This is a genomic window from Pseudofrankia inefficax (assembly GCF_000166135.1).
Lineage (GTDB): Bacteria > Actinomycetota > Actinomycetes > Frankiales > Frankiaceae > Pseudofrankia > Pseudofrankia inefficax.
On sequence record NC_014666.1, the window covers coordinates 4,136,136 to 4,193,806 of the forward strand.

Genomic DNA, 57,671 nt, shown 5'->3' on the forward strand with positions numbered 1-57,671 from the left:
TCTCTCCGAGGCCGTCCGTCTGGACGAGCGGCATTCGTCACCACGGCGCACGCGGCCGCGCGGGCGACGCCGGGAGGCGTCAGGCGGAGGCTCGCTCCCGTCGCCCCCAGAGGTGGACCTCACCGCTCCCGTCGCGACGATGGCCGCGGCCCCAGACGGAAGCTGGCTGGCGACCGCGGACGACGAGTGCAGGATGCTCATCCGGGACGCCCGGACCATGGCCGTCACCCGCCAGGAGACGCTTGCCTGGGAAGATCCGAGAGATCCCATCCTGGTGGCGTCACCCGACAGCTCCTTCCTCGTCGCCGGCTATCAGCCGCGGGTGGGGTCGATGGACACAACCTGTTTTCCGCGAGTTTTCACCCGCAAGCGGGCCGGCTGGAAGTCCGAAGACCTCGATGGCCATCACGGCGGACTCTACGGAGCGATCGTCGCCCCCGACGGTTCGTGGATAGCTGCTCTCCTCGACCACATTCGATACACCGAGTTCGACGGTTTCCGGTACGCCGAAGGCGGCTGGCAGACCTGGGACAGGCCACGTCGCGGCACGGAGCTGCGAGACGATATCCCGCCGACGACGAACGCGGTCGCCCTGGGAAACAGGAAACTGGCGGTGGTCACTCGCCGTTCCATCACGATCGCGGACGTTCACTCGAAGAAGGCCCGCGCTCACAAGGCTTCCTTCCCGCGAGACATCGTCGGGGTGGCGTTCGCGCCGGAGTCGGGAAGGATCGCGATCGCCGGCCGGACCCAGCTGGTCATGTGGGATACCGGGCGGTCCCTCGTGAGCGCGAGGGCAAAAGACGTTCCGAACCCCGTGGGCGGTCTGCTGGCGGCCCCGGACGGTGCCTGGTTCGCGACCTCCGCGCCCGGGAGCATCACCCTCTGGGACGCGCGGAGCGGCAAGCGGCTCCGGGCCTTCGGTGGTTTCGAAGGTCCCGTCGCCGCCATGACCGTCAGCCCAGACCGCACGCTGCTGACCGCAGCCTGCCAGGACGGCACCGTGCGTCTCTGGGATCTTGCCTCCGGCGCCGCCCACTCGCTGCGCATCGACGGGAATCCCACATCCTGCGCGTGGCTCGCTGGCCAGAATCGGCTCGTCGTCGGCAGCGAACGAGGCCTCCACGTCTGGGATCAGCTCACCTGAGACCGGTAGGCGCCGAGATGGGCCCAGACCCTGGCCGCCACATCCACCGATGAGTTCCGCGGGCCGGTCCGGTCTACCAGGCCGTATCCGTCGCTCTACCGAACTGGAGACCCGCCGTGACCGTCCCCGCGCACCCCGGCCGCATGCTGTTCGTGAACCTTCCCGTGGCGGACCTGCAGCGCAGCAAGGCGTTCTTCGCCACGCTCGGGTTCAGCTTCCACCCGGGCTTCACCGACGAGACCGCCGCGTGCATGCTGGTCGGCGAGCAGGCCAGCGTCATGCTGCTCACCCACGAGAAGTTCGCCCAGTTCGCGAAGCTGCCCATGGCCGATCCCGCCACACACACGCTGGCGCTCTACTGCTTCAGCGTGGCCACCCGCGACGAGGTCGACTCGGTCTCCGCCGCCGCGCTGGCCGCGGGCGGCGTCGAGGCCGACGGCCTGGAGGACTACGGCTTCATGCGTTCGCGCAGCTTCTACGACCTGGACGGCCACGGCTGGCAGGTCATGTGGATGGACCCGGCGGCGGCGCAGCAGGGCCCCGAGGAGTTCGCGCACTCGACGCAGGACGCCGACGTCCCGGCCTGACCGGCCTCGGCGCGGGCCGGCGCCGCGCGCCCCGCTCGGCGGCGGCGCGGCGGCCGGCCCTGAAGGACGCCGGCCACCCGCGACGCGAGGGGGCGGCTGCGCTCCCACATGGCCGTTGGCCGTCGTCCGACGACGGCGCGTGCGTCAGCGGCACAGCTCGGCGGTGATGAAGCGGCTCGCCTCGATCGTCGTCGAGAGCGCCGGGTTGAGCGGATGGCCGTATCGCTCGGCGACGCGGCCGATCGGTTCGGCGTCCGTCTTCCAGCCGAGCGTCTCCAGCGTGGCCACGGCGTCCCGCTGGTCGTCCTCGTGCACCAGCGTGCGCAGGTCGACGCCCCACTGCCGGGTGGCCGCCTCGTAGTTGTCGTCGGGAAGGGTCTGGCCGATCTTCTTCGCGTCCTCGATCGCTATCCGGCTGCCGGGCACGGACAGCTGGTCGATCGCGTCGAGCAGGTGGTGCTCGGCCTCTGGCGGGAGGTAGGGCAGCAGGCCCTCGACGAGCCAGACGGTCCGCGCCTTCCGGTCGAACCCGGCCTCGCAGAGCGCCGTCGTCCAGTCCTCGCGCAGGTCGATGCCGACGAAGTGGTGCTCGCAGCGCGCCGACGCCGCGCTCTGGTCGAGGACGCTCTTCTTGAAACCGAGCACGTCGGGCTGATCGACCTCGAACACGACGGTGCCCGCCGGCCAGTGCAGCCGGAAGGGGCGGGCGTCCAGCCCGGAGGCGAGCAGGACGACCTGGCGCAGCCCGTTCGCGCCGGCCCACTGGAAGAAGTGGTCGAAGAACAGGGTGCGAACTCCCATGTACCGCCAGGTGGGAATCCAGCTGTCCGGCGGGGAGAGCGCGGCGAGCTCCTCGGGGGTCGTCGGCATCGGATTCGGCAGCGCGGCCGCGCGCACGAAGGCCGCCGCGAACGGGTCGTTGATCAACGCGTCGTCGCGGTGGGTCTCGATCGCGCGCGCGGACGCGACTCCCAGCGCTGTGATGCCGACGCTCGACACGATGTCCCAGCGCCTGGGGATCTTCGGGCCGGACCGTCCGGACGCGGCAGCCGGAGCCGGCCGGACGATGCCGGCGGCATCCTGGGCCCATTTCTCCGGCGCGGGAAGGCCGAGGAACTCGCCGATCCCGGCCAGCTCCTCGCATGGCCGCTCCAGAATGTCCTCGTAACGGACGGTCAGAACCTGTGCGGCTGGCAGGCGGGCCAGGGCGGCTTCGATGGCGGCCGTCTGGAAGGAGACCATCAACCGGAAGCTCTCGGCCTCACGCGTCCAGGCGTCGAACGACTTCTTCGAGAACCGTCCCGGCATCAGGTCGACGAGATCCGGCGGGACCGCGCCGGCTGGTGGCGCGCCGTTCAGGACGTCGGCGCCGCACCGGCTGACGAACTCTCCGCGCAGGAGCAGCAGCCGGAACACCGTGTGGCGGCTCATGGACCGAGCCGTGTCCTCCGGGTCGCGGGTGAGGTGGAGGAACCGGGCCGTCGGGAAGTTCTTCACCAGCTGGTCGGTGAAGAACCCCGAGGCACCCGACCGCTCGACCCACAACGGCCGGCCCAGCCAGCCCCCGAGCACCGAGAACAACCGGCGGTAGTGCTGGTCGGCCGGCTGGGTGGGAAAGTCGGGGACGGCCTCGGCGAGGCGGTCGAGGAGACGATCCGGCTCGCTGGACAGGAAGGGCAGCGTGGTCGCCGAGATGCGCGGCACCCCGGTCGACCGGTCGAACCGGAGCCCGCTGTCGACCGGATAGAGGAATTCCGCCGGTTCCATACCCTGCGCGATCAGCGGTCTCATCGGCGAGTCCCGGTCGGTCAGCCGGTTCCAGAGCTCCTCGCCCGACACAGGCCCGGCGGGGAACGGCTCGGGCGCGAGACTCGCGAAGAACTCCGAAAGGGACAGGACCTCGGGATGAAGGGCGAGTGCCTTCGACAGGAGCGTCGAGCCGCAGCGGCCGGTGCCGACGACGAAGGCGCCGCCCGCCCTCCGCGCGGCCATCGAATCGGACGGGACCATGGCTGGTTGCCTCCACATTCTGTGTGACGTTCCGGGCCCGGCCAGCCGCGCCACGGCGGAACCACCCGCGGGACCCGGACGCGTCATGGGGTCTGGTCGAGACTGGTCAGCCAGCGATGGAGATCCTGCGCGGTCGACGCCGCGTGCTCGTTCATCATCGTCTGGTGATTGCCGGCGACCTCCAGCGTGAGGTGCTCGATCTCCCAGTCGGTCGTCCAGCCGTGTTCGGCGATCGTCGCCTGGTCGTCCGGGGACAGCTGGGGCATCCGCTCCTCGGCGCGGACGAGCAGGACCGGCGCCTCGACGGGGCTCGGCTTCCATTTCTCGAACAGGGTCAGATAGGCGCCCTGGGCCGTGACCTGCGCCTCGGTCATGAGCGCGAACGCCTGGTCGTTCACGGCGATGCCGCGCAGCTCCTCCTGGATGTCCTCGGTCGGGATGCGGTCGCCGGGCAGCCAGGTGTCGAGCAGGACGACCGCGCCCGGCCGCTGCCCGCGCGCTTCCAGCCCGGCGGCGACCGCGTGCGCCAGCCAGCCGCCGGAGGAGTAGCCGGCCAGCGCCACCGGCGCGTCGGCGAACTCCCCGGCGATCAGGTCGACCAGCAGGTCGACGACGAGTTCCGACGTCGCGGGCAGGTGCTCGCCCTCGTCGAAGCCCGGCAGCGAAAGTCCGTAGACGTTTCGCTGGCCGTGCAGGTGCAGCGCCAGCCGGGCGAAACTGTGCGGCCCGGAGGGCGCGACCATGGACGGGACGCAGACGAGGGCGCACGACGCCGGACCGGACGCGAGCCTGACGGGTGGCCGCGCCGCCCCGAACTCGGCCAGCTCGTGGAAGACCGGCCTGAGCTTGGCGACGGCCTGGAGCACCTCGACGCCCTCGACGAACCGCCCGATCGAGCAGGCCTGCCGGTAGAGGTCGCGCACCCCGGCCGGCGTGAGCTGGCCGCTCGGCGCCGCCCGGTCCTGCCTGGCGACCAGCGAGCCGAGGTACGCGGCCAGCTCCGTCACGGTCGGGTGCTCGAAGACGACGGGTGGGGCGAGCTGCTGGCCGATCACGGTCGACAGGCGGCGGCTGAGCTGGACCGAGGCCAGCGAGTCGAACCCGAGGTCCAGGAACCGGCGGTCGAGCGCTACCTCGTCCGGCGACGCGTGGCCGAGGATCGCCGCGGCCTCGTCGCGGACCAGGCTGGTCAGCGCCCGGTCGCGTTCGGATCCGGTGAGACGGGCGAGGCCGGCCCGCTGGTCGCCCGCCGCGGGGTCGACCGGGAGGCCGGCCGCCGCCGGCGGCGTGGCGGCTCGGACCGGGCGCTCGCTGAGCTCGTCGAAGAATCGGGTGGGGCGCGGCGCGGTGAACGGCGGCAGAAAACGTCCCCAGTCGACGTCGGCCACCGTCGTCGCCGCCGTGCCGGCGGCGACCGCCTCCGCCAGGGCGGTGACGGCGGGCTCGGCCGGCAGGGGAGCGACGCCGCGCCGCGCCAGGTAGTCGCGCAACGTCGGCTCGGCACCGAGGCCCGCCTCGGCCCAGGGACCGAAGGCGACGGAGGTGGCCGGCAGCCCGCGGCCGTGCCGGTGCGAGGCCAGGGCGTCCAGGTAGGCGTTGCCCGCGCAGTACCCGCTCTGGCCGCCGCTGCCCCAGGTCGCCGAGATGGAGGAGACCAGCACGAAGGCCTCCAGCGGGACGCCGTCGCCGTTGGCCGGGCTGGTCAGCTCGTCCAGCAGCGCCGCTCCGCCGGCCTTGCCGGTCACCACCTGTTCGAGCTCGCCGAGGCCGAGCTCGCGTAGCGGCGCGACAGGGCCGAGGACGCCGGCCGCGTGCACGACGGCTGTCAGCGGCTCGTCGAAGCCCGTCGCCCGGTCGAGCAGCGCCGTGACCTGGTCGCGGTCGGCGAGGTCGCATGCCTCGACGGTCACCGTGGAACCCAGCGCCTCGAGGTCCGCGACCAGCTCCCCGACCCCGGGGGCGGCCGGCCCGCGCCGGCTGACCAGGACGAGGCGCGCGGCGCCGTCCCGGGCGAACCGGCGGGCGGCGTGGGCGCCGAGCGCGCCGGTCCCACCGGTGATCAGAACGGTTCCGCTCGGTCGCCAGGACGCCGCCGTGGCGTCGGCCGGCTCGGCCGGGACGAGACGTGGGACGAGCAGCGCGCCGCCGCGCACCGCCAGCTGGTCCTCGCCGCCAGGCGCGGTGAGCGCGACGCCGGCCAGGGCCAGCGCCTCGTCGTCGAGGGTGGCCGGGAGGTCGAGGAGGCCGCCCCAGGCGTCGGGGCGTTCCAGCGCCAGCGCGCGGCCCAGCCCCCACACCATCGCCTGGGTCGGCGCGGTGACCGGATCGAGCGCTCCGGTGCTGACCGCGCCACGGGTGACGCACCACAGCGGCGCGTTCTGGCCGAGGTCGTCGAGCGCCTGCGCGACCAGGCAGGTGAAGGCGAGCCCGTCGGTCAGCCCCGGGTGCAGGGTGTTGGGCTGCTCCTCGAACGGGAGCAGCGAGACGATGCCACCGATCTGGTCGTCCCGGCTGGAGCTGTGCTTCGACAGCACCGCCGCGAGCCGGCCGCGCTCCGCGTCGGCCACGGCGAGGGGGATGTGGACCGGCCGGCCGCCGAGGCGTTCGAGGAGCCAGGACAGCCGGGAGAGCGTCTGGCCGTCGATCCCCGCCGGCCCTGTCACCACCAGCCAGGTGCCCCTGATCGATGCGCCCGTGGCGAGGTGACCGGCGGCCGCCGCCGCGGCCCGCTCGCCGGACAGCGGCTCCCACCGGACCTGGTAGCGCCAGCTGTCCGGTCCCGTCGCCCGGGCGCCTGTCGACGCCGCCGCGACGGGCGCCGGCGCGACGGCCGCGCCGTCGACCCAGTAGCGCCTGCGCTGGAAGGCGTAGGTCGGCAGGTCGACCGGGCGGCCGCCGCGGCCGGCGCACAGCCTCGCCCAGTCGACCGCGACGCCCGCGACGTCCAGCTCGGCGAGGGCGACGAGCAGCGTCTCGGGTTCGGAGCGGCCGGCCCGGCTGGTCGCGACCGCGGCCAGGTCCTCGGCGGCGGCGCCCTCGGGCAGGCAGCCCGGCACGAGCGCGGTCAGGACGGCGTCGGGCCCGATCTCGACGAACGCCCGCACGCCGTCCCGGTGCAGCGCGCGAACCCCGTCGAGGAACCGGACCGGCTCACGCACGTGGCGAACCCAGTACTCGGGCGACATCAGGTCAGCCTCGGTGGCGGCCCCACCGGTCAGGTTGGACATGACGGGCAGGGACGGCGGGTGGTAGGTGACCGCCCGCGCCGCCGTCCGGAAGGCCGCGAGCATGCCGTCCATGTGTGGTGAGTGGAACGCGTGGCTGACGGTCAGCCTCTTCGTGCGCGCGCCGCGCCGCGTCCAGTCGGCGGCCACCCGGGCGACCGCGTCCGCGTCGCCCGCGATCACGGTGGACCGGGCGCCGTTCACGGCGGCGATCTCGACCTGTCCGGCCAGCCCGGCGATCGAGGAGCGGACGTCCGCCTCGCCGGCTCGGATCGCGGTCATGGCGCCCCCGGGCCGGCATTCCTGCATCAGCCGGCCTCGGGCCGCGACCAGCGCGCAGGCGTCGTCGAGGGTCCAGACCCCGGCGGCGTGGGCCGCGGTCAGCTCGCCGATGGAGTGCCCGACGAGGGTGTCGGGCCGCAGGCCCCAGGACTGGAGGAGCCGGAACAGCGCCGTCTGGAAGGTGAAGAGCGCGGCCTGCGTGTACGCGGTCTGGTCGAGCAGAGCGGCGTCGGCCGAGCCGGCCGGCGCGAACATGACCTTCCGCAGCGGACGGCGCAGCAGCGGGGCGAACCGGTCGCAGATCTCGTCCAGCGCCCGCGCGAACTCCGGGTAGGCCCGGTACAGGAGCCGGCCCATTCCCGGGCGTTGACTGCCCTGCCCGGTGAACAGGAACGCCGTCCGCCCGCCCGAGACCGCCGGGCGCGCCACCCCCGAGATCAGGCCGGCCGTGGAGCGGTTCTCGGCGAGCCTCGTCAGGGTGTTGACCAGATGCGCGTGACCTCCGCGCTCGTCGGAGACGATGACGACGGCCCGGGACTCGAAGCGGACCCTGCCGCTCAGCGTGAGTCCGACGTCGAGCGGGGTGATCTCGAGGTGGCGGTCCAGATGACCGGCCAGCCGCGCGGCGTTGGCGCCCACGGCCTCGGCTGTCCGGCCGGACAGGACGATCGGCACCGGGGCCGGCGCGTGCGCCGCGCGCGGCCGGGATGTCGTGGCAGCGGGCCGGTCGGCGCCCGGCGGCTCGCTCGTCTCGGGCGGCGCCACGGCTTCCTCGAGGATCAGGTGGGCGTTGGTGCCACTCACGCCGAAGGAGGAGACCGCCGCCCGCCTTGGCGCGCCTTCCGGGGCTTCCCACGGGCGCTGCTCGGTGAGCAGGGAGACGCCGCCGGCGGACCAGTCGACGTGCGGGGACGGCTCCCGCACGTGGAGGGTCCGCGGCAGCAGGCCATGCCGCATGGCCTGCACCATCTTGATCACGCCGGCGACGCCGCTCGCCGCCTGCGTGTGACCGATGTTCGACTTCAGCGACCCGAGGTGCAGCGGCCGGCCGGGCGGGCGGCCACGACCATAGGTGGCGACGGCGGCCTCGGCCTCGATCGGGTCGCCGAGCGCGGTGCCCGTGCCGTGCGCCTCCAGGACGTCCACGTCACCCGGGTCGAGTCCCGCGCTGGCCAGCGCCGCCAGGATGAGGCGTCGCTGGGCGCTGCCGCTGGGCGCCGCCAGTCCGTTGCTGGCGCCGTCCTGGTTGATCGCCGTGCCGCGGACCAGCGCGAGTACCTCGTGGCCGTGCCGGCGCGCGTCGGACAGCCGTTCCAGCAGGAGCACGCCGGCGCCGTCCGCCCAGCCGGTCCCGTCGGCGTCCGCGGAGAACGGCTTGCACCGGCCGTCGGGCGCCAGGCCCTGCTTGCGGCTGAACTCCAGCAGCATGCCCGGTGTCGTCATCACCGTCACGCCGCCGGCCAGCGCCAACCCGCACTCACCCGACAGCAGCGACCGCACGGCCAGATGGATGGCCACCAGCGAGCTGGAGCACTGCGTGTCCACGCTCAGCGCCGGGCCCTCGAACCCGAACGTGTAGGACACCCGGCCGGCGACGACGCCGAGCGCGTTCCCGGTGAGCAGCTGGCCCTGGGCCTCGGCCGGGGCTCGGTGCCAGGGCGGCCCGTAGTCCTGGAGGGACACGCCGGTGAAGACGCCGGTCCTGCTGCCGCGCAGGGAGCCGGGGTCGACGCCCGCGCGTTCGAACGCCTCCCAGCTGATCTCCAGCATCAGCCGCTGTTGGGGGTCCATCGCCGCGGCCTCACGGGGGCCGATGCCGAAGAAGCCGGGATCGAACAGGCTGATGTCCGGCAGGAACCCGCCGTGCCGCGTGTAGATCGTTCCCGGCTGCTCGCGGTCCGGGGCGTAGAGCGCGTCCAGGTCCCAGCCGCGGTTCGTCGGCAGCCCGACGATGCCCTCGCGGCCGTCCCGCACCAGCTCCCACAGCGCGGCCGGCGAGTCGGCGCCACCGGGCAGCCGGCAGGCCATGCCGACGATAGCCACGGGGTCCCCGGCGACGGCCCCGCCCATGGGACCGCCGAGGGCCACGTCCGCCTCGTCGTCGCTCCCCAGGACGCGGGCGCACAGGTACGCCGCCAGGGCATGCGGCGACGGCCGGTCGAACAGGAGGGTGGCGGGGAGCGCCAGGCCGGTCTCAGACTCCAGCCGCGACCGCAGCCGACCGGCGACGTCGCGATAGATTCCAAGGCGCCGCCACGAAACGAGGGGATCGACCGGGATTCGTGAGGAATCGCGGTCAGTCAGAACACCGACAAGCTCGGTTATCAGCTGGAGGACGACTCGGATCTGACCGGATTCCGGGAGATCGGTCAGGCGTGCACGGAGTCTGTTCGCCGAGCCGTCGGAATCCCCGGCGGAAGGGGCCCCGGAGGTGGGAGAAACGTGCATCCGGCTCTCCTAGGAGAAGAAACGACAGCGGCCCCCCGTTCCGCTACGGACGATGGCGCGTTCACCGCGGCCGTGGCGTCCTGCACAGACGGACGCTCAGCCCGATGAGCGTCGCGCCGAAAAAGGCGTCGACCGGTAATCGGAGCCATGTTCCGCAACCTAGGGCGGGCGTGACCCTCCGTGCTAGCCACAAACGGGGGGGATTCCGCCGGCCTCAGCTGGCCGCCGGGCGTCGCCCGCGAGAACGACTGGCCGGCGGCGGCAGCTGATTCTGATCAGGCCCGGGCGGTGGGCGGCCGCTCCGGCGCGGACCGGGTTCGGGTCCCGGGCCGGGTAGCCGGTCGCCGGCTATGGCAGCAGGCCGGCCCGGCGCGCCACGTTGACGGCGGCGGTGCGGTTGTGGACGCCCAACTTCTGCATGATGCTTCGTAGATAGGACTTCACGGTTTCTGGTTTCACCGTGAGATGTTTCGCGGCCTCCGCGTTGGAGTGGCCCTCGGCGATGAACCGGACCACCTCGAGTTCACGTGGCGTCAGGCCGAAGGCGGTTTCGCGGGCGGTGGCCTCACCCATGTATCCATAGCAGGCCTGTAACAGCTGGCGGATGGACGCGACCCGGTCCCGCACCACCGCCTGGTCGCCGGCGTGTTCGGTCAGCCCCTCCAGCTCCGCCTCGATCTGGAGGAGGGTCTCCAGGGCTGGCGCGGGTGGGCGGACGTAAGGGCCGCCGCCGGCGTCCCCTCTGGCCCCGCCACTGTGGTAGGCGAGGAATCTTTCGAACGCGCGCGCCATCTCGACGAAGGTGTCACTGACGGCTGATCCGATCTGATCTCTCGACCGCGTGGCCGCGTACATCACCGCCCAGATCGCGCCGGCCCTGCGGACGGGGACGGCGGCGACAGCCCGGATTCCCTCGTCGGTGCCGGCCCAGTCGCTTCGGCCCGGCTGTCTACGGCTGCTGCGGACATCCGCTATGACGGGCCGGCCGTGCGCCAGGACCTGGCCGCCGACACCCACACCAGGGGGGATGAGCAGCCCGTGCAGCCGGTCGGTGCGGTTCCCCTGCAGGAATCTGATTGTCAGGTGGCCGGATCGCGGGTCCACCAGACCGCCATACGACATATCCGCGCCCAGCTGGGAATGCAGCTCGAGGACTGCGCGGCGAAGCAGGCGGTCGTCGTCGGGTTCAGCGCCTGTCGTCGTCATCTCCGTCCTCTGTCCACGCGGCGACGCCGTGCACTTCGGACGACGGACGCGATAACGGAGGATCGGCCATGTGATGACCCTTCTGACTGGACGCCGTCGGCCGGGCCGACCACGGCGATGTGCACAAAGAGGGAGGTAGTGGTCACAAAGTAGGATGGCCGAGCGGTGAGAACTACCCCCCAACGGGGGTAGTGAGACCTGCGCTCCACGGTGCTCCCCCGAGCGAATCATCTCCGCCGCTCGGGCGGGGGCCGGCAGGTCATACGTCAGGGCCCGGTCGATCGGCCGAGCATCAATCCGGTCGTAATTACCGGACCGGCCGCGGCCGAGAATCCCCGAGCGACGCCATCGGAGAAAGAATCTTTCGAGGACGGTTGTCAGCCTGTTCCTTGAGGCCCGATCACCCCCGAACGGGGTAGTGCGGCCGGGCGTGGACGGGGCCTCCTTGGCTCGAAGCCCACCGTTCGGCTAGTTTGTCGCGAATGCGGCGAAAGACCAGAGTGACCTCCACTGGACGGGTGCTTCTCGCGGCGTTATGCGCCCGGCATCACTGGGTGGTCGTCGGCCAGTGGGCCATCTGCCTGGTGATGCTCGTTGTCCTGGTGCGTGGGCACGGCGCCCGGTTCAACACCGACGTCGCCGTCCCGGGCAGCGACTCGGCGCGTGCGCTCGACCTCGTCAGCCGCGCGCTGGGCGGGACCGAGATACCGGATACCGACACGGTGGTGCTGCACGCCCGGCACGGAACGGTCGACGACCCGCTGGTGCGGGCGCAGATCACCGCGCTGGTGGCGCAGCTCGGCAAGGTGCCGCGGGTCGCCGGCGTCGTCGATCCGTTCAGCCCGGCCGGCGCGGTCGTCCTCGGCGTCGACCCGGTGAGCGCGAACCGGCACACCGCGGTCGCGTCGGTGATCGTGAAGGGCTCGGCGCTGCACCCCGACCGAGCCACGGCGCAGCGACTGGTCTCCACGGCGCGTTCCTACGACGGGCCCAGCCTTCAGGTCGAGGTCGCCGGCCCGGACGCGGCCGCGGTCAACGCCACCGCCATCTCGCCGTGGCCGATCCTCGGCGCGCTCCTGGCGGCTCTGCTGCTGCTCGCGGCCACCCTGCGTTCCCGCGGCGCGGTCGTCGTCTGCGCGGTGACCACCGCGGTGGCCACGGCGACCGCGCTGGCCGTCGTCGCGCTGCTCTCGCACGTGACGACGATGACCCTCTACGCGCCGCTGCTCGCTGCCGTCGTCGCGGCCGGGACCAGCCTGGGCGGCACGGTGGTCGTCGTGCACCGGGCCCAGAGCGGCCTGCGCGAGGGGGCGGCACCCCTGGAGGCGGTGACGCGGGCCGCCGCGCAGACCGGCTTCGCGATCGCGTGTGGCGGCCTGTGCGTCACCCTGGCGATGGACGCGGTGGTGGCCCTGGGACTGCCGTTCTTCAGCGGCGTCGCGCTGGGCTCCGCCGCGGCGGGGACGGCGACCGGGCTGGTGATCCTGACCCTGCTGCCGGCACTGTTGGCGATCTGCGGCCCACGGCTGCTCGGCTGGACGGAACGCCAGCACCTGACCACCAGCGGACGCGGCCTGAGCCATCCGCCCGGGCTGCGGGCGAGGTGGGCCGGCCTGGTGCACCGCCGGCCCCTGGTCGCGGCCTGCGCCGCCGGCCTGCTGCTGGTGGTGCTCGCCGCCCCGGCGGTGACCCTCAAGCTTGGCGGCGCCGACGACGGCGCCGAGTCGACGTCGTCGTCCACCCGGCGCGCCTACGACCTGCTCAGCGCCGACTTCTTTCCCGGGCTGAACGGGCCGATGATCGTCGCCGTCGAACTCGGCCCCGCCGCCACGGCCGTCTCCCCGGACGCGCTCGTCGCCACGCTCGGCCGAACTCCCGGGGTCGAGCGGGCGGCGGTGAACGTGAACAACGCCAAGGCGGGCGTAGCCATGATCCGCGTCTTCCCCGCGGTCGGGCCGCGCTCGCCGGCCGCCACCGCCCTGTTGAGCCGGCTGCGCGAGCAGGTGATCCCGCGGGCGCTGGCCGGGACCGGCTCGCGGGCCTACGTCGGCGGGTCCACCGCCCTGTTCGCCGACATGGCGGCGAGCTTCCAGGGCGCGACGACCGGGTTCCTCGCGATCGTCCTGCTGGCTCTGCTGGGCTGCGCGTACCTGATGCTGAGATCGGCGACACTGGCCGCCGCCCTCGCGCTGGCGAGCGCGCTGTCGATTCTCGCCGCGGCCGGCGTGCTCGCCCTGCTGTTCCAGACCAGCCTGGTCACCCGCGCGCTCGGACTCGCCACAGGGCCGGTCGAACCGTCGCTGCTGGTGATCGTCCTGGTCGCCGTGTTCGGCCTGCTGCCCGGGCTGAACTTCAGCCTGCTCGTCCGGCTGCTGGAGCCCGCCGGCCCGCGGGACTCGAAGGGAAGGGCTCGTGGCCGCCGTGGCGCCACCGGGCCCGTCCGGCTCGGCCACGCGGACGTCGGCCACGTCATGCTCACCATGAACCTGGTGATGCTGTTCCTGTTCGCGGCCGTCGCCGCGCAGCCGGCCCGGATGATGAAGGTGGTTGGCTGCGGCCTCGCCGCCGGCGTCGCCATCGACGCGTTCCTGCTGCGGGCGACGCTGCTGCCCGCCCTCCTGCACCTGCTCGACCGCCGATCGGCGCCCGCCGCCGCGGGAGAACGGGTCGGCACGCCCGACCGGCGCCGGTCGGTGGCGGAGCTCGACTGGACGCAGTCGCTCGTCGGCGGGGCGCCGACCCCGGCGACCGCCGTACACGACGGTGTCGAGCGCGTGACCGTGCCGATCCGAATCTCCCGCACGGAGTAGGCCGCTCCACGGCCACCTGGCCGCGACCTCTACGTCGGCGAACTGATAGCACATGGAACAGTTCGCGGCGGACGAGGTGAGGAGCCGATCGTGGCGAGGATTGGTCTGTCGGAGGGGGAACCCGCCCCGGAGTGGGCGCGGCGTTACCCAGCGCATGCCAGTGGCGCGATCCGGCTCTACGGCGAGGAGTTCCATCGCGACCCAGCCGCGGTCTACTGGCGATTACGGTCGGAGCACGGACCGGTGGCGCCGGTACTCGTCGACGGTGCCGTGCCGGCTTGGCTGGTGCTCGACTACCGGGAGTTCGGCCAGGTTCTCGAGAACCCGGCGCACTACACCCGGGACTCTGCCGCGTGGAACAGCTGGGACCTGATTCCGGCGGACTGGCCGCTGATCCCGATGATCACGAAGCGGAACACCGCCTGGTTCCTCACCGGGGACGAACACCACCGCAGGGTGTCCGTGCTGGCCGACGGGCTCGGATCGGTCGACCCGTTCGAGCTGCGGACCGCCAGCGAACGGGTCGCCGACGCACTGATCGACGCCTTCGCCGACCAGGGCAAGGCCGACCTGATCGCCGAATACGCCGAGTTGCTTCCCCTGCGGGTGACGACCGCTCTGCTCGGCATCCCGCCCGTGGACAGCGCGGCGATCGTGGCCGACCTCGCCGTCGTCGTCAACGGTGGCCCGGACGCCGTCGCGGCGAACCTGCGGCTGCGCGCCGGACTGCAGGCGCAGGTGACCGCCCGGCGCGAACATCCGCGGTTCGACGTGCTCTCGCGGCTGGTCGCCCACCCGGTGCGCCTGGGCGACGGCGAGCTGCTGGAGGAGCTGCAGACCGTCTTCGCCATCGTGCACCAGGCCACCTCCGCCTGGATCGGCAACACGCTGCGCCTGATGCTCGGTGATGCGCGGTTCGCGACGACGATCCTCGGTGGGCGGCGCAGCGTCGGCGAGGCCATGGCCGAGGTGCTCTGGGAGGACCCGCCCGGGGCGACCCTCACCGGCCGGTGGACGGTGGGGCGGCGGATGCTCGGGCAGTACTTCCTCGAAGCGGGGGATCTCCTGCTGTTGAGCATCGCGGCGGCCAACACCGACCCGAAGATCCGCCCGGGCAGGGAGATCATCCATCGCAACCAGGCACACCTGGCGTACGGCTACGGCGAGCATCGGTGCCCGCTGGCAGGTCAGGAGATCGGCGAGGCCATCGCGGAGACCGCGGTCCAGGTTCTGCTCGACCGCCTTCCCGACGTCGAGCTCGCGCTACCGATCGAGCAGCTCCTCTGGCGTCCGTCGCTGTGGCTGCGCAGCCTGATGGACCTCCCGGTCGTGTTCACGCCGGCGGGCCCGTGAGCGCTCGTGGCCGGCCGCGCTCACTGCCACCGGCCGACCTCCGACGCCGCACCCGTTTCGTGCTCGCGATCGGCGTAGGGGAGCGTGCCGTCGTCGAGGCGGGTGGCCGGATGGCAGGAGTCGTCCGCTCGCCCCAGAAGGCGCAGGTACCGCCGCTGGCCGTGCCGGATCGGGACCGTCGTCCTTGACTCGACGACGGGCCACCCGCCGCTGGCCTGGCCGGGCGGCACCGCCCAGAGGCTCGGGGCTCGCACGGACCTGGGCCGTGGCCGCGCGACGACGGCCCGCGGCGGCTGAGCGTCGATCACGGCGGGTGCCTGCCCCGAGTCCTCCCGTGCCCCGAAGCGCGCGTGCAGCCGTCGAAGCGGCGCCGGTGCCCACCAGTTGAGACCGCCGGCCAGCGCCATGATCGCCGGCACGAGGAGCGCGCGCACGATGGTGATGTCCAGGAACACGGCCAGGGCCATCCCGACGCCGACCATCGTGACGATGCTGATCTGGGACGTCGCCACCCCGACCATGACGACGATGACGGCGAGCCCCGCATAGCTCAGGAGCGGCCCGGTGGCGCCGAGGCCGCGGGCGACGGCCGCGCGGTTGTCGCCGCCGCGCAGGTACTCCTCCCGGATGCGGGCCAGGAGGAAGACCTCGTAGTCCATGCTGAGCCCGAACGCGATGCAGAAGATGAGGACCGGGGTGGTCAGCTCGATCGTGCCGGAGACCTCGAAGTCGCCGAACAGCCAGCGCAGGTGCCCGTCCTGGAAGATCAGGACCATCGTGCCCAGCACCGCTGCCATGTTGAGGGCGTTCAGCGCGAGCGCCTTCAGCGGCAGCAGCACGCTCCCGGTGAACAGGAACAGCAGAACGAACGTGGCGGCCACGACCACGGCGACGGCGCCCGGCAGGCTGTGCACGACGGCGTCCCTGGACTCGAGCAGATGGGGTGCCAGCCCGCCGACGTCGACGGAGTAGGGGGCGGGCAACGCCCAGACGCGCCGGACCATGTCGCGGGCCGAGTCCGACACGGGTTCGGGGTCCGAGGGCCACAGCGACAGCCAGGCCCCGCCGTGCGAGCCGAGGAAGGCGCCGCCGTCGGGGGGCGCCGGGGCGATCTGGCTCCCGGCGGCGTAGCTGCCCGACGCGGTGTCGACCCGGGCCACGCCCGGCACGGTCGACAGCGCCCGGGCGTACGCGGCGAGCCGGTCCGCGACCGGCTTCTCCCGCGCGTCGACGCCCGGGACGACGACCGGTATCTGGCACGGAAGGCAGACCGGGTAGTCGGTGCGCAGCGCGTCGGCGACCTCGTGGGACTCCGCGGTCGCCGGGAGAATCGTGTCGTCGGCGAGTGCGACCTTCAGCTGAAGCGTCGGCGCCGCCAGCAGCAGCATGAATCCGATCGCGGCACACGCCACGAGAACCGGCCGGGCCATCACCTTCTCGGCGAGCGCGGACCAGCGCGCGCCGGCGGTGCCACCCGCGGGCCCGACGCCGAACCGGGGGCGGTGCGCGCCCCCCTGCTCGCCGGTGGCCCAGCCGCCGCCACCGGGGGAGCGGCGCCGTCCGCGGTCGAGGCGGCGCCCGAGCAGCATGATGGCCGCGGGCAGCAACAGCAGTGCCGCGAGCTCGGACGCCAGGACGACGCCGACGCCGGCGTACGCATAGGAACGCAGGTAGGGCAGCGGAAGCAGGAGCGCGCCGGTCAGCGACAACGCGACCGTGAGGCCGGAGAACAGCACGGTGCGACCAGCGGTACGCAGGCTCGTCCGCAGCGCGGCGGCGTCAGGCTGACCGCGGTCGCGCTCCTCCCGGAACCGTCTGAGGATGAACAGGCTGTAGTCGACCGCGAGCGCGAAGCCGAGCGCCGTGATCAGATTGACCGAGAACACCGAGATGTAGGTCAGCCTGGCCATCAGGCGCAGCAGCGCCAGGCTCGCGATGACGGTGCTGCCACCCACCAGAACGGGCAGCATCGCCGGGACGACTCCGCCGAAGGCGGCCAGCAGCACGAGGAAGACCAGCGGCGCGGTCACCAGCTCCGCCCGTTGCAGGTCGCGGCGGCTGTGCTCGGTCACATCGCGCAGCACGGCCGGGGCCCCGCCGAACCGGACCTGAACGCCGGGCCCCGTGTAGGCGTACTTGTCGTGGAGCTGGGACAGGCGGCGCTGGATCTCGTCCTCGCTGCCGCCGAGGCGGAACAGGATCAGGCCGGAGTCGCCGTCCTTGGCCCGCAGCAGCGGTTGCGCGCCGTTGGTCGTCCAGTACGAGACGAGTCCGGCGACGCCCGGCTCGTGGGCCAGCTGTTCGGACAGCTCCCGGCCCAGACCGGCGGGCGTCGCCTCGTCGATCGAGGACCTCGCGACGATCTCGACGGCGATGTTCGGCGGCGCGCCGGGGAAGTCGTCGTCCAGCAGCCGCTCGGCCCGCGCCGCCGAGCTGTTCGGCGCGTAGAGGCCACCCGTCCCCAGGCCGCCGAAGACGCCGGCGGCCCAGGGCAGGGCGAGCGCGCCCAGCAGTGCCGCGACACCCAGCACGCGCCGCCCGCGGGTGATCGCCAGGTCGGCCAGCAGGTCGAACACCGACGGGCGCGGCGGGGGCAGCGGCACACGCGACTGGTCGGTGGCGGGGCCCCGCCGAGGCCGGAGATCGGCGCCTGTCGTGCGTACTCGTGGCGGGGCAGACCTGCGCGAGGTTGCCAGGGGTAACTCCGGCATCAGCCCAAACTAGGGACGCCAATCCCCGCTCGGTACCCCCGATTGAGGGACTTTTACTATTTGCCAGCTATGGGCTGAATTCCCCCTTTATCGGCGGCCGTCCGCGAGGTCACTGGAGCAGGCCGGACCGGCGGGCCACGGTGACGGCCGCGGTCCGGTTGCTGACTCCGAGCTTGCTGCGAATGCTGCGCAGGTAGGCCTTGACCGTCTCCGGGCTGACGACGAGCCGCTGCGCGGCCTCCGCGTTGGACAGGCCTTCGGCCACCAGTCCCAGTACCTCCAGTTCGCGCTGCGTGAGGGCGTACCCCGCCTCCTGAGCCGGCACGGCCTCGAGCACGCTGCTCTCGATCAGGTCGCGGATGGCGGCGATCCGAGCCTTGGCCGCCGGCGAGGCCATCTCCAGGGACAGCGCCACCAGCTCGCTGTCGATCCGCATGAGCGCCCCTTCGTCGACCTGCCACCGCCGCGGCGCGTCGATCTTGTGTGCCCGCGCGGCCTGGGCCACGAAGGACTCCAGCTGCCGGACGAACGACAGCGCGGACCTCGTCGTCGAGGTGCCGATCGGCTTGTCGGACCGCCCTGCCAGGTACAGGACATACAGCACACGGCCGTCCAGCCGCAGCGGCATGGCGAGCACGGAGCGGACGTGCTCCTGGCAGCTGGCCCGCCGCCGGGCGCGGGAACCCCCGACCGGCGCGCCGCCATAGTCAGCCAGCACGTACCGGCCAAGCGTGACGGCCCGGCCGCCGGTGCCCCGCCCGGCTGGCACGGTCATGCCCAGGCAGGCGTCGGTCCGCGCGCCGTCGACGCTGCGGATGGTCAGCGTCTTGGTCCGCGGATGCACCTGGCCGGCAAGGGTGAGATCGGCGCCGGTACGGTCGCGCAGCCGGGACGCGACCTTGGTGAGAAACTCGTCGGCGACATTGTCGGCGCATGGTTCTGGCATGATTCGTCCTCCTCGACGATCCCGCTGCAGCGGTACACGGGATATCGGCGGCCTGAGCGCTGGATCCGAGCGGAACGAGACACACGTTCCGCCAGGCACCGCCGGCCTGTGGCTTCGCCTCCGCGCGGACGGTCGCCAGAACCCGCCCACGCGCACATACCTGGTCTCGCGGAAACCGAATGGAAGGTGGCCCGCACGGCCGTCCCCAGTGGCCAAGCGGGCGGTCGCCGACGTTTTGTCGACGGCGTCCGCGAGATTGTCAGCAACATTTTTCAGTTGTTCGAGCGGACGGCTGCTCCATGCGCCGACCACGCTCCAACGGTGCGCCCGAAGCCGGCCGTCCGAAGTTGTGCGACCAGGTCATTTCCGACTGAACCTGATCAACGCCTCCCAGGGGTCAGGGTACGGCCACGGTCGGCTCCAGGGCAACCGAAACCCCCGAAAGGGTGAACTTCATCGATGCTTCACCGCAAGCGCCCGCGTATTAGCCCCGACCGGGCCGTCGACGTTCCCGCCCACGGCGCCCAGGCCGCTCCGGGAAGTGGGCGGGGTAAAATAACAGTTGGTACGCAGAGCACTCTCGCCCCGGCAGGCTCCCGCTGGTGTTCGGCTGGCGCCCCGGGCTCGTACTGTTCACCCGACGACAGGGCCGTGGAGCTCGTCGCGCGATCTGGGCCTCCTCGGGCCGCGCGCGCCACGTCGATCCTGGACGGTGAATGGGCCGGACAGATCTTCGTCCGGGCTGGCGCGAGATCTGGTGGCGCCGTGCCGCGCGCTGGCACCGGCGCTACCCGCTGCCGGGCCGTGCCCGCGGTCCGCGCGGTGCCGAGGCCGCCCGATGATCGCCAGCGACGCCGCCGCGAACGGGCTGTCTGCCCCGATTTGCTCGATTTGGCCCTAATCCGGGGGTAATGCGGGTATACGGCCATGTCTTAGCTTCGCGAGTCATGTTGTCTCACCCGATGTCTGGGAAAGAGGGCTCGGCCGGCCGCTGGCGGACGGCGCTCGTCCTGCTCGCCGCGACGGCGGCGGTCGCGGCCTGTGGCCCCACCGCCGGCGCGCAGCCCGGCGATGACGCCGCCTCCGGCCAGACCGCGCCGGCCGCCGAACCGTCGCCGGTCGTGAACCCGGCCGCCGGCCCAGCCGGAGCCGGCTCGCCGCAGGCCACCACACCGACCCCCGCGACCCCCAGCGGTACGCCCGCCCCACTGAAGATCACCGCCCGGGACGGTACGGCGCTGACCGGCAACGTCGTCACGCCGCCGGGGTCCGGTGCTCATCCGCTCGCGGTGATCCCCGCCGCCTGGGGATTTCAGGACACGACGTTCGAGTCCGAGGCCGAGGCGTTGTCCAAGCGCGGTTACGTCGTGGTCACCTACAACACCCGGGGATTCTTCGGCTCGGGCGGGACCGTCGACGTGGCGGGCCCCCTTGACGTCTCGGACGTCTCCGACGTCATCACCTGGGCGCTCGGGCACACCCCGGCGGACCCGGGGCGCATCGGCGTCGCCGGCCTGTCCTACGGCGCGGGCATCGCGCTTCTCGCCTCCGCCGCCGATCCGAGGATCAAGGCCGTCGGCTCCCTGAGCGGATGGACGGACTTCGGGTACTCCCTCTATGCCGCGAACACCCGCCACAAGGCAGCGGTGAACCTCCTGACCACGACCCAGCAGCTCACCGGCGGCCGCAGCGGCACGGAGTTCACCACCTTCCTCGACGACTACTCCGCCTTCCGGAACATGCCGGCCGTGCTCGCCTGGGCGAGGATCCGCGGCGCGGGCACCTACCTCGACGCGGTCAACGAGCACCACCCCGCGATCTTCATGGCGGCCGCGTACGGCGACAACTACTTCTCGCCCAACCCGCAGATCGACTTCTTCACCGCGCTGACCGGGCCGAAGACACTGCGGCTCGCCCCCGGCGACCACGGCACCAACGAGATCGGCGGCGTCCTCGGGCTGCCGAACTCGGTCTGGTCCGCGGCCTGGGACTGGTTCGACCGCTACCTGCGTCCCGGCTCGCCCGCGGCGACAGCCGCCGCGCCGGCACCGGTCCAGCTCACGACCGACGACGGAGCCGTCGAGACCTATCCGAACTGGGCCGCCGTGACCCGGTCGACGAGCACGCTGCGCCTCGGCCCCGCCTTCCTGGGAACCGGCGAGCTGTCGCCCACGGCCGCCACCGGAGCCTGGTCGACCACGATCAGGTCCGGCACGGACACCACCGCGAACGCCGGAACGATCCTGGTCACCAAGGCCCTTCAGGGAATCACCCATCTGCCACCGGCCCTGCGACTCGACACCGTCGACCGGCGTGACGGCGCGGTCTGGCAGTCCGCCCCGAACTTCTGGCCGCAGCGCCTACGCGGCATTCCTGCTTTGCGGCTCAACGTCACCCCGAACCTCGCCACGGGGACCGTGGTCGGCTATCTCTACGACACCGGTCCTACCGGCAGTTCGACGCTGATCAGCAAGGCTGTCTACACCTATCTCGACGCCAAGCCCGGCACCGCGCTGGCCGCGACGCTCACCTTCGATCCGGTCGCGCGTGACGTGGCGATCGGGCACCGCCTGTCGCTGGTCATCGACACCAAGGACGACCTCTACTACGACCTGGACGGCGCCGGCGGGACCGTCGCGTTCGGGTCACCGGACGGCGAGCCGTCCCAGCTGACCGTGCCACTGGGCTGAGCCCGCGCGCTCGGCGGCGCCACGCGAACGGGGTTCCACGAATCGTCCTGGAGGGGGATCCGAGATGAGGAGACAACAGAATGCCAACCGACCAGCCGACCGACAGGATGGAAGACAGCGCGCGCGAAGTTCGGCCTAGTGGCACGGCGGACCGACTGCCCTTAGCGTCGACCGAAGATCCCGGCCTGTCCCGCGACGGGCTCCGTTACCGGATCTTCTATCGGCTCCTGAGAATCCTGATCGGCCCTGTTCTGAGGTTCCTGGGCAGGCCGCGGGTCTACGGCCTGCACAACATACCCCCGCAGGGTGGAGCGATCCTGGCCAGCAATCATCTGTCCTTCCTGGATTCGCCTTTCCTGGCTCTCGTGCTGCGGCGTCGCGTCACCTTTCTCGCCAAGAGCGAGTACTTCACGACACCTGGCCTCCGAGGCAGCGTCAAACGAGCCTTCTTCACCGCCTCCGGTCAGATCTCGATCGACCGCAACAACGAGAGGCGTGCGTCCGAAGGCATCCGGCAGGCGATCGGCCTGCTCCGGCAGGGTGAGCTGGTCGGGATCTACCCCGAGGGCACCCGCTCGCCCGACGGACGGCTCTACCGCGGCAAGACCGGTGTCGCCCGCGTCGCCGCGACGGCCCCGGCACCGGTGATACCCGTCGCGATGATCGACACGTCCCACGTGCTGCCGCCCGGCCGGCGGCTGCCACGCCGCGGGCGTGTCGAGGTCCGCATCGGGCCGCCGCTCGACCTGGGCACCCGCGGCGGCGACCCGATGGACATGCGCGAGTACCGAGCCCGCACCGACGAGATCATGAAGGCGATCGGAGCGCTCTCGGACCAGATCTACGTCGACCTCTACGCCCAGCAGGTCAAGGCGAAACTCGGCCTCGCCAAGAGGCGATAGTCGCGCCTCCAGTCAGGGACGGCACCGCCCCACCACCTGGCCCCGCCGGCGTGAACCGGTCGTGCCACGGGTTGGGTGGTGAAGGTGCCGCCCCTGCTGGAGGCTGACCCGGCGAGGCCTGCGTTTGCGACGTTTCCGCCCGCGCGAACGTCGCGCCGGAGACTGGTACGTCTCCGGCGCGACGTCGGCAGCGAGGTTCAGGACGTGGTGGCCGCGAGAGCTGGCTCGGGAGTGAAGAGGATCGGCAGCTGGACGACGCCGCGAACCTGGCTGCCGTGCGAGACAACCGGTCGGTCAGGGTCGAGGCGGTAGTCCGGAATCCGGCGCAGAAGCTCCTCCAGCGCGACCTGGAGCTCGATGCGAGCAAGGTGCGACCCGAGGCAGCGATGGACCCCCACGCCGAAGGAAAGATGCCGGTTGGGCGACCGGTCGATGCGCACCTCGACGGGCTCGTCGAACTCGTGTTCGTCCCGGTTGGCCGCGGCGAGCAGGACGAGCACCTGGTCACCGGCCTTGAGCTCCACGTCGGAGAGCGAGGTGTCACGGGTCACCCGCCGGCCCATCGCCACGGCGGCCTCGATCCGCAGCAGCTCCTCGACGGCTCCCTTGAGGAGACTCGGGTCGTCGAGGAGGCGCTGTCGCTGGTCGGGGTTGGCGGCCAGGTGCACGAGGCTCCAGGCCAGCGAGCCCTGGACGGTGTGCAGCCCGGCGACGAGCAGAAGGAAGAACATGTTGCACAGCTCGGCGTCGGTGAGCTGCCTGGGCCCGTCGGCGAAGGGCACGGGCGTCTCGATGATCGCGGCCGTGACGTCGCTGTCGGGACTGCTGCCACCCCGTCTGGTCGCGACGACGTTGGCGAAGTAGCCGAAGAGCTGCTGTTGCGCCTGCAGTCTGGCCGCGTTCGACTCCTCCTCGGTTCCGCCGGGCACGCCGAGCAGGATGGCGTCGGTGGCCGTGGTGAACATCGGGGCGTCATCGAGCGGCCAGCCCATCAGCGCGAGGAACACGCGGGTCGGCAGTTCGTGGGCGAACTGGGCGACGAACTCGGCTCCGCCACTGGAGGCGAAGCCGTCGATCAGGTCACCGGCGATCGTGCGGATCTGGTCCTCGAGTGCGCGCATCCGGGTCGGGGCGAACAGCGGCTGGAGCGCGTGCCGGAACGCCGTGTGGTCCGGCGGATCGATCTCGAGCGGGATCATCGGGACACCCGCGTCCCGGAGCACCAGGTTGTTGGGCCAGCTGGAGAAGGTCTCGTGGTCGCGCAGCACGCTGTGCGCCTCGGCGTAACCGGTGACGACCCAGTGCCCGCCGTACGCGCTGGACCAGACCACGGGTCCGCGCGCCGCGAGGCCGGCCATCGTCTCCTGCATGACGTCGACCGGGGCGGCCAGCGCCGGGTCGTAGATGTCGAAGTCCACCCGCAGTCTGTCCGGGACCGCGGCGGGAATTGTCGTCATGTCAGCGTCGCTCCTGTCCTTGCCTGCTACGACGAGGTGAGGGTGAGGTGTGCGCGGAACGCGCCCTCGTCAGACCGACGACTCGGGCAGGTCCTCCGGGAACTGCATGGCGACGCGCGAGAGGGTGCCGCCGTCGGTGGCCGGCAGGATCACGCCGGAGACGTAGGCGGACTCGTCGGAGACCAGGAACAACGCGGCGTGGGCGTTGTCGAGCAGGGACGGCGGCCGGTTGAGCTTCAGCGGGATCGGCGAGACCTTCGGGTCCCACGGGCCCGCGACCTCCTCGTAGGACTGGCCGACGACGGGTGTGCCCTGCTCCATGAGGAAGTTCGGTGACATGCCGTGGGTGGGAGCGAGGGCGTTGACCCGGATCCCGAACTTGCCGAGGTCGAGCGACAGGCCGCGCACGAGACCGTTGACGCCGGCCTTCGTCGCCATGTACGGGGAAATGCTGTGGTAGGCCGCCAGCGACGCCGCCGAGGACGTCATGAGGATGACGCCGCCGCCGTTCGCGCGCATCGGCCCCACCGCGTGCTTGGCGCACAGGAACGGCCCGACGAGGTTGACGCCGACGACCTTGTGGAAGTCCTCCAGCGGGAAGTCCTGGAAGGCGAGCTGTTCGCCGCCCAGGACGGACGGGACGCCACCGCGCGAGACGATGCCCGCGTTCGCCCACATGATGTCGAGCTTGCCGAACTCGCTCAGCGCGGTTTCCACCGTGCGCGCGACGTCGTCCTCCTGGGTGGTGTCCGCCTGCACCGCCACGGCGACGCCGCCGTCACCCGTCACTAACTTGACGGTCTCCTCGGCACGGTCGCCGAGGATGTCCATGACGACGACCTTGGCGCCCTCGGCGGCGAACAGGCGCGACGCCTGCCGGCCCAGGCCTGATCCCGCCCCGGTGATGACAGCGACCTTGTCCCGCAGCCTAGGCATGGCGGAGTCCTTCCAGGAAGAAGAAACGCGGGGGTAAGTCAGCCCGCGGTGCGATGTTGATGGGCCCGCCCGACACGCCGGCGCGACCGACGCCGACAACCTAAAGGATTTAGTCCACCTGGTCAACCGGTGTCGAACGCGCTGTCGACGCGTTGGCCCGGCGTCGTGAGGTGGGCGTACGCGGCCTGCCTGGGCCGGGCCCGAGGTCGAGTGAGTGACCTCGGGCGACGGCCTATCTCGGGTCGTAGCGGCCACGTCTCGATCTTCGCCGCGAGGTGGGTGCTCATGGTGTTGACAGCGATCGGGAGTCCTGTAGGCTCGCCAGCCTAAATACTTTAGGTTCGACCGCCGGTCAATCTGTTGAGCCATCGTCTCCACGCACCGGCGCCCGTGCCCCCGACGTGTTCCCTGCAGCCTTTCGGCCATCCGCCGCACCTATACCCGGAGAACACAGATGAGTGAACCGCGCACCAGGCATGACCGGCTACGCCGACCGCGGGCCGGATTACGATCGGCCTTTGCCGTGGGGGCCCTGGCCGGGCTTCTGCTGGCGACGGCCGCGTGCGGGAGCTCCGGCTCCAGCGGGGGTACGCAACCGGCCGCAGGCTCGTCGGCCCCGGCGCCGGCCGCCGTCGCGAGCGCCCAGGCGGTGGTCGACCAGCTGCTGAAGCCACCGACGTCGCTCGGCGTGACCGACCGCCTCACGAAGGCGCCCACCGGCGGCACCTTCGTCTACCTGTCCTGCGAGCTGGCGCTGTGCCAGATCCTCAACAAGAACATGAGCGAGGCGGCGAGTGCGGCGGGCCTGGGCTTCAAGTCCATACCGATCAAGTCGGCCGACCCGGCGACGCTGATCGCCGGAATGCAGCAGGCCCTCACGCTGAGCCCGCCACCGGTCGGTGTCTCGTTCGCCGGCCTTCCCGAGGCGGTCTGGGGCAGCCAGGTCGCCGCCTTCGCCGCCGCGGGCGTGCCGCTCATCCCGGTTGGGGCCGGAGAGACCAGCAAGAGCCCCGCGGTTCCGGCGGGCAGCCTCAACGGGCCCGCCGACATCACCGCCCAGGCGAAGGCCATCGCGAGCTATTTCGTCGCGAACTCCGGCGGCCGTGGCAAGGCACTGGTCCTCAACGTCCCGGACATCGGAGCGTTCAAGCAGTTCACCGGGGACTTCTCCAGCCAGGTCGCGTCCGCCTGCCCGGGCTGCTCGGTCAAACAGGTGGACATCACCCTGGCCCAGACGGCAAGCAACGGGGTAGTGCCGGCCGTCGTCTCGGCGCTGCAACGTGACCCGTCGATCGACTATGTCGTGACCGTCGAAGGTGAATGGACCGCGGGGCTCGTCCCGGCCGCGAAGGCCGCTGGACGCTCGGGCATCCACATCATCGGCATCAATCCCACCAGCGTCGACCAGCAGGCGATTCTCGCCGGCACGGAGACGGCGTTCGTCAACATTCCCCTGAAGATCACGTCCTGGAAGGCCGTCGACGTCGCGCTTCGCTACGCGCAGAAGATGCCGATCGCGGACGGCGACGGGGCGACGCCCTACCTGCTGCTGACCAAGGCGACGGTCACGAAGCCCGAGGACTCGGTCGACGCGCCCAGCGACTACGTGGCCCAGTTCAGGAAGCTGTGGGGCCTCGGTTGAGCACCAGTACCTCCGACGCGGCGGCCCGGGAGATCCCGGGCCGCCGTGCTCCGGTGCTGGAGGTGTCGGACCTGCGGATGACCTTCGGGCCGACCGTGGCGCTCGACGGCGTGGCGTTGACCGTCGAACGCGGCCAGGTGCACGCGCTGCTCGGCGAGAACGGCTCGGGAAAGTCGACGCTGATCAAGATTCTGGCCGGCTACCACCGGCCCGACCCCGGCGGCCGGGTCCTCGTCGCCGGTCGACCGCTGCCGTTCGGCAACCCGACGGTCGCCGATTCCCACGGGTGCCGGTTCGTCCACCAGGACCTCGGTCTGGTGGACAGCCTGTCCGTCGTCGAGAACCTCTTCCTCACGTCTGGCTTCCCCTCGCGGTGGGGGACCATCCGCTGGCCGCGACTGCTGCGCGCGGCCAGGGAGGATCTGGCCCGCGTCGGGCTCGACCTGGACCCGCGCCGGCCCGTCGCGGGCCTGAGCCCGGCGGTCCGGACCGGCCTGGCGGTCGCTCGCGCGCTGCGCCCGGGCGCCGCCGAGGTGGCACTGCTGGTGCTGGACGAGCCGACGGCGACGCTCCCCGACGACGAGGTGCGCCAGCTGCTGGACATCGTCCGCGCGGTGGCCGCCGCCGGCACCGGGGTCCTCTACGTCACCCACCACCTCGACGAGGTGTTCGACGTGGCCGACGTGGCCACCGTCCTGCGCGACGGGCGGGTCGTCGCGACGACGCCGGTGCCCGACCTGACCCGAGGCCGCCTGGTGAACCAGTTGCTGGGCAGCGAGCTCGACGAGGCGCACGCCTCGTCGCAGGCGCTGCCCGCGCCGAGGGCGCGCGCTGTCCTGAAGGTCCGCGACGTCGCGGCCGGGCCGCTTCGATCGCTGTCCGTCCAGGTCCGGGCCGGCGAGCTGGTGGGCATCGCCGGTCTCACCGGGTCTGGCCGGGAGAGCGTCCTCGCCGCGGTCTTCGGGATGCTGCGTGCCGAGCGCGGCGAGGTGATGGTCAACGACGTGTCCCTGCGGCCGGGAGATCCGCGTCGCGCCATCGACGCGGGCGTCGCGTATCTGCCGGCGAACCGCAAGACGCACGGCGGGATCATGAACCTCACGGGGGCCGCGAACCTCACGCTTCCTGACCTGGGGCCGCTGTGGCGCCCGCCGTTGCTGCGGCTGGGCGAGGAGCGGACGGTGGCCCGCACCTGGTTCGCGAAGCTGGATGTGCGGCCGGCGGCGGCGGTCCACCTCCCGTTGGCCGCCCTCAGCGGGGGCAACCAGCAGAAGGTGCTGCTGGCCAAGTGGCTGCGGTGCCGCCCGCGCGTCCTTCTTCTCGACGAGCCGACGCAGGGCGTCGACATCGGCGCGAAGGCGCAGATCCACCAGCAGATCGTGGCCGCCGCCGACGGCGGAGCCGCCGTGGTCGTGAGCTCGGCCGACGTCGACGAACTGGTGGCGTTGTGCCACCGGGTCGTCGTCCTGCGGGGCGGTCACGCGGTGGCGGAGCTTTCCGGCGAGGCCCTGTCGGTTCCCGCGGTCAACAGGGCGGCGCTCGCCGCCGAAAGGACGACCTGATGAGTTCCCGCCGACTCCCCGGCCTCGGCCTCGACAGGTTCAGCGGGCTGTACCTGTGGGCGCTGTTCATCGCGGTCTTCGCGGTCTGGGTCCCACGGCTGTTCCTGACGGCCGGGACGTTGCACGCGGTGGCCGCTCAGCAGGCCATCGCCGCGATCGTCGCGATCGCCGTCCTCGTGCCGCTCGCCGGCGGCGCCTACGACCTCTCCGTCGGGGCGACCGTCAACTTCTCGACCATCATGGTCACCGTTCTGCAGAGCAACCATGGCTGGCCGATGTGGCCCGCGATCGGCGCGACCATCGCGCTCTGTGCCCTGATCGGTGCCATCAACGGTTTCCTCGTCGTGGTGTGCCGGGTCAACTCGTTCATCGCGACCCTGGGCAGCGCGTCCGTCATCGGCGCCTTCCAGGCCATCACGGCCGGACAGGCCCAGCCACTGCCGCCGAGCTCCACGGCCTGGAGCTCCCTGACCCAGCACGAGGTCCTGGGCTTCCAGGTCATCGTCTTCTACATGCTGGCCATCGCCGTCGTGGCCTGGTGGGGCCTCGCGCGCACCCCCGCCGGCCGCTACCTCTACGCCGTCGGAGGCAACGCGGAGGCCGCCCGGCTCTCCGGCGTCCGCACCGGCCGGTGGACCTGGCTGGCGCTGATCGCGTCGGCCACCCTCTGTGGCGTGGCCGGGGTCTTCTACGCCTCCCTGTCGGGACCGTCGCTCACGTTCGGCGGCGCGCTGCTGCTCCCGGCCTTCGCCGCCGTCTTCCTGGGCTCCACCCAGCTGACCCCGGGCCACGTGAACGTGTGGGGGACGCTGATCGCGCTGTACGCGCTGGCGACCGGAATCAAGGGGCTTCAGCTCGTCACCGGCGTCCAGTGGCTTCCCGACATGTTCAACGGACTCGCGTTGCTGATCGCCGTTTCCTTCGCGGTCTGGCGCCAGCAGGGCCGCGGCCGCGACCGGCCGCGCCCGGTGGACGGCGCCACAGCGGGGGAGGCCACGACGACCGAGCCTCCCGCGGTGGTGACGCCGCAAGAACTCCCGGTGAACCAGTAACGCTGCGCCGCCCGAAGATTGTCTTCACGACGTGTGCGGGCCGGAGAGACGTCTCGTCTCTCCGGCCCGCAAAACCCGCTCTTTCCCGGTTCAGCGGACTCTGGCGTACCGCCGCTCGACGTCGGCGTATTCGGCGCGGATGGCGGGCTTCGCGAGTTTCCCGTTCGGGAGCCGCGGTAGCGGCGCCTCCCGGACCACGACATAGCGTGGAACCTTGTAGGCGGCCATCTGCGACACGCAGGCGGCCACGATCGCCGCCTCGTCCACCTCGGCGCTGACCCGCACGATGGCCGCCGGAGTCTCGCCGAACTTCTCGTCCCGCGCGGCGATGACGGCGACCTCCTCGACGCCGGGGAGCTGAGCGATGACGAGCTCGATCTCGACCGGCGAGATGTTGATGCCGCCGGAGATGATGAGGTCCTTGAGCCGGTCGGCGAACCGGATGCGCCCGGACTCGTCCCGGGTGCCCAGATCGCCGCTGTGCAGCCAGCCGTCGCGCAGCGCGGTCGCCGTCGTCGCCGGGTCGTTCCAGTAGCCGGGGGTGACGCCGGGGCCGCGCACGACGATCTCGCCCGGCTCGCCAGGCGCGCACTCGGTGCCGTCAGCGCGGATCACCCTGAGGTCGGTGAAGACCGAACCGACCCCGCAGGAGTCCGGATGTGTCTGCGCCTCCTCGGGAAGGTTCGCCGTGGCCACGCCGCCGGCCTCCGTCATGCCGTAGATCTGGCGGAGGCTGACGCCCTTGGCCGCCCAGGCCCGCAGCAGCGGCATCGAGACCGCCGCGCCGCCGACGATCGCCGAGTTCAGCGCCGAGAGGTCCGCGGCGGCGAACTCCGGAGCCCGGGCCATCGACTCGTAGATCAGGGGAACACCGAAGACGGCCTGGATCCGGTGCCGCTCCAGCAGGCCCACGGCCTTCGCGGGGTCGAACCCGTTCTCCACCACGAGGGTGCCGCCCAGGACGCCCGTCATCACCAGCCCGTAGACCAGGCCTGGGGTGAAACAGAGCGGCAGTACCAGCAGGGTCCGCACGCCGGTGCCGAGCCCGTCCTCGCGCAGCGACGCCTCGAAGACGATGTCGAGCAGCGACCGGTTCGTGCAGATCACGCCCTTGGACAGGCCGGTGGACCCGCTGGTGAACAGCACGGCGACCGGGTCGGCGGGATCCAGGTCGATCCGGACGTGGTCCTGGAGGGCGCCGTCCCGCAGGGCCGCCACCTCGTCCATGCCGATCGTCCAGAACTGGCCGCCCCGCTCGCCGGCGTCCTTCAGGGCGATCTCGACCGAGCCGTCGGCGAGGACGCCGACGGCGGCCGAGTCGCCGAGGACCCGGTGGACCTCGGCGCCGACGAGCCGGGGGTTGACGGGAACCAGCACCGCCCCCGCGCGCAGCACACCAAGCGAGGCGGCGGCCCAGGGGGCACAGTTGTCGCCAGCCACGGCCACCCGGTCACCGGCGCGGACGCCGGCTTCCCCGAGGCGGGCGGCGACCCGGCTCGACCACGCGGCTAATAACCGATAGCTGACGGCGTCCTCGCCGAAGACCAGTGCCGTTCGTTCGGGCGCGGTCCGAGCCCACCAGTCAAAGGCCGACATGATCGACGTAGCCATGAGTCTCCTCTGTCGGCATGGGAACGTTTTTCAGCACCGGAAGGGCCCGGGCGTATGAGGGTGAAGGCTGCCTATAACATTTAGGGTAGCGGCCGCCCGCCTCCCGTCAACACTCCCGTCGACGGTCGTGGCTGCGGTGGTGTAGGCACACTAGGCGCTGCGTCGACCCGGGGCGAGTGGTTCGTGGCCTGCGCGGCCCGCGATGTCCCTGTCGGGCTGGGTGCCGACCGAGATCGACAATGGGTGTCCGCCAGCCTAATGATGTTAGGTTTCCGGTCGACGCCCGCTCGACGCGTTCGGTTCGCAGGATTCTGTTGACGACCGAGACGAACCACTTCTAACCTATAGGTTGTAGGTTTTCGATGGCCGCTCTGACCCGATCCCGGGCGCAGACCTCATCGATCTGTCGCGTGGTCCGGTCCGGAACACCCGCGCCGCCCACTGACCCAGCTCGCCCCTCGATGAGGAAGGCGCACCCTTGACGACCGACACGGCCCCCGGCATCCCCGTCACCGGAGCCGGCGCGGATGCCGCGCTCTTCGAACGGCGCGGACATGTCGCCGTCGTGACGTTGAACCGTCCCGGCGCCCTCAACGCCGTCAACTCCGCGCTCGCCACGGCCGCCGGTGCCGCCCTGGAACGGGCCGAGAACGACCCGGACGTGCGGGTCGTCGTGGTCACCGGGGCCGGCCGGGCGTTCTGCGCCGGCGCCGACCTCAGGGAGATCGCCAGCGGCAACCGGGTGGACGCACCAGAACACCCCGACTGGGGCTTCGCCGGCCTCGTCCAACACTGGGTGGCCAAGCCGACGGTCGCCGCCGTCAACGGCTTCGCCCTCGGGGGCGGAACCGAGATCGTCCTGGCCTGTGACCTGGCCGTGATGGACGAGACGGCCGCGCTCGGCCTCCCCGAGGTCCGCCGTGGCCTGTTCGCCGCGGCGGGCGGAGTGATCCGCCTGCAGCGCCAGATCCCGCTCAAGATCGCGCTCGAGATCGCGCTGGCCGGCGAGTCCGTCCCGGCGGCGCGGGCCCTGGAACTCGGCCTGGTCAACCTGGTCGCTCCGGCGGGAACGGCGCTCGCGGTGGCGCTGGACCTGGCCGAGCGGATCGCCGCCAACGCCCCGCTGGCGGTACAGGCGAGCAAGCGCGTCGTGCATCGGACCTACTCGGCCGGCTCCGACTGGGACGACGCGGTCTGGAGGGTCAACGCGGAGGCTGCGCGAGAGGTGTTCGGCAGCCGTGACGCGCGCGAGGGCGCCCGCGCGTTCGCCGAGAAACGCCAGCCGCGCTGGGAAGGACGATGACCGGCCAGGAGCCGGCCGCCATCGCCGGGCTGGGGATCACCGAGCTCGGCAAGGTCTACGGCCGCACGTCGACGAGCCTGGCCGCCGAGGCCGTCCGGCTGGCACTGGCGGACGCCGGCCTGGCCCTGGCCGACCTCGACGGGCTGCTCGTCAGCGGCGGCCTCCGCCAGGACGTCGGACTCAGCCTCGCGGGCGTGCTGAGCACCGGGCCGCTCGGTCTGCTCGCGCAGGTCAACGCGTTCGGCGCGAGCGCGGGGGCGATGGTGGCACAGGCCGCGCAGGCCATCGCCTCGGGCGCCGCGCGCACCGTCGCCTGCGTCTTCGCGGACACCCCGCTGCGACCGAAGCGCCCCGCGGGGGCGGCCTGGGGCGCGCCGGGAGCCGGGGCCGGCGCCCCGGCCGGGCTCGCCGGCTGGCAGCTCGCCTCGGGCGCCACCAACCCGAACATCCTCTACGCGCTGGCCACGCGCCGGCACATGGAGCGCTATGGCACTCGCGGCGAGCAGCTCGCCGAGGTGGCCGTCGCCCAGCGCGCCTGGGCCGCGGGCAACCCGCTCGCCGCGATGCGCGAGCCACTGACCGTCGAGCGGCACCAGACGTCCCGGTGGATCGCCGAGCCCCTGCGCCTGCTGGACTGTTGCCTGGTCTCCAACGGCGCGGTGGCTGTCGTCGTGACCTCCGCCGACCGCGCCGCGGACCTCCGCCAGCCTCCGGTGCACCTGTGGGGCTACGGGCAGGCGCATCAGCCCCGCCGCATGCTGGCCGGCTCCGACTGGGGCCTGGTGACGCCCGCGGCCCGGTCCGGCCCCCAGGCGATGCGGATGGCCGGCGTCGGCGTCGAGGACATCGACATCTGCGAGCTCTACGACTGCTACACCTACACCGTCCTCGTCACGCTGGAGGACTACGGATTCTGCGCCAAGGGCGAGGGCGGCCCGTTCGTGGCCGACGGCCGGCTCGCCCCGGGCGGGAAGCTCGCCTGCAACACCGGCGGTGGTCAGCTCTCCGGCTACTACATGTGGGGGATGACGCCGCTGTCCGAGGCGGTCATCCAGGCCCGTGGCCAGGGCGGGCAGCGCCAGGCTCCCCGCAACGACGTCATCCTGGTCAGCGGCAACGGTGGCATCCTGGAGCACCACGCGACCGTCGTGCTCAGTCCGCACCCCCGGCACCGGGGCGCCCCATGAGCGGGCCGGACCCGGTCGCGGGTCCCGCGTTTCCCGCGGTCCGGCGGGACGACGCGAGCGCGTCGTTCTTCGACGCGGCCGCCCGCGGCCAGCTGCTGGTCCGCCGGTGCCGGGCCGGCGGCGACGTGCTCGGGCCCGAGGCGAGAACCTGCCCCAGCTGCGGGTCCGCCGACCTTGACGACGTCTTGGTGTCGGGCCGAGGCACGCTGGTCAGCTGGGCCGTCGTGCACCAGGCGCCGGTGCCGTCGCTCGCCGCCGCCGTGCCCTACGTCAGCGTCGTCGTGGAGCTCGCCGAGGGCCCCTGGCTGCTGGCGCGACTGGTCGAGTCCGACGCGTCCGGGCTGCGCGCCGGCACCGAGGTCGAGGTCCGCTTCGTCCAGTCGGGCGAGCCGCTCGGGGTGCCGGCGGGCGAGGTGCTCCCGGCGTTCGCGGTCGCCTCGCGGCTGGGGGAGCCGGTCTCGTCGCCGGCCGAGATGGCGTCCGGAACCCCGGCAGCCGGTGGCGGAGGGACGAGCGCATGACCCTTCCCCTCACGGGTGTGCGGATCGTCGAGCTGACCGACGGCCTGGCCGACGGGTGCGGCCGGTATCTCGCGGACCTGGGCGCCGAGGTCGTGAAGGTGGAGCCGCCGGGCGGCGCGGCCTCCCGCCGGGCCGGGCCGAGGCCCGGCGACAGCCTTCCGTTCCTGCTGCGCAACGCGAACAAGCTCGGCGTCGTGCTCGACCTCGAGACTCCGGCCGGCCGGGACCGGCTGCGCGAGCTGGTCTCCCGGGCTGACATCGTCGTCGAGTCGGCGCCGCCCGGGCACCTCGACGCGCTCGGAGTCGGGCCGCGGGACCTGCTCGCGGGCAACCCGGGCCTGGTCGTCGTGTCCGTGACCGGCTTCGGGCGGACCGGTCCCTACCGGAGCTGGTCGGCGACCGAGGCGGTGCTGGCCGGGCTCGGCGGGGTGCTGTCGCGGTCCGGACGCCCCGGCGAGGCGCCGCTGCTGCCCCCGGACGGGCTGGTGGAGTCCACGGTGGCGGTGCTCGCGGCCTGGTCCGCGCTGGTCGCCTACGCCAAACGGCTGCGGACCGGCGTCGGAGAGCTGGTCGACCTGGCCGCGTTCGAGGCCGTCGTCCATGGCTTCGACCCGGCCTTCGGCACGCAGGGCACGGCGGCCGCGGGCCGGACGGAGGACTTCCCGCGCGGCCGCCCGGACGCGGCCGACTTCTATCCGGTGTTCGCCGCGCGCGATGGCCACGTCCGGCTCTGCCTGCTCGCGAAGCGGCAGTGGCGAGCGATGTTCGGCTGGCTGGGGGAGCCGCCGGAGTTCGCCGACCCCCGCTTCGACACGATCCCCGCCCGGTTCCGGGCCGCGGACCGGCTGCACCCACGGATCGCGGCGCTGTTCCGCGACCGGCCCTGCGCCGAGCTGGTGGCCGAGGGCGCCCGTCGCGGGGTCCCGGTCGCCGCGGTGCTCACCCCGGCGCAGGTGCTCGCCACCGAGCAGTTCGCCGTCACCGGCGCGCTGGTCGACGTCGAGATCGCGCCGGGAATCCGGGCCAGGATCCCGTCGGGCTACGTCCGGGTCGACGGTGAGCGGGCCGGCTTCCGTCGGCGCGCGCCGCTTCCGGGCGAGCATGACGACCTCGTGTTCGGCTCGGCGGCGGGCGCGTCCGGCGCGGACGGACCCGCCGCCTGCGCGCGGGGCGCCGCCCGCGGCGGTCCGGCCGGCGTGGGAGCGCGGCCGTTGGAGGGCGTCCGCGTGCTGGATCTCGGGGTCATCGTGTTCGGCGCCGAGCTGGGCCGGCTGTTCGCCGACCAGGGCGCCGACGTGATCAAGATTGAGAACGTCGCGTTCCCGGACGGGCTGCGCCAGTCGCGCGGCGGCGCCGCGATGAGCGCGTCCTTCGCCTGGGGCCACCGCAACAGGCGCGGCCTCGGTCTCGACCTTCGGGACCCGCGCGGCTCCGAGATCTTTCGAGCACTGGTGGCGCGTTCCGACCTCGTGCTCGCGAACTTCAAGCCGGGCACGCTGGAGGCGCTCGGTGCCTCACCCAACGCGCTGGCCGCGATCAACCCGGGTGTCATCGTCTCGGACAGCAGCGCCTTCGGTGGGCAGGGGCCCTGGAGCGCACGGATGGGGTACGGCCCTCTGGTGCGAGCCTGCGCCGGTGTCTCCGCGCTGTGGCGTGTGCCCGGCACCGACGACGCCTACTGCGACGGCTCGACGGTGTATCCCGACCATGTCGCGGCGTATGCCTCGGCCGTCGCACTGCTCGCCGCGCTGATCGGCCGCCTCCGCTCGGCGGCGGCCGGCGGCGTCGCGCTCGGAGCGACGGTCACCGGTGCGCAGGTGGACGCCGCGCTGGTAGCGCTGGGCGCGCGGCTCGCGGCACAGTCGCTCGCCGGCGACGGCGGACCGGAGCCGGACGCCGGCGACCACCTGGCGGCGGACGACGCGATCCACGGCGTGTACCCCTGCGCCGGAGATGACGAATGGTGTGTCGTGTCCCTCCGCGGTGACGATGACTGGCTGCGGCTCTGCCAGGTCGCTGGGCGCCCGGATCTCGCGGACGCGCCGGCCTTCCGCACCGCGGCGGCACGTGCCCGTCGGCGGCCCGAGGTGGACGCCGTCGTCGCAGCCTGGACGCGGCGGCATCCGCCGCGCGACGTGATGACGAGGCTCCAGGACGCGGGCGTCCCGGCGGGGGTCATGCTGCGCCTGCCGGAGGAGCTCACCGATCCTCAGCTGCTCGCTCGGGAGTCGTTCGCGACGCTGCGCCACGACGCGCTGCCGGGACCGATGGCGGCGAACGCCCGGGTCGCTCGGTTCTCCGGCATTCCCGACCCGGAGCTGCGCCCGGCCCCCTTCCAGGGCGAGCACACCCGGGAGATCTGCGCGTCGCTCCTCGGCCTGGCCGACGACCAGATCGACGAGCTCGTGCGCGACGCTGTGCTACAGCCCGCTCCCGACGACCCTGCCCTGCGCGCGGCGGCCTCTGCCGGGATCCGACGCGACGTCGCGATGCGAGCCGGGGCCTGACAACGTCAGCCGCCGCGTGCTTCCTGGTTCGCGAGCACGCCGGCGAGGAAGGCGCGGATCGACTCGACGAAGAGCTGCTCGGCGTCCAGCGCGTTCTGCGTGAGCGCCGCGGTCAGCGTCGGCTGGGCCTCCGCGGAGGCGTTCGGGAACGGTCCGTCGGCCTCGGGGGAGGCCGCCGCCTCCAGCAATGCGGATCCCAGCCCGATGCGGTCCATTCCGTCGAGGACGAGGATGCGGCTGGACGGCGCCAGTTCGTCAGCCTGGTCCAGCACCTGCGCGGCCGTTTCGTAGAGCGGCGTGAGGACGTCGCGGGGCAGGAACTGCAGGAGGATCGGGGCGGCGTTGCGATGGCGCAGGATCGTGCGCCGGAAGTTGACGGCCAGTGTCACGAAGTACTCGGTCCAGTGAGCCGACGGCGCGATACGTGGCAGGTCGGTTTCCAGGACGATGGTCCGGGCGATCTCGGTCAGAATGTCCGCGCGGTCGCGGAAGTGATGGTAGAGCGACGCCGTCCGCACCCCGAGCTCGTCGCCGAGCCGGGGCATGGTGAACGCCGCGTAGCCGTCTCGTTCCACCATCGTCAACGCAGTCCTGACGATCGCCTGGCGGGTCAGTGAGGGCGCGGACTGGCGGGACATGCCCAGATTATGGCAGTACTCCGCCACTACGGGCGGGCGTGGCATCTCGGCTGGCGTGTCCGGGTGTGACCGGCGTCATAGTCCGGCGGCATTGTTGACAGGTCCTCCTGGTGCGGTTTCGGCCAGGTCTGCCGGTTCAACCTAAAAGTGTTAGGCTGAGGATCGAGCGCCCGGGTGGTGAACATTGCGGGCCTTCGGGACCAGGGAGGCGGGCATGACCCAGCTGACGGCGCCGCGGGAGACACGGATCGGGCGGGCGTTGGAGCATCTGCGCAACGGTTCGACCGACGAGTTCGACGTCGTGACACCATTCGACGCCGTCGAGTACACGGACCCGCGGCTTGCCGCGCGTGAGCGGAACCTGGTGTTCGGCAGAGTTCCGTCGATCGTCGCGCACGGCTCCGAGGTGGCGCGCGCCGGCGACTTCGTCACGCTGCAGATGCCGCGTAACAAAGTCATCGTGGTCCGACAGGCTGACGGTGTGGTGAAGGCCTTCGTGAATCTGTGTCGGCACCGCGGGGCATTGCTGGAAGAGCAGGAGAAGGGTAGTTGCCGAGTGTTCTCCTGTGGATACCACAGGTGGGCCTACGGCACGGACGGCTCCCTGCGGGCGATCACGCGAGACGCGACGTTCGGCAAGGTGGACCGCGCGCGCTACGGCCTCGTCGAGCTGCCCTGCGAGGAGCGCCACGGCTTCGTCTGGCTGGTCGACGACGCTACCCAGCAGATCGACGTCGCGGCCTGGCTCGGCTCTCCCATGGACGAGATTCTTGGCGGCTATGGCCTTCCGGATCTTGTCTGCTACCGGGCCGAGGGGTTCGACGAGCCGGTCAACTGGAAGATCATGCAGGACGCATTCCTGGACGGCTATCACATCCAGTACGCCCATGCGAATACCGCCGCGAGGCACATCCATACCAACGTGATGGCGGCGGAGGACTTCGGCCGGCACTGTCGGTTCATCGCGCCGCGGAAGTCCATCGACCGCTGGCTCGACGAGGACCCAAATGGGACCAGCCTTGCCCCGCACGTCACCGAGACGCATTTTCTGCTGCCCAACAGCACTTTGCTGCGTCAGCCAGACCATTTCGAGCTCCTGACGTTCCGTCCGCACCCGAAGGATCCGGGCCGCAGCCGCATGGAGATGCGGTTGCTGGTGCCGGCTGTGGAAGCGAGCGGCATGTCCGACGCCGCGTGGACGAACCTCTGGGACAAGAACTGGCAGATCCTGCTGGATGTTCTTCACGCCGAGGACTTCCCCCTGCTGCGCAGCTCGCAGGCCGGCCTGGAAAGCGCGGACGCGGGCGGCATGCTGCTCGGACGAAACGAGCTGGCCAATCAGGTCTTCCGTCGCGAGCTGGGCCGGCTCGTCTCCTGACCGCGGACGCGCTGGTCGCCCTGATACCCACGCCGCGCGTCTGCGGCCGATCCGTGCACTCGGGCTGGAAACGGAGGCCGGGATGACCCACGGCGACGACCTGTTCGTCGACGGGAAGTGGGCGAACGGAACAGGAGACGAACACCTCGTCCGTGACGCCGCCACGGACGAGGTCGTCGCCACGGTCCGGCTCGGCGAGCGCGGGGACGTCGATCGCGCGGTCCGGGCGGCGCGCGCCGCCCGTCCCGGCTGGTCCGCGACGAGCCCGTCCGAACGCGCCGAACGGCTGACGGCGATGGCCCGCTATCTGAAGGATCACGCTCGGGCGACGTCCGAGCTGGTGTCCCGCGAGAACGGCATGCCGATCGCGTTGTCGCGCCTTGCCAACGGTTACGCGCCGGCGGCGATCTTCCGTTACTACGCGGGCCTGATCGGCGACCTGGCGTTCCAGGAGCTGCGGCCCGCCCTGTCCGGCGGCAGGTCGGCGGTGGAGCGCAAGGCCGTCGGCGTCGTCGCCGCCGTCGTCCCGTGGAACTATCCGCAGTCGCTGGCGGCGATGAAGCTCGCCCCGGCGCTCGCGGCCGGGTGCGCCGTCGTGCTCAAGACCGCGCCCGAGACACCGCTGGACGCCCGGGTCTACGCCGAGGCCGCGCTGGCGGCGGGACTGCCGCCGGGGGTGCTCAACATCGTGGCGGCCGACCGCGAGGTCAGCGCGTACCTCGTGGGCCATCCCGGGGTCGACAAGGTCGCGTTCACCGGGTCGACGGCTGCGGGCCGGGCGATCGCCAGGACCTGTGGCGAGCTGCTGCGCCCGGTCACGCTCGAGCTCGGCGGCAAGTCGGCGGCGATCCTCACCGAGGACCTGGACCTGGAGGTCTTCACCAAGAAGCTGCTGGGCGTGTGCCTGCCGAACTCGGGCCAGACCTGCCACGCCAGCACCCGGATTCTCGCCCCCCGGGCGCGCTACGCAGAGGTCGTCGACCGGGTGAGTGACGTCGTCGCCGGCTACGCGATCGGCCACCCGCTGGACCCGAAGACCCAGATCGGACCGTTGGCCAGTGGCGCCCAACGCGACCGGGTGCTGGGACACATCGCGTCGGGCCGGCGCGACGCCCGGCTTGTCGTCGGCGGCCAGCCGGTCCCCGGTCCGGGCAACTTCGTGCGCCCGGCCGTCTTCGCCGACGTCGCGCCGGACGCCGCGATCGCCCGCGAGGAGATCTTCGGCCCGGTGCTGTGCGTTCTGCCGTATGACGGGCTCGACGACGCCGTGGCGATCGCGAACGACTCGGACTTCGGCCTGGCCGCGACCGTCTGGGGCGGCGACGAGGGCGACGCGCTGGCGCTCGCGAGACGGCTGGAGACCGGGACCGTGGGCCTCAACGACTACGTCATCGACTTCGCCGCACCGTTCGGAGGCGTGAAGGCAAGCGGACTCGGCCGCGAGCTCGGCCCTGACGGCCTGGACGCGTATCTCGTCAAGCAGACCGTCTACGGGCTCGCGTAGCGGGAGTCATCCGGACGCCTGGCCGGTCGTGACCGGTCCGGCACAGTCATCCCCTCGCCGACCTCGATGTTGCTCGCGACGTTCGGCGAGATTCACAACCTGCGCGGGAGCGTTCATGGAGACGGACCTTTACGAGGCGGATCACGAGGCCTACCGGACGACGGCCAGGGAGTTCATGCGACGGGAGGTCGTGCCGCGCCTGGGCGACTGGGATGTGCGGCGCGAGGTCGACCGCGACACCTGGACGAAGGCGGGGGCCGCCGGGCTGGTCGGCCTCGCGGTTCCGGAGCGGTTCGGCGGCGCGGGCATGAACGACTACCGCTACCGCTTCGTCGTGTCGGAGGAGATCGCGGACGCGGGGGCGGCGGCCCTGCAGTCGGCATTCGCGGTCAACGACGACATCGTGCTGGGCTACCTGCTCGCACAGGCCACCGAGGAACAGAAGGCACGGTGGCTGCCGGGCTTCGCGTCGGGCGAGACGATCAGCGCGATCGCGATGAGTGAGGCGGAGGCCGGCAGCGACCTGCGCGGGATCGCCACCCAGGCGGTCCGCAAGGGGGACCGCTGGCTGCTGAACGGGTCGAAGACGTTCATCAGCAACGGGATCACCGCCGATCTGGTGATCGTGTTCGCCAGGACCGACGCGGCGGAAGGCGCCGGCGGCTACAGCCTTTTCGTCGTCGAACGCGGCATGCCCGGTTTCGAGCGGGGCCGCAAGCTGGACAAGATCGGACTGGCCGCCCAGGACACCGCCGAGCTGTTCTTCCACGACGTCGAGGTGCCCGCGGACAACCTGTTGGGCAGCGCCGGCGCGGGCCTGCGGTCACTGATGGAGAACCTCCCACGCGAGCGCATGGGAATCGCCGTCGCGGCGCAGTGCTCGGCGGAGGCCTCCCTGCGCTGGACGGTGGACTACGTACGGCAGCGGCGGGCGTTCGGCAAGGCCGTCGCCGAGTTCCAGACCGTCGGTTTCACGCTGGCCGAGCTGCGTACGCAGGTCGAGGTGACGCGGGCCTATCTCGACCGTTGCGTCCGCCAGCTCAACGCCGGGGCGTTGTCCGCGGTGGACGCGGCGAAGGCGAAATGGTGGGCCACCGATGTGCAGTGGAAGGTCATTGATGCCGGCGTCCAGCTGCACGGTGGCTACGGCTACATGACCGAGTACCCGATCGCCCGCGCGTTCATGGATGCCCGGGTGCAGCGGATCTACGGCGGCACGAACGAGATCATGAAGGAGATCATCAGCCGGGACCTGCTGCGTTGAGGGCTGTCACGGGATCGGCGGGCGGAAGGAACCAGGGCGATGGCTGACACCGTGATCGAGATCGAGGAGCCGCGGCCCGGCATCACGCTGGTCCGGCTCAACCGTCCTGAGGTGCTCAACGCCATCACCGCGGAGCTGATCCAGGGGCTTCGGGACGTACTGCGCGGGATTCAGGATGACGCACAGGTGCGCGCGGTGGTGCTCACGGGCGCCGGCCGGGCCTTCTGCGCGGGCCTGGACCTGCGCGGCTACGGCGACCTGCCCGGGTCGCCGGAGCACGGCGAAGGCGTTCCCCAGACCGGCCTGCGGGGACAGCGCCATGTGTCCGAGCTGGTTGAGGACTTCCGCAGGGTGCGGGCTCCGATCATCGCGGCCGTCAACGGCCCGGCGGCCGGGGCCGGGCTGTCGATCTCGCTGCTGTGTGACATCAGGCTGGCCGCGCGGTCGGCGTCCTTCCACGCGTCCTTCATCAGGCGCGGCCTGTCCGGGTGCGACATCGGCGTCAGCTGGCTGCTGCCCCGCGCCATCGGGTTCGCCCGAGCCGCCGACCTGCTGCTGACCGGCGGATCGCTGGACGCCGCGGAGGCCGAACGGGTCGGGCTGGTCAGCGCGGTCATCCCGGACGAGGAGCTCCTCGACGCCGCGGTGGAGCGAGCCCGCGCGATCGCGGAGCTCAGCCCGTTCGGGGTCTGGCAGACCAAGGAGCTGCTGTGGGCGAACCAGGAGATCGGTGGGCTGCGGGCGGCGGTGGCGCTGGAGGACCGGACCCAGGCCCTCGCCGGAATGACCGAGGACCACCGGGAGGCGGTGGCCGCGTTCCTGGAGAAACGCCCGGCGATCTACCGTGACCGGTGAGAGCCCGCGTCCGACCCCTGCGCCGGCTGACGAGCCGGGCTCGCGAGCTGGCCCGGCCCGCGGCCGCCGTCGACGCGGGCGCCCCGCGCTCAGGTGAGCGGGTTCCCGCAGCGGGCGACGGGCTGCAGCGGGATGAACCGGCTGCCGTCGTCGCTGACGCGCACGAAGTCCCAGCAGCTGCTGAGCTGGCCACGGTTGACGGCGAAGTCGACAGAATGCGGAAGAAGGCCGCCTCCGTCGTAGTCACGAACCGCGCGCAGGCCACGGATGAAGGACTCGCGCGTGGGGCACGGACCGGCGGCCTGCAGGCCGCGCAGGAACATGTCCGCGGACAGCCAGCCGAACGCGGCACTCTCCTGCGCCGGGGGCTGGACCTGGGGTGCGTAGGTCTCCATCGCGGAGACCAGCTGGCTGTGCGCGGCGGTGTTCAGCTCGAACGGCACGAAGTCGAGGTACATGACCGTGTGCGCGAGGGCCGGGCCCATCAAGGCGAGAAGCGTCGGGTCGTAGCCCAACGGAGCCAGCACGACCTTCAGGTTGACCCCCGCCGCGCGCGCGGCTGGCAGGATCCGCGCGAGCGCGTCGGGGAAGACGGAACCGGTGAGCGTGTCGATGTGAGCGGCCTTCATACGCTGGGCCAGGGAATCGAAGTTCGTCATTCCAGCGGTGACGTCGAAGGTCTGATCAATGTCGACGCCGGCCGACCTGAGACTCTCCGAGAGCTGGCGGTGGAAGTTCTGGGTGGCGTCGCCCGCAGCCGAGTTGATGAGCACGGCGCGCGTACCGCCCTGGCTGCGGATGAAGTCCCCCCAGACACTGTTGGAACCAGTCCTGGTGGTGTAGTAGCTCCACGCGAACATATTGGCGTGCTCGGTCCAGGCGATCTCTCCACCGACCCCGACGACCGGAATTGCCTGGCCGTCCAGATACTGCGCGGAGCCAGCGGCCACGGTAGTACCCTCGATGACGCCGAACACTCCGTCCGCTTGAACGAGGTTCTGTGCCCCGACGAGGTTCTGCGCCGGGTCGGAGGCGTCGTCGCGCCAGCTGTACACGATTTTGCGGCCGTCGATCCCACCGGTGGCGTTGGCGATTCCAAGGCGGGCGTCCACCCCGCCGCGATACGCTCCGAAAGCGGACTGGCCAGCCCCGCTGTCGCTGAACAGAAGGCCGGCCTTTATCTCTGTCCTGGTTACTCCTGGCGCCGTGCACGACGACGCGGCCGAGTGCCCACCGGCGCCTCCTGGGCCGTCGCAGGCGCTCAGTATGGCCAGGCCGCTGGCGGCGGCGACCACTGTGGCCGTTCGCGCCAACGATCGACTGCGTAAGAACATGAAAGGTCTCCTTTTGGCCGCGTCAAAACCCGCTCCGGACGGCCTCGAAGCGGGAGTGTCGACGCGTGTCCATTGGCGCTGGCCGTCCTTTGACCGGCGCCGGTGATCGTGAGGCGGCGGCGACTGTACACCTCATCCCTGGAGGTCGGACGGGGTGCCCGTCACTCGCGGCGAGCGGCTCGACGGTCTGGCCCCAGCTCCGCTCTTGACGTGTGAGCCCCCTCGGTGTGACGCTGGACACCCCCAGCCTAATAGTTGTAGGGTATCGCTCGTCGACGATAGTCCGGTGGGCGGACGGTGACCGCGAGGTAGGCGTGAAGGCCGCCCGCTACTCGCGTTCCCCGGCGGGTCCCAGGTGGGCTGGACGGCGTGCCCGCGGACACCTCGAAGCCGGCGCGCGATACGGCGCCGTCAGCACACGCCTCGCACGCTTCTCCAGAGAGGGACGAAAAGTGATCACCCGTGATCGGCTGCTGATCGATGGTGAGTGGCGAACGGCGAAATCGTCGGGTCGTATTCCGGTGACGTCGCCGTCGACGGGCCTGGTGATCGGCGAGGCACCCGACGCCACCGTTGACGAGATCAACGCCGCGGCGATGGCGGCCCGGCGCTCGTTCGACGAGGGAACCTGGCGACTGAAATCAGTCGAGGAACGCGCCGAGGTTCTCGACGCGGCGATGACTCTTCTCGAGTCGAATCTCGACGAGATCGGCCGGCTGGTGACGTCCGAGATGGGCCTGCCGACCTCGATCGCGCAGGTGCAGATTCCTGGCGCTCTCGCCACGGGCAGGTACTTCCTCGACGTCGCGAAGAAGGACTCGCCCAGCGAGATGCGGAATACCGTGTATGGCCCGGCGGCCGTGGTGAAGGAACCGGTCGGTGTCGTCGCCTCGATCGCGCCGTGGAACGGCCCGTTCAACATGGCGATCTCGAAGATCGTGCCTGCTCTGGTGGCTGGCTGCAGCGTTGTCTACAAACCGGCCGAGGAGACGCCGCTGGACGGGTTCTTCATCGCGGAGGCGCTGGTCGAAGCCGGAGTGCCGGCCGGGGTGTTCAACTACCTCACGGGCGACCGCGACACCGGCCGGGCCCTCGTCGCGCACCAGGAGGTCGACAAGGTCAGTTTCACCGGCTCCACGATGGCGGGCCGGGAGATCGCCACGGAGTGCGGCGCGAGCTTCAAGCGGCTGACGCTCGAGCTGGGTGGAAAGTCCGCGGCGATCGTGCTCGATGACGCGGACATCGCGACGACGATGGTCGGGCTGGCGATCGGGTCCTTCTTCAACACCGGGCAGGTATGCGCGTCCTATAGCCGGGTGCTCGTCCCCCGTAGCCGCCTCGACGAGATCGTCGGCGCGCTCGTCGCGACCGCCGAGTCCTTCGTCGTCGGGAACCCGTTCGACCCGTCCACCACGATGGGGCCGCTGGTGTCCCGACGCCACCAGCACCGCGTGCTGTCGTATATCGAGAACGGCAGGTCGGCGGGAGCCACCGTGGCGACCGGCGGCGCGGTACCCGCGGGCCTGGAGCATGGCTGCTACGTCCAGCCGACGGTCTTCACGAACGCGGACAACGCGATGCGCATCGCCCGCGAGGAGATCTTCGGGCCGGTCGTCGTGGTGCTTCCCTACGACACGGTCGACGAGGCGGTGGCCATCGCCAACGACTCGGACTACGGCCTGCACGGAGCTGTGTTCACCACCGACCCTCAGCGGGCCGCTGACGTGGCACGCCGGGTCCGGACCGGGACCTTCAGTGTCAACTCCTTCACCTACAACACCGAGGCGCCGTTCGGCGGGGTGAAGTGCTCGGGCGTCGGGCGCGACACCGGCCCCGAGGCGGTGCAGGCCTACTACGAGCTCAAGACGATCAACCTCACGCAGAACATGGAGCACCTCTTCGCGTGACCGCGGTACCTCAAGGTCACAGCCGGCCCGGCACGAGGAGGTCAGGTCCGATGCCGCAGCATCCCCCGGAATTCGAGGCGCTCTACCGACGGCATGTCGAGTTCGTCCTCGCGGGTGACCTTGAGGCCGTCCTCGCGGACATGGTGAACCTGCCGCGGATCCTCGAAGGCGTCATCGCTCCCCGCAGGGTCACCGCGTACACGGTCATGGACATCCGGTCCGAGGGAGAGACCTGCGTGGGGGAGACGGTCTACGACACCCCGAAGGGGCGGATCGGGCTGCGGTCCGTCTGGGAGCTGCGGGACGGGGCCTGGAAGGCCGCCGCGTTGGAGAACTTCCCGCCGCCGGCCACCGGCTGATGACCTCGTCACTCGGCCGGGAATCCGGGCTCCGATATCTCTCGACAGTAGGTGGGACTGGCCGACACCGCAGGGGAGCGCTGAGATGACGGGTGCGACGACGGCGGCCGACGTCGATGAGGTGAGGCAGCGGGCGCGGCGACACGCACGCGCACTGCTGGCCGGTGACCGCGGCGCGGTGCTGGCCGATCTGTTGCCGGACCGCTGGCAGCAGATCCTCGGTTCGCTCGACCTGCCCGCGCCGCTGGTCCAGGCGGAGGTCACGGAGGTCCGCGCCGGCGCTGGGGCCTTCGTCGAGACGCGGCTGCGCTGCGTCGGCGTGGGTGCGGACGCTCGCGAGGTACGCCTGCGCTGGGTCGCGTACGAGGGTTCCTGGCGTGTCCGCGAGGCCCGCAACGTGCCGTCGCGCCTGCCGGAGCCTGTCTTCCTCGCCGAGGAGTATCCCCGCGTCGAGGCCGAGCACTGGGAGGCCATGAACCGGGGCGAGTTGCGGGTCCAGCGCTGCGTCGCCTGCCGGACCTGGATCTGGGGGCCCCGCCACCTGTGCCCGAGCTGCCGCGGCTTCGAGCTGGCCTTCCAGCCCGTCGCCGCCGAGGGCGTCGTGTACTCCTGGACCCGGACGGTGCAGTCCTTCGAAGCGACGATGGTCGGTCGGGTGCCGTTCGTGGTTGCCCTCGTCACGCTGCCGCACGCAGGCGACGTCCGCGTGGCCGCCGTGCTGGAGCCGACCCCCGGCGAGGCCGACCCGGCGATCGGGCAGGCCGTCGACGGAGTGTTCGTCCCCTTCGGCGACCACGACCGCAAGATCCTTCGCTGGCGCCTGCGTGAGCGGACCAACGAGGCACGGACGGCAGGAGACAGCGGTGCCCACTGAACGCGAGCGCGGGTTCCGCGGCGCCGCCGCGGTCGTCGGCGTCGGCGAGACGGAGCTCTACCGGCGCGGCACCAGCCCGTACTCGGGCATGCAACTGGCCGCGATGGCCGTCATCGGGGCCTGCGAGGACGCCGGGGTGTCCCCGACGGCGGTGGACGGGTTCTCGTCCTACGCCCATGACTCGAACGAGGGGCTGCGCCTCGGCGCGAACCTCGGCGTCGAGGAGATCCGGTTCTCGCAGCTGGTGTTCGGCGGGGGAGGCGGCGGGGTCGCGGCGGCTGTCAACGCCGCGGCGGCGGCGGTCGCCAGCGGCCAGGCGGACTGCGTCGCGGTCTACCGCTCGATCACCCAGGCCGACGACGGCCGGGGTTCCTACGTCCAGCATCACCTCGGGCCGTTGTATACGGCGCATGGGCTGTTCACCGCCGCGCAGTTCTGCGCGCTGAGAACCCAGCGGATGCTCGAGAACGACGGCGTCCCGGCCGAGGCGATGGCGGCCGTCGCGCTCGCCGGCTACCACCACGCGCAGCGCAACCCGAGAGCGATCGCATACGGCCAGCCGCTCACGGCCGAGAAGTACTCGGACTCCCGCTGGGTGTCCTCGCCGCTGCGGCTGTTCGACTGCTCCCGGGAGAACGACGGCGCCGCCGCGCTGCTCGTCGTCCCCGCCGAGCACGTCGAGCGCTACCGTGGCCGGCCCGCCTACATCCTCGCCGGGGTCCAGGGCGGCGGCCGGGGCTGGTCGGAGTCGCTGGAGAACGAGACCGCCTACACCAGCGCCGGCTTCCATCCCGCGATGGTGCAGCGGCTCTGGGCCGCCGCGGGCATCGGCCCCGACGACGTCGATGTCGTCCAGCTCTACGAGAACTTCACCGGCCCGGCGGTCGCCTCGATGATCGACTTTGGGCTGTGTGAGCCCGGTCCCTCCGCCGTGAAGACGCTCCATCTCGACAACCTGATCGTCGACGGCGGCAGGCTGCCGATCAACACCGCCGGCGGCAACCTCGCCGAGGGGTTCGTTCACGGCATCAACCTCGTCCTGGAGGCGGTCCGGCAGCTGCGCGGCGGGTCGCCGAACCCGGTCCCCGGCGCCGGCGTCTCGCTGCTGGTCGGCGGCCCGGCGGCGCCGCTGGTCAGCGCGACCGTCTTCGGCGCCACGCCCGGCACCTGACCGGGGAGCGCCGAGGTGGCACCCGGCCCGGAACCGATATCCCGGCCCGGTGACGGGAGGCTGACCGTTCCCTCGGGCCGTTCCCTCGGGCCGGGGTCCGTCAGCCGCCGACCGGTCCGCCTGCCGGCAGCGGCCGCCGGTTCTCGTCGACGATCCCGCGCAGGAACGCCCGGATGGCCTCGGCCCACAGCTCCTCAGGGCTGTGCTCGTTCGCGATGACCGCTCGGTAGAGGACGGGCTCCTGGTCCGGATGCACGTGCGGGAACACCTCGCCACGGTCGGACGGAGGCTTGATCGCCTCGGTGAGTGCCGCGCCCAGGGTGAGCTTGTCCATCCCATCCATGATCAGCACTTGCAGACGCAGCGGAATACCGATCTCGGTCAGAAACGCGGCATAGGCGTCATAGACCTCGGCGAACACGTCGCGGGGCATGAACTGCAGCAGGACGGGAGCCGCGTTGGCGTGCCGGAGCACCGTCCGGCGGAAGTTCAGGCTCTGCTCGACGAAGAACTCCATCCAGGTCGCCGCCGAGCGCTCCCTCGGCCGCGGCGTCTCCAGCACGATCGCCCGCGCGACCGCCCGCAGGATCTCCGCCTTGTCCTGGAAATGGTGGTACAGCGACGGCGCGCGCACGTTCATCTCGCGCGCCAGCCGCGGCAGGCTGAAGGCGTCGAGCCCTTCTACGTCGATGATCCTCAGTGCCGTGACCACGACGGAGTCGTAGTCGAGCAGGGGCTGCGGCGGGCGAGGCATGTGCCAATCCTTCACGGCCAGCGGCGCAGGCCGCACCGCGGGACGTCCCGATACGGACGCCGCGGACCGGCAGCCGCCGATCCCCGAGACGGGTCAGTACGGCTGGAGGAGCCTGAGACCGTCGATCACCAGCGGTCGTGGTGCACGACCTCGTCCAGAGGCTTGCGGGTCAGCGGTCCGAAGGGGACGGCCGGCCACCCGATCGGCATCGTGACTCCCAGAAACCGGTCGTCGGGGATGCGAAGCACCGCGCGCACCTCCGGCTCGACTCGCTCGTGCAAGGTCGTGAAGGCCGCGCCAAGCCCGACCGTTCGTGCCGCCACGAGAAGGTTCTGCGCCGCCGCGTAGACGGCCGAGTACATGGGGTCCATGCGGTCGGAGCCCGCGCGGACGAGACGGGTTCCGCAGATGAAGACCATGACCGGGACCTCGCCGAAGTGCTCGATGAGGTGCAGGCCTCCCGTGTAGGTCCTGCGCGTGGTCGGGTCGATCTCGGGAGAGACCGGACTTGGCCTGCCTGAGGTCAACGTCGCGATGAGGCCGCCGAGGCGCGCTCGTACCTCGGCGTCCTGAACGACGATGAAGTCCCACGGCTGAAGGTTGTTCGGGTTCGTCGCCCGGGTGGCCGCCCACAGGACCTTCTCCAGCAGGGGCCACGGGACGGGATCGGGCCTGAACCACCGCATGGCGCGAGCGCTTCCCATCACGTCGAGCACGCCCATATCGGCCGTCGTATCCGCGAATGCCATGCTTGCCTCACCTTGCTTGCCGTTGGGAGTTGAGGGAGTGGACAGGTCTGCGTACGCTCCGGCGAGGCCGGCTACTGCCGGGGACGGGTGCGGGGCAGGCCGAGGCGCCTCTCGGCGATGATCTCTCGCAGGATCTCACTCGATCCCCCGCGGATGGTCTCCACCACCGCCGACCGGAAGCCGGCCTCGAACAGCCCGGCGTCGGGCGCCCCAGGCGCGCCTGGGGCGAGTATCCCGTCGGCACCGAGGATGTCGAGCGCGTCGCTGTGGTGACGCTGAGCGGCCTCGGTCCGGAACAGTTTCGCCATGGCACCTTCCACCGCGGGGGGTTCTCCGCGTTCCGAGGTCGCGCGGACCTGCAGGGCCAGGAGGCGCGCGACCTCTTCCTCGACGGCCATCCGACCGATCCGTTCGGCGACCAGCGGATCATCCAGCGGGGTGGTGCCGTCCGAATCCCGCGGGCCGCGCGCCCAGCGAGCCAGGTCCGAGGACACCCGGGTCTCCACGAACTCAAGGTTGTCCGAGCCGCGTTCGTGGACGAGGGCGACCTTCATGACGCGCCAGCCCTCGTCGACGCCACCGATGAGGGCCGAGTCGGGAACCTGGACGTCCGAGTAGTAGGTGGCACACGTCTGCTGGCCGCCGAGCGTGTGAATCGGTCGCAGGTCGAAGCCGGGATCGTCGGTGCGGACCAGGAACAGGGACAGCCCGCGATGCTTCGGAACCCCGGGGTTGGTGCGGGCCAGCACGAAGACGTGGCTACAGCACTGGGCAGTGCTCGTGAACAGCTTCTGGCCGTTGATCAGCCAGCCTGCCTCGTTCCGAACGGCCGTGGTCTTCGCGGCCGCCACGTCGGACCCGGATTCCGGCTCCGTGTAGCCGAGGGCGATCAGTATTTCGCCGCGTAGCGCGCCGCCGATGTACTCCCGCTTCTGCGACTCGGTGCCGACCTCGTTGATCGTGTTGATGACCATGAGCGTCGTCGACCAGCCGTCGGCCGCCAGACCGAAGCGGGAGATCTCCGAGTGCAGGGCTCGGGCGAACTCGGGCACGACCTCCGTGCCGCCGTGGGCCGCGGGCCAGCCCGCGCCGAGGATGCCGTCCCGCGCGAGCAGGCGATGGAGTTCCATGGTCTGATGGACGCCCGTCCGGTACTGCTCCTCCACCCAGGCGGGACGGACGTTGTCGACGACCCACTGCCGGGCGGCGTCGCGGTGAGCGGCGAGCTCGTCGGTCACGGAGAAGTCCACGTCAGAAACCGTCCCGTTCGGTGAGCTGGCGAGCGAGGTCGGCGTACTGCGCGCGCGGATCGCCGGCCTGCGCGGGCCAGGCCTTGGCCCTGCGGAAGTACAGCTGGATGTCGTACTCGAGGGTGTAGCCGTAGCCTCCATGGAAGTGGAGGCTCTCCGAAGCCGTCCTGAAGGCGGTCTCCGAGGCGAACAGGAACGCCATCGTCGCCAGCCGCTCGGCGTCGGGGCGGTTCGAGTCCGCTGCCCAGGACGCCTCGAAGGCCAGCAGTCGTGCCCCGTCGAGCGCGGTCGCGTTGTCGGCCAGCCGGTGCTGGATCGTCTGGAAACTGGCGATCGTGATCCCGAACGCGCGGCGCTGCTGGACGTAGTCGATCCCGATCTCCAGGGCCCTGCGCCCCAGCCCGACGAGGGCCGCGGCGGTCAGTGCCTTCCATCGACACACCGCCCGCCGGTGCAGCGCCACCGCCAGCTCGCCGTCAGCGAGCACGGTGACCTCGTCGGCGCGCAGGTCGCAGTGGCCCAAGGGTAGGGACCCGAGGTTCGGGATCGGCTGCCCAGGCCGGTCGGGCCCAAGATCCGACCGTCGTCTGGCGACGAGACGGTCCCCATCCAGCGCGATCACCAGGTTGGCGACCGCTCCGGCCGGTACGAGCCGGGCGAGGCCACCGGCTGCCGGGTGCAGCGCCACTGTTCCGAGCAGGTCGCCGGCCACGACCTCAGCGGCCAGCGCCGCGGCGGACGGATCGGTCGCGTCCAAGGTCATCAGCAGGTCGTTCACGACGGCTGCCTCGACGACGGGAACCGCCGCCAGGTGTGCTCCGAAGCACTCGGCCGCGATGGCGACGTCGAGCTGGCCACCTCCGCCACCGCCCTGGCCTTCCGGAACTCCGATCGTGGGGATGCCTAACTGGGTTACCTTCCGCCACAGGTTCCCGTCGAAGCCGAGTGGTTCCGACGCCCGCACGGACGTTGTCGTCGACTCCTTCTCCAGGAGTTGAACGAGGCTGTCGCGCAGTGCTGACTGATCGGCGGATGGGCTGAGGTCCACGGTTGCGACCGCCTAGCTAGTAGGGCTTCGTCAGGTGATTCCTAAGAAAGCGCCGGCGCCTCTTGGAGAGCCGAGCAACGCCCGCCCATGCCCGCGGGCCGCGTGGGCCTCAGCCGAGGAAGGCAGGTAGACGTCTCCAGCCACGGGTCGTCGACGTGCGGTCCATCGTGGCGTTCTCCGAATCGATCTCCCATTCACTCCAGCGCCTCAGGATCTCGTCGAGGGCGACGCGGCCCTCCAGCCGGGCGAGCGCGGCGCCGAGGCAGAAATGGATGCCGTAGCCGAAGCTGAGGTGGCGGTCGATCCTGCGGTGGATGTCGAAGTGGTCGGCGTCGGGGAAGTGCCGGTCGTCGCGGTTCGCGGAGGCGTTGAGCAGGGTCATGATGCTGCCGGCGGGAACGGTCTGGCCGTAGAGCTCGACGTCGCGGGCCACGTACCGGGCCTGGATCGGCGACGGCGCCTCGTACCGGAGGATCTCCTCGATCGCGTTCGGGACCAGCGACCGGTCCGCCGCGAGTTCCCGGCGCTGGTCCGGGTGCTCGGCGAGCAGCTTGCCGGTCCAGCCGATGAGGCGGGTGGTTGTCTCGTTTCCGGCGCCGGAGAGCAGGGTGACGTAGGTGAGGACCTCGTCGCGGGTCAGCTTTCGGAGGGTTCCGGTCTCGTCGGTGAACTCGGCGGTGAGCAGTTCGGTCATCAGGTCGTCGGAGGGGTTGTTCGCGCGCCAGTCGATGTAGTCGACGAACATCGAGCTGTCCACCGTCACGGCCTGGTAGAGGTCCGCGGACTCCTGCCCGCCGGTCAGGCTCCGGGCCTGCCGGTCGCGGATCGCCTCCTGGTCGCTCTCCGGGATGCCGAGCAGGTAGCCGATGGTGCGCATCGGCATCTGGGCGCCCAGGTCGGCGACGAAGTCGAAGGTGCCGGACCCGACGAACGGGTCGAGGCAACGCGCGGTGAACTCCCGGACCTTGGGCTCGAGAGCGAGCATCTTCTTCGGCGTGAAGACCCGGGCGAGCAGCGCTCTGTGTAGGTCGTGCCGCGGCGGGTCCTCGAAGAGGATCATGCCGGACGGTATGTCGATGTTGGCCCGGATGACCTCGAGGATGGACCCTCGCCCGGAGCGGTAGGTCTGCCAGTCGGTGAGCGCGGCGGAGGCGTCCTCGTACCGGCTCAGCGCGTAGAACTTGTACAACTCGTTGTAGTAGAGCGGTTGTTCATCGCGCATCCGTCGCCAGACCGGGTACGGATCGGTGTCGATCTCGAAATCGAACGGGTCGTAGTAGAGCTCGCTGCCACCGCTGACCGTCACGCTTGATGCCCTCTCAGTCGCGCCCTCGCCCGGGCGGTGGCCGCCGACCTGACGCCGTCGGAGGCTCGGCGTCGAACGCGGCGGGAACAGGCGTTCGCCGACGCCCAGTGGTTCCGCCACCCGTCCTGACCCCTCGCCGCCGTGACGGGCATCCGGACCATACCGCACCAACTTAACGATGTTAAATTATGCGCGTCGGGCGTGGAACGAACCCTGATCCTGTGTCGCAGGCTCGACCGCCGTGATCAGAGGAGGCCAGCGGTGCGAGTGTCGGATCAGCCCCCGTGCCGCTGGGGCGACGGCTGGCACGACCCACCTGCTGGCCGCGGGTGCCCGGTGCCAGGTCCTCGTCGTCCGCTCGCGCCTCGGCGGCCCGCCGTCGAGGCGCAGGCGGCACCCGAGGCACTCATCGGCCCCGCCCTGACCCCGGCAGGCCGATGACCCAGGACCAACGTCATCGCCGTCTCGGCCCTGACGTTCCTCACTGCCGACTATCTGACCGTGCACAGACTTCCTGTGGTCTCCGCCAGCCGAACTGGTCCCGTCCACGCCGGCGTTCGGCCAGACACCGCCTTATTCGACTCGTTCAAGACAGCAAGGAGTATGAGATGAATGAAGGTACCGGCGCGACCCCTGGCACGGTCGTGATCACCGGAGGAGGTACGGGAATCGGCCAGGCGGCCGCTCAGAAATTCGCCGTTCTCGGATGGAGAGTCGTCGTGGGCGGCCGGCGGGAGGCCAAGCTGGCGGAGACCGCGGCACTCGTCGAAAAGGAGGGCGGCTCCTGTCTGACGCACAGGCTTGACGTGACGGATGGCGAGTCCGTTGAGCGGTTCTTCGACGCGGCCGAGGCCACGTTCGGTACAGTGACCGCGGTCGTGAGTAACGCCGCCAACGCGCGGTACGGCCCCCTCGAGGATTTCTCGCCGGACGAGATACACCGCGAGGTCGCGACAAAGCTCGTCGGCGGGCTGTACGTGGCCGGCCGGGCGATCCGGGGGCTACGCGCGGCCGGCGTCGGCGGTGACATTCTCTTCATGACGTCGCTCGCCGGCGCGCAACCGTGGCCGCTTCACCTTCCGTACGCCGCGGCGAGCGCTGGCCTGGAGCATGCCGCCAGGACGTTACGCATGGAGCTGGAAGGAACCGGCATCCGCGTCACCACCTTGCGCTGCGGCGAGACCATGGGCACGGACTTCAGCACCACCGAGCGTGAGAGTGGCCGTATCCAGTCCGCTAACGAACTGTGGTTCCGGCGAGGCCTGTTGCGCCACACCGGCCTGATGACGCCGGCAAGAGTGGCGGACGCGATCGTCGCAGCGATCACGCTGCCTGCCGACTACCAGTACGACAACCTGACGGTGATTCCGACCGCTCCGGTCGGCGACCTGCCTCACAGTCACGAGGAATGGGGCGCTGCGATGATGGAACGCTACCTCCCCTCATCGTGATTCGACCGGGAACCGGCGCCGTCGACCGAGAGGGGAAACGACCCCTGGCATCGGAGCTTCCGGAAGCGAGGATCGATCCCGTAGGCCGCCAGACGTACCGGATCCGGCCCGGGCGATGCCGTCGTGGGTTGGCCCGGCCGTGCCGTGGGAGCCTCCGCGGCGTGACCGGGTCGCCGGGTCGGGCCGTGCGCCGCAGGTGACAGGTACATGTCGCGGTGAGCGCGCACAAGAGGCTCGATACTGTCTTCGTGTGCAGTGTGGCGACGTTCGGTCCCGGAAAGTGCGGGGAGGCCGTCGCGGTGACCTGGCTCCCGCCGATCGCCCCACGGGTACGTGAAGGACGATCTGTGTGCGACGGGCGCCGACGTCGCGCCACATGACGGCGCAGGGTCCGGAGCCGGAGGACATTGACGTATGGGACGCCCGACTGCGCCGCTGGTCGATCGCGATGACGCGATCTCCAGGGCCCTCGACATCATCGATCGTGATGGACTCAAGGCGCTGAGTCTGCGCAGACTCGGCAGTGATCTCGGCGTCAGCGCGGCTGCGCTCTACCATCATTTCGCCGACAAGCAGGAAATTCTGCGTGGAGTGGTCGATCTCGTCTTCGCGACCGAGATTGTCACACCAGTCGAAAGCGAATCGTGGGAGGAGCACGTTCTGCATTCGATCGCCCGCTATCGTGCCGCCCTGGTTGCCCATCCCAATGCGGCACCCTTGATGACGCTCGGTGGGCCGTCCGCCCCGCCTCTCGACAACGTGCCCCGTGAGTTCATCGTGAGAAAGATGCTGAAGGAGGGAGTGCCAGAACGCTACTGCTACCCGATCATCGAGAGTGCCGCGATGCTGGCGTTCGGCTCCGCGATGATGAATCCAAAGCAACTGTCTCCCGCCGAGCGGTTCCAGTTGGACGAGTCGACGAAGGTGGCCGGTCTGCGGCGGGTCATCGATGGAACGTATGAGACCGCGACCGAGCTTTTCTCTCTTGAACTGAGAGCATTGATCCGAGGCTGGCGGGCGATCCTCGAAGAGGATTGACTGAGTTCGCCCGCCGGCGGGCGACCGCAGGTTTCTCGTCGGGTTTATCGGAGGTCCTCGGCAATGCGTAGTGTGTCGCCGGTGTCGACGACGAAGGCCGGTCGTGTCTGGTTGAGGAGGCGGCGCTCGATCTTGTCGCGGAACCGGGCTTCCCTGGCTTCCTGTCGGCGGTCGTCGCGGCCACCAGCACGGCTCCGCCGCCGACCCGCCCGGCCGGTCAGGCGTTCAACGCCGTCAGTGAGAACTCGAAGAGTCCCGGGACCGAGCTGTCCCCGGTGTCGACCCTTAACGTCGCGCCGTGGCGCGGATCGGGGTGGGTCGTGAAAGCCGTCCCACGCCGCCGAAGGTCCTCCGCTTTCGCGGGCACGTCGTTCACGCCGATCCGGATCGCCCAGGAGCCTGGGCCCCAGCTGTCGAGCGAGTCCTTCACCTCGCCGGCCACGACCGGCTCTAGCAGCTCCAGCTCGGCGCTTCGTGGATGGGCGAACGCGAAAACCGCCCGCAGGCATCCGGTGGCCGGGTCGCGGTCGGGGCCCAGAACCGGGCGCCAACCGAGACTGCGGTCGAGCGCCGAGAGCGTGTAGCGAAGATCCTCGACGATCCAGCTGCGGCTCAGTACCCGGGTCATGGTTCCCGGCGGCAGAGCCGTGTCGGCCGGCGGATCCCAGAAGCTCTGTCGGGGTGCGATCGCGGCCGTTTCGCAGATCTCCAGGAAGAGGCCGCCGTCGACGTCCGGCTGGTAGGCCCCCGGTTCCTTTTCTGTCCAGCCGAGCCAGAGACGGTCGTGTGGCGTGGGCGGTACGCCGGGCATCGTGTAGAAGCGGCAGCCGAGCTCGTCGAGACGTCGCGCGACGCGCCGAATATCCGAGGTGGCGACCTCATTCGCGTGAACCTTCCACGGCCGGTCGCCCTGGGCCGCGAGTAACTGCGGAAGGAAGGTGATAGTGAGCGCGGGGTCGATGACGGGGTCGACCGGTGCCACGGCCATCGCCTCGACGCGGGTTGGCGACATCGCCATGGACGGGTGCACCCGGGCGAAAAGCCAGGTGAATCCGTACCCCGGGGCTTTGCCGCTCCAGGAGGCTCGTTGTTCGGGAAAACCGAGCCGGTCCACGAAGACGCGTTCGGCGACGGCGACGTCGTCGACGAAGACCTCGGCGTTGATCAGAAAGTCGAACATCTGAAACCTCGCGCATCCGGCATGGGCGGCGGGAGCCTGCCGAGTACTTAACGGTGTTCAGTAAACCTATCATCCGGCGTGTCGACGCGGCCGTCGTCGTGCCCTCGGCGACGACAGGGAGGCCGTGGGCGTCGGGTCTGGGACGCCCGCGGCCCGCCGGTCAGCAGTTGCGCAGGGTCGGGGACTGGTTGAGCAACTGCCCGCGGGGTGAGGTGAAGGCCTGGTAGCGGTCGCCGCCGACGGCTGCGAGCCGGAACGCGGCGACGCGGTGGCAGTTCTGGAAAGCGAGCTTCACGCCGAAGTGCCGCTCCAGGCCGGCGCGGATCGCGTCGCTGGCCAGTGCCCGCAGCAGCTGGCCCCGCTCCGCCTCGCTCGGCGGCGTGACGGCGTGGTCGGCGAACTCCCCGTCACTCGTGCGCAGGTCGGTGGCGACCTGGCTGACGACGCTCCAGGCGTAGGGCAGGGACTGCCGTACGCAGTCGACGAACTCGGCGTCGGCGACGGGCCCGGACTCGGCCTTCTCCAGCAGTGCGGTGGGGACGTCGAGGGACATGGCATTCCTCCTGAGGACGCGGAAGATCACTGTCGGGTGGGCGTGGACGGCCGTGGTCCTGCCGCGGCCGGCCCTCCTCGCAAGCGCTCTTCACGATGGGCACTCCGGGTCACGGCTTCGTCGCCGAGACGCCTTATCCGATATCGTAACGACAACCATTTTCAATAACACGGCGAATCGCCGAACGTCCGCCGATCGCCCCGCTCGACCCGCCGAGCGCTTCAGGGGTGGGTGGCGTGTCTGCGGGGGCCACGCGGGGGGTAGCCCTCGGTGGAAGGCCCGCCTCGCTGCGCGTTCGGCCCGTCCGCTCGGGGGGCCGCCTCGTGGGGGGAGACGGTGTGAGCAGTCAGTCCACAGGCTCCGCGCCCCCACGCGACCCGGCCGCGGGACGGTGGCCGGGGGTCAGGCGGTGGGCTGCGCGGCTCACGCCCCTGGCCGTGCTCGCGGTGGTCATCGCTGTCGACCTGACCGCGCGGCGTAACTGGACCCTTCTTGAGCTGCTGGTCCTCTGCCCCCTGGTGGCGGCGACCCTCGTCCGGCCGTGGCTCACCGCCGTGTACGCGGCCCTGGCGGTCATCAGCGCGGTCCTGCTGGGCCTCGACGAAGATCTCTACAGTCCGGAGAACCGGGGACTGCTGGCCCAGTTCCTGCGCGTCGGCGGGGTCGCGCTCGGCGGCGTCATCGCGGTCCTCGTCAGCGGCTACCACGCCCGCCGTGAGCGAAAACTTCGAACCGTGACCCACGTGGCGCAGGTGGCGCAGCGCGCCATCCTCGCGCCGCTCGCCCCGGTCATCGACGGCGTACGACTCGCCGGGCACTACGAGAGCGCCGCGCGGGAGGCGACCGTCGGCGGTGACCTCTACGAGGCCACCGAAAGCCCCTGGGGCCTGCGCCTGATCATCGGCGACGTGCGCGGCAAGGGACTCGACGCGGTCCATCTCGCGAGCCGCGTGCTCGGCGGCTT

At 71.3% G+C, this 57,671-nt stretch carries 41 protein-coding genes (2 of these 41 cut by a window edge); 24 read left to right on the forward strand and 17 right to left on the reverse strand.

The features are described from left to right. Together FRAEUI1C_RS16725 and FRAEUI1C_RS16730 are read left to right on the forward strand one after the other, a co-directional pair. Positions 1 to 1,147: the 3' portion of an NB-ARC domain-containing protein gene (locus tag FRAEUI1C_RS16725; RefSeq protein ID WP_013424494.1), read on the forward strand. It extends 2,981 nt beyond the left edge of the window; the window shows 1,147 of its 4,128 coding nt (coding positions 2,982-4,128); its start codon lies beyond the left edge, outside the window; its stop codon occupies positions 1,145 to 1,147. A gap of 116 nt (positions 1,148 to 1,263) precedes the next feature. Further along, positions 1,264 to 1,734, forward strand: coding sequence for a VOC family protein (locus tag FRAEUI1C_RS16730; protein ID WP_013424495.1), 471 nt, complete (start codon positions 1,264 to 1,266; stop codon positions 1,732 to 1,734). Between the two features lie 144 nt (positions 1,735 to 1,878). Here the strand turns inward: FRAEUI1C_RS16730 and FRAEUI1C_RS38370 are convergent, their stop codons facing one another. The 3 genes from FRAEUI1C_RS38370 to FRAEUI1C_RS16750 all read right to left on the reverse strand — a co-directional run bounded on the left by FRAEUI1C_RS38370 (position 1,879) and on the right by FRAEUI1C_RS16750 (position 10,904). Next, entirely contained in the window at positions 1,879 to 3,726 is a 1,848-nt protein-coding gene (locus FRAEUI1C_RS38370; protein WP_198318763.1) for an SAM-dependent methyltransferase, read from the reverse strand. A 101-nt stretch (positions 3,727 to 3,827) separates the two neighbouring features. Further along, positions 3,828 to 9,698: a type I polyketide synthase gene (locus FRAEUI1C_RS16745; RefSeq protein WP_013424497.1), complete on the reverse strand. Its 5,871-nt coding sequence runs from the start codon at positions 9,696 to 9,698 to the stop codon at positions 3,828 to 3,830. A gap of 348 nt (positions 9,699 to 10,046) precedes the next feature. Continuing rightward, positions 10,047 to 10,904: a helix-turn-helix transcriptional regulator gene (locus FRAEUI1C_RS16750; protein WP_013424498.1), complete on the reverse strand. Its 858-nt coding sequence runs from the start codon at positions 10,902 to 10,904 to the stop codon at positions 10,047 to 10,049. A gap of 500 nt (positions 10,905 to 11,404) precedes the next feature. Here FRAEUI1C_RS16750 and FRAEUI1C_RS16755 point away from each other — a divergent pair, with 500 nt between their 5' ends. Further along, complete coding sequence (locus tag FRAEUI1C_RS16755; protein ID WP_232425458.1) at positions 11,405 to 13,714, forward strand: MMPL family transporter; 2,310 nt, start codon at positions 11,405 to 11,407, stop codon at positions 13,712 to 13,714. A gap of 90 nt (positions 13,715 to 13,804) precedes the next feature. Next, positions 13,805 to 15,067 (forward strand): cytochrome P450 family protein, encoded by a 1,263-nt coding sequence (locus tag FRAEUI1C_RS16760; protein WP_013424500.1) that lies wholly within the window; start codon positions 13,805 to 13,807, stop codon positions 15,065 to 15,067. A 20-nt stretch (positions 15,068 to 15,087) separates the two neighbouring features. Here FRAEUI1C_RS16760 and FRAEUI1C_RS16765 read toward each other — a convergent pair whose 3' ends face one another. Next, positions 15,088 to 17,670 carry an MMPL family transporter gene (locus tag FRAEUI1C_RS16765; protein ID WP_013424501.1) on the reverse strand — a complete coding sequence of 861 codons (2,583 nt, stop codon included), beginning with the start codon at positions 17,668 to 17,670 and terminating at the stop codon, positions 15,088 to 15,090. A 217-nt stretch (positions 17,671 to 17,887) separates the two neighbouring features. Beyond that, positions 17,888 to 18,724 carry a LuxR C-terminal-related transcriptional regulator gene (locus FRAEUI1C_RS16770; RefSeq protein ID WP_013424502.1) on the reverse strand — a complete coding sequence of 279 codons (837 nt, stop codon included), beginning with the start codon at positions 18,722 to 18,724 and terminating at the stop codon, positions 17,888 to 17,890. A 962-nt stretch (positions 18,725 to 19,686) separates the two neighbouring features. On the opposite strand from FRAEUI1C_RS16770, the gene FRAEUI1C_RS16775 reads away from it, so the two are divergent. Further along, complete coding sequence (locus FRAEUI1C_RS16775) at positions 19,687 to 21,414, forward strand: CocE/NonD family hydrolase (RefSeq protein WP_013424503.1); 1,728 nt, start codon at positions 19,687 to 19,689, stop codon at positions 21,412 to 21,414. Positions 21,415 to 21,494: 80 nt separating this feature from the next. Next, a complete protein-coding gene (locus FRAEUI1C_RS16780) occupies positions 21,495 to 22,316 on the forward strand; it encodes a lysophospholipid acyltransferase family protein (protein WP_013424504.1) in 822 nt (273 codons plus the stop codon). Between the two features lie 197 nt (positions 22,317 to 22,513). Here the strand turns inward: FRAEUI1C_RS16780 and FRAEUI1C_RS16785 are convergent, their stop codons facing one another. Together FRAEUI1C_RS16785 and FRAEUI1C_RS16790 are read right to left on the reverse strand one after the other, a co-directional pair. Next, entirely contained in the window at positions 22,514 to 23,773 is a 1,260-nt protein-coding gene (locus FRAEUI1C_RS16785) for a cytochrome P450 (RefSeq protein WP_013424505.1), read from the reverse strand. A 69-nt stretch (positions 23,774 to 23,842) separates the two neighbouring features. Next, entirely contained in the window at positions 23,843 to 24,709 is an 867-nt protein-coding gene (locus FRAEUI1C_RS16790; protein WP_013424506.1) for an SDR family NAD(P)-dependent oxidoreductase, read from the reverse strand. A gap of 523 nt (positions 24,710 to 25,232) precedes the next feature. Between FRAEUI1C_RS16790 and FRAEUI1C_RS16795 the strand changes: the two genes are divergently transcribed. The 3 genes from FRAEUI1C_RS16795 to FRAEUI1C_RS16805 are packed head-to-tail and all read left to right on the forward strand — an operon-like array spanning position 25,233 to position 28,965. Next, positions 25,233 to 26,351 carry a sugar ABC transporter substrate-binding protein gene (locus FRAEUI1C_RS16795; protein WP_157734967.1) on the forward strand — a complete coding sequence of 373 codons (1,119 nt, stop codon included), beginning with the start codon at positions 25,233 to 25,235 and terminating at the stop codon, positions 26,349 to 26,351. Further along, entirely contained in the window at positions 26,348 to 27,913 is a 1,566-nt protein-coding gene (locus tag FRAEUI1C_RS16800) for a sugar ABC transporter ATP-binding protein (protein WP_232425459.1), read from the forward strand. The genes FRAEUI1C_RS16795 and FRAEUI1C_RS16800 overlap by 4 nt, the downstream gene beginning before the upstream one ends. Then, on the forward strand, positions 27,913 to 28,965 hold the full coding sequence (locus FRAEUI1C_RS16805; RefSeq protein WP_013424509.1) for an ABC transporter permease: 1,053 nt from the start codon (positions 27,913 to 27,915) through the stop codon (positions 28,963 to 28,965). The genes FRAEUI1C_RS16800 and FRAEUI1C_RS16805 overlap by 1 nt, the downstream gene beginning before the upstream one ends. Before the next feature lie 90 nt (positions 28,966 to 29,055). Here FRAEUI1C_RS16805 and FRAEUI1C_RS16810 read toward each other — a convergent pair whose 3' ends face one another. After that, positions 29,056 to 30,576 carry a class I adenylate-forming enzyme family protein gene (locus tag FRAEUI1C_RS16810; RefSeq protein ID WP_013424510.1) on the reverse strand — a complete coding sequence of 507 codons (1,521 nt, stop codon included), beginning with the start codon at positions 30,574 to 30,576 and terminating at the stop codon, positions 29,056 to 29,058. A 478-nt stretch (positions 30,577 to 31,054) separates the two neighbouring features. Here FRAEUI1C_RS16810 and FRAEUI1C_RS16815 point away from each other — a divergent pair, with 478 nt between their 5' ends. From FRAEUI1C_RS16815 to FRAEUI1C_RS16830, 4 genes are read left to right on the forward strand one after another with little or no spacing between them, the layout of a single operon-like run. Beyond that, entirely contained in the window at positions 31,055 to 31,879 is an 825-nt protein-coding gene (locus FRAEUI1C_RS16815; protein ID WP_013424511.1) for a crotonase/enoyl-CoA hydratase family protein, read from the forward strand. Further along, positions 31,876 to 33,066 carry a thiolase C-terminal domain-containing protein gene (locus FRAEUI1C_RS16820; protein ID WP_013424512.1) on the forward strand — a complete coding sequence of 397 codons (1,191 nt, stop codon included), beginning with the start codon at positions 31,876 to 31,878 and terminating at the stop codon, positions 33,064 to 33,066. The genes FRAEUI1C_RS16815 and FRAEUI1C_RS16820 overlap by 4 nt, the downstream gene beginning before the upstream one ends. Further along, on the forward strand, positions 33,063 to 33,587 hold the full coding sequence (locus FRAEUI1C_RS16825) for a Zn-ribbon domain-containing OB-fold protein (RefSeq protein ID WP_013424513.1): 525 nt from the start codon (positions 33,063 to 33,065) through the stop codon (positions 33,585 to 33,587). The genes FRAEUI1C_RS16820 and FRAEUI1C_RS16825 overlap by 4 nt, the downstream gene beginning before the upstream one ends. Next, positions 33,584 to 36,094: a CaiB/BaiF CoA transferase family protein gene (locus FRAEUI1C_RS16830; protein ID WP_013424514.1), complete on the forward strand. Its 2,511-nt coding sequence runs from the start codon at positions 33,584 to 33,586 to the stop codon at positions 36,092 to 36,094. Before FRAEUI1C_RS16825 ends, FRAEUI1C_RS16830 begins: the two co-directional genes overlap by 4 nt. A gap of 5 nt (positions 36,095 to 36,099) precedes the next feature. Here FRAEUI1C_RS16830 and FRAEUI1C_RS16835 read toward each other — a convergent pair whose 3' ends face one another. Next, on the reverse strand, positions 36,100 to 36,759 hold the full coding sequence (locus FRAEUI1C_RS16835; RefSeq protein ID WP_157734968.1) for a TetR/AcrR family transcriptional regulator: 660 nt from the start codon (positions 36,757 to 36,759) through the stop codon (positions 36,100 to 36,102). Positions 36,760 to 36,946: 187 nt separating this feature from the next. Between FRAEUI1C_RS16835 and FRAEUI1C_RS16840 the strand changes: the two genes are divergently transcribed. From FRAEUI1C_RS16840 to FRAEUI1C_RS16855, 4 genes are all read left to right on the forward strand, one after another. After that, a complete protein-coding gene (locus FRAEUI1C_RS16840; RefSeq protein ID WP_013424516.1) occupies positions 36,947 to 38,110 on the forward strand; it encodes an aromatic ring-hydroxylating oxygenase subunit alpha in 1,164 nt (387 codons plus the stop codon). An 82-nt stretch (positions 38,111 to 38,192) separates the two neighbouring features. After that, positions 38,193 to 39,614 carry an aldehyde dehydrogenase family protein gene (locus tag FRAEUI1C_RS16845; protein ID WP_013424517.1) on the forward strand — a complete coding sequence of 474 codons (1,422 nt, stop codon included), beginning with the start codon at positions 38,193 to 38,195 and terminating at the stop codon, positions 39,612 to 39,614. A gap of 115 nt (positions 39,615 to 39,729) precedes the next feature. Further along, positions 39,730 to 40,878, forward strand: a complete 1,149-nt coding sequence (locus FRAEUI1C_RS16850) for an acyl-CoA dehydrogenase family protein (protein WP_013424518.1) — start codon at positions 39,730 to 39,732, stop codon at positions 40,876 to 40,878. 39 nt (positions 40,879 to 40,917) lie between these two features. Beyond that, positions 40,918 to 41,733 (forward strand): enoyl-CoA hydratase/isomerase family protein, encoded by an 816-nt coding sequence (locus FRAEUI1C_RS16855; protein WP_013424519.1) that lies wholly within the window; start codon positions 40,918 to 40,920, stop codon positions 41,731 to 41,733. An 89-nt stretch (positions 41,734 to 41,822) separates the two neighbouring features. Here FRAEUI1C_RS16855 and FRAEUI1C_RS16860 read toward each other — a convergent pair whose 3' ends face one another. Beyond that, a complete protein-coding gene (locus FRAEUI1C_RS16860; protein ID WP_013424520.1) occupies positions 41,823 to 43,067 on the reverse strand; it encodes an ABC transporter substrate-binding protein in 1,245 nt (414 codons plus the stop codon). 227 nt (positions 43,068 to 43,294) lie between these two features. Here FRAEUI1C_RS16860 and FRAEUI1C_RS16865 point away from each other — a divergent pair, with 227 nt between their 5' ends. The 4 genes from FRAEUI1C_RS16865 (at position 43,295) to FRAEUI1C_RS16880 (ending at position 47,378) form a co-directional block, all read left to right on the forward strand. Then, positions 43,295 to 44,974 carry an aldehyde dehydrogenase gene (locus FRAEUI1C_RS16865; protein WP_232425460.1) on the forward strand — a complete coding sequence of 560 codons (1,680 nt, stop codon included), beginning with the start codon at positions 43,295 to 43,297 and terminating at the stop codon, positions 44,972 to 44,974. A gap of 50 nt (positions 44,975 to 45,024) precedes the next feature. Beyond that, complete coding sequence (locus FRAEUI1C_RS16870) at positions 45,025 to 45,333, forward strand: hypothetical protein (protein ID WP_013424522.1); 309 nt, start codon at positions 45,025 to 45,027, stop codon at positions 45,331 to 45,333. A gap of 85 nt (positions 45,334 to 45,418) precedes the next feature. Then, positions 45,419 to 46,207 carry a Zn-ribbon domain-containing OB-fold protein gene (locus tag FRAEUI1C_RS38375; protein ID WP_013424523.1) on the forward strand — a complete coding sequence of 263 codons (789 nt, stop codon included), beginning with the start codon at positions 45,419 to 45,421 and terminating at the stop codon, positions 46,205 to 46,207. Next, the gene (locus FRAEUI1C_RS16880) at positions 46,197 to 47,378 is read left to right on the forward strand and encodes a thiolase C-terminal domain-containing protein (protein ID WP_013424524.1); all 1,182 of its coding nucleotides are present in this window, start codon (positions 46,197 to 46,199) and stop codon (positions 47,376 to 47,378) included. Before FRAEUI1C_RS38375 ends, FRAEUI1C_RS16880 begins: the two co-directional genes overlap by 11 nt. Before the next feature lie 100 nt (positions 47,379 to 47,478). Here FRAEUI1C_RS16880 and FRAEUI1C_RS16885 read toward each other — a convergent pair whose 3' ends face one another. From FRAEUI1C_RS16885 to FRAEUI1C_RS16905, 5 genes are all read right to left on the reverse strand, one after another. Further along, positions 47,479 to 48,132, reverse strand: coding sequence for a TetR family transcriptional regulator (locus FRAEUI1C_RS16885; protein ID WP_013424525.1), 654 nt, complete (start codon positions 48,130 to 48,132; stop codon positions 47,479 to 47,481). Between the two features lie 125 nt (positions 48,133 to 48,257). Beyond that, positions 48,258 to 48,881 carry a nitroreductase family protein gene (locus FRAEUI1C_RS16890; protein WP_013424526.1) on the reverse strand — a complete coding sequence of 208 codons (624 nt, stop codon included), beginning with the start codon at positions 48,879 to 48,881 and terminating at the stop codon, positions 48,258 to 48,260. Positions 48,882 to 48,952: 71 nt separating this feature from the next. After that, on the reverse strand, positions 48,953 to 50,131 hold the full coding sequence (locus FRAEUI1C_RS16895; RefSeq protein ID WP_071587953.1) for an acyl-CoA dehydrogenase family protein: 1,179 nt from the start codon (positions 50,129 to 50,131) through the stop codon (positions 48,953 to 48,955). A gap of 1 nt (position 50,132) precedes the next feature. Continuing rightward, positions 50,133 to 51,179 carry an acyl-CoA dehydrogenase family protein gene (locus FRAEUI1C_RS16900; protein WP_013424528.1) on the reverse strand — a complete coding sequence of 349 codons (1,047 nt, stop codon included), beginning with the start codon at positions 51,177 to 51,179 and terminating at the stop codon, positions 50,133 to 50,135. A gap of 109 nt (positions 51,180 to 51,288) precedes the next feature. After that, complete coding sequence (locus FRAEUI1C_RS16905) at positions 51,289 to 52,485, reverse strand: cytochrome P450 (RefSeq protein WP_013424529.1); 1,197 nt, start codon at positions 52,483 to 52,485, stop codon at positions 51,289 to 51,291. Between the two features lie 608 nt (positions 52,486 to 53,093). Here FRAEUI1C_RS16905 and FRAEUI1C_RS16910 point away from each other — a divergent pair. Then, the gene (locus FRAEUI1C_RS16910) at positions 53,094 to 53,936 is read left to right on the forward strand and encodes an SDR family oxidoreductase (RefSeq protein ID WP_013424530.1); all 843 of its coding nucleotides are present in this window, start codon (positions 53,094 to 53,096) and stop codon (positions 53,934 to 53,936) included. Positions 53,937 to 54,350: 414 nt separating this feature from the next. Continuing rightward, the gene (locus FRAEUI1C_RS36395) at positions 54,351 to 54,974 is read left to right on the forward strand and encodes a TetR/AcrR family transcriptional regulator (RefSeq protein ID WP_013424531.1); all 624 of its coding nucleotides are present in this window, start codon (positions 54,351 to 54,353) and stop codon (positions 54,972 to 54,974) included. 217 nt (positions 54,975 to 55,191) lie between these two features. Here FRAEUI1C_RS36395 and FRAEUI1C_RS36400 read toward each other — a convergent pair whose 3' ends face one another. Together FRAEUI1C_RS36400 and FRAEUI1C_RS16925 are read right to left on the reverse strand one after the other, a co-directional pair. Beyond that, a complete protein-coding gene (locus tag FRAEUI1C_RS36400) occupies positions 55,192 to 56,154 on the reverse strand; it encodes a hypothetical protein (protein WP_013424532.1) in 963 nt (320 codons plus the stop codon). Positions 56,155 to 56,314: 160 nt separating this feature from the next. After that, complete coding sequence (locus FRAEUI1C_RS16925) at positions 56,315 to 56,707, reverse strand: SCO5389 family protein (protein WP_013424533.1); 393 nt, start codon at positions 56,705 to 56,707, stop codon at positions 56,315 to 56,317. 338 nt (positions 56,708 to 57,045) lie between these two features. Between FRAEUI1C_RS16925 and FRAEUI1C_RS16930 the strand changes: the two genes are divergently transcribed. Continuing rightward, positions 57,046 to 57,671 carry the 5' portion of a PP2C family protein-serine/threonine phosphatase gene (locus FRAEUI1C_RS16930; protein ID WP_013424534.1) on the forward strand. 508 nt of this gene lie beyond the right edge of the window, so 626 of the gene's 1,134 nt are visible here — the first part of the coding sequence; it begins with the start codon at positions 57,046 to 57,048; the stop codon falls past the right edge of the window.

Bases quoted from the DNA above. Each gene is read 5' to 3' on its own strand.
- FRAEUI1C_RS38370 (WP_198318763.1), bottom strand. From the start codon at position 3,726: ATGGCCGCGCGGAGGGCGGGCGGCGCCTTCGTCGTCGGCACCGGCCGC.
- FRAEUI1C_RS16745 (WP_013424497.1), bottom strand. From the start codon at position 9,698: ATGCACGTTTCTCCCACCTCCGGGGCCCCTTCCGCCGGGGATTCCGAC.
- FRAEUI1C_RS16750 (WP_013424498.1), bottom strand. From the start codon at position 10,904: ATGACGACGACAGGCGCTGAACCCGACGACGACCGCCTGCTTCGCCGC.
- FRAEUI1C_RS16770 (WP_013424502.1), bottom strand. From the start codon at position 18,724: ATGCCAGAACCATGCGCCGACAATGTCGCCGACGAGTTTCTCACCAAG.
- FRAEUI1C_RS16775 (WP_013424503.1), top strand. From the start codon at position 19,687: ATGTCTGGGAAAGAGGGCTCGGCCGGCCGCTGGCGGACGGCGCTCGTC.
- FRAEUI1C_RS16780 (WP_013424504.1), top strand. From the start codon at position 21,495: ATGCCAACCGACCAGCCGACCGACAGGATGGAAGACAGCGCGCGCGAA.
- FRAEUI1C_RS16785 (WP_013424505.1), bottom strand. From the start codon at position 23,773: ATGACGACAATTCCCGCCGCGGTCCCGGACAGACTGCGGGTGGACTTC.
- FRAEUI1C_RS16790 (WP_013424506.1), bottom strand. From the start codon at position 24,709: ATGCCTAGGCTGCGGGACAAGGTCGCTGTCATCACCGGGGCGGGATCA.
- FRAEUI1C_RS16805 (WP_013424509.1), top strand. From the start codon at position 27,913: ATGAGTTCCCGCCGACTCCCCGGCCTCGGCCTCGACAGGTTCAGCGGG.
- FRAEUI1C_RS16810 (WP_013424510.1), bottom strand. From the start codon at position 30,576: ATGGCTACGTCGATCATGTCGGCCTTTGACTGGTGGGCTCGGACCGCG.
- FRAEUI1C_RS16820 (WP_013424512.1), top strand. From the start codon at position 31,876: ATGACCGGCCAGGAGCCGGCCGCCATCGCCGGGCTGGGGATCACCGAG.
- FRAEUI1C_RS16825 (WP_013424513.1), top strand. From the start codon at position 33,063: ATGAGCGGGCCGGACCCGGTCGCGGGTCCCGCGTTTCCCGCGGTCCGG.
- FRAEUI1C_RS16830 (WP_013424514.1), top strand. From the start codon at position 33,584: ATGACCCTTCCCCTCACGGGTGTGCGGATCGTCGAGCTGACCGACGGC.
- FRAEUI1C_RS16840 (WP_013424516.1), top strand. From the start codon at position 36,947: ATGACCCAGCTGACGGCGCCGCGGGAGACACGGATCGGGCGGGCGTTG.
- FRAEUI1C_RS16845 (WP_013424517.1), top strand. From the start codon at position 38,193: ATGACCCACGGCGACGACCTGTTCGTCGACGGGAAGTGGGCGAACGGA.
- FRAEUI1C_RS16850 (WP_013424518.1), top strand. From the start codon at position 39,730: ATGGAGACGGACCTTTACGAGGCGGATCACGAGGCCTACCGGACGACG.
- FRAEUI1C_RS16855 (WP_013424519.1), top strand. From the start codon at position 40,918: ATGGCTGACACCGTGATCGAGATCGAGGAGCCGCGGCCCGGCATCACG.
- FRAEUI1C_RS16860 (WP_013424520.1), bottom strand. From the start codon at position 43,067: ATGTTCTTACGCAGTCGATCGTTGGCGCGAACGGCCACAGTGGTCGCC.
- FRAEUI1C_RS16870 (WP_013424522.1), top strand. From the start codon at position 45,025: ATGCCGCAGCATCCCCCGGAATTCGAGGCGCTCTACCGACGGCATGTC.
- FRAEUI1C_RS38375 (WP_013424523.1), top strand. From the start codon at position 45,419: ATGACGGGTGCGACGACGGCGGCCGACGTCGATGAGGTGAGGCAGCGG.
- FRAEUI1C_RS16885 (WP_013424525.1), bottom strand. From the start codon at position 48,132: ATGCCTCGCCCGCCGCAGCCCCTGCTCGACTACGACTCCGTCGTGGTC.
- FRAEUI1C_RS16890 (WP_013424526.1), bottom strand. From the start codon at position 48,881: ATGGCATTCGCGGATACGACGGCCGATATGGGCGTGCTCGACGTGATG.
- FRAEUI1C_RS16910 (WP_013424530.1), top strand. From the start codon at position 53,094: ATGAATGAAGGTACCGGCGCGACCCCTGGCACGGTCGTGATCACCGGA.
- FRAEUI1C_RS36395 (WP_013424531.1), top strand. From the start codon at position 54,351: ATGGGACGCCCGACTGCGCCGCTGGTCGATCGCGATGACGCGATCTCC.
- FRAEUI1C_RS36400 (WP_013424532.1), bottom strand. From the start codon at position 56,154: ATGTTCGACTTTCTGATCAACGCCGAGGTCTTCGTCGACGACGTCGCC.
- FRAEUI1C_RS16925 (WP_013424533.1), bottom strand. From the start codon at position 56,707: ATGTCCCTCGACGTCCCCACCGCACTGCTGGAGAAGGCCGAGTCCGGG.